49 protein-coding genes, 1 tRNA gene and 1 riboswitch (2 of these 51 cut by a window edge) are annotated in these 57,671 nt (G+C 75.1%); of the genes, 18 read left to right on the top strand and 32 right to left on the bottom strand.

What is annotated here, in order from left to right; genetic code table 11:
- A protein-coding gene (locus CELF_RS01775) for a M3 family metallopeptidase (protein WP_013769532.1) crosses the window boundary here: on the top strand, positions 1–1,312 show its 3' portion. Its footprint begins 608 nt before the window's first position; 1,312 of the gene's 1,920 nt are visible here — the last part of the coding sequence; its start codon lies off the left edge, out of view; the stop codon is at positions 1,310–1,312.
- A 145-nt stretch (positions 1,313–1,457) separates the two neighbouring features.
- Here CELF_RS01775 and CELF_RS01770 read toward each other — a convergent pair whose 3' ends face one another.
- The gene (locus CELF_RS01770) at positions 1,458–2,222 is read right to left on the bottom strand and encodes a hypothetical protein (protein ID WP_013769531.1); all 765 of its coding nucleotides are present in this window, start codon (positions 2,220–2,222) and stop codon (positions 1,458–1,460) included.
- Positions 2,223–2,341: 119 nt separating this feature from the next.
- Entirely contained in the window at positions 2,342–2,566 is a 225-nt protein-coding gene (locus CELF_RS01765) for a hypothetical protein (RefSeq protein WP_013769530.1), read from the bottom strand.
- A gap of 366 nt (positions 2,567–2,932) precedes the next feature.
- On the opposite strand from CELF_RS01765, the gene CELF_RS01760 reads away from it, so the two are divergent.
- From CELF_RS01760 to CELF_RS01740, 5 genes are all read left to right on the top strand, one after another.
- The gene (locus CELF_RS01760; RefSeq protein WP_013769529.1) at positions 2,933–3,304 is read left to right on the top strand and encodes a hypothetical protein; all 372 of its coding nucleotides are present in this window, start codon (positions 2,933–2,935) and stop codon (positions 3,302–3,304) included.
- Positions 3,305–3,431: 127 nt separating this feature from the next.
- Positions 3,432–3,884: a hypothetical protein gene (locus CELF_RS01755; RefSeq protein WP_013769528.1), complete on the top strand. Its 453-nt coding sequence runs from the start codon at positions 3,432–3,434 to the stop codon at positions 3,882–3,884.
- A complete protein-coding gene (locus CELF_RS01750; protein WP_013769527.1) occupies positions 3,877–4,101 on the top strand; it encodes a helix-turn-helix transcriptional regulator in 225 nt (74 codons plus the stop codon). Before CELF_RS01755 ends, CELF_RS01750 begins: the two co-directional genes overlap by 8 nt.
- 175 nt (positions 4,102–4,276) lie before the next feature.
- Positions 4,277–5,017, top strand: a complete 741-nt coding sequence (locus CELF_RS01745) for a DUF4386 domain-containing protein (protein ID WP_013769526.1) — start codon at positions 4,277–4,279, stop codon at positions 5,015–5,017.
- A gap of 98 nt (positions 5,018–5,115) precedes the next feature.
- The gene (locus CELF_RS01740; protein ID WP_041553702.1) at positions 5,116–6,363 is read left to right on the top strand and encodes an MFS transporter; all 1,248 of its coding nucleotides are present in this window, start codon (positions 5,116–5,118) and stop codon (positions 6,361–6,363) included.
- On the opposite strand, the gene CELF_RS19325 is transcribed toward CELF_RS01740, so the two are convergent.
- From CELF_RS19325 to CELF_RS01710, 6 genes are all read right to left on the bottom strand, one after another.
- Positions 6,299–7,612 (bottom strand): hypothetical protein, encoded by a 1,314-nt coding sequence (locus CELF_RS19325; RefSeq protein WP_013769524.1) that lies wholly within the window; start codon positions 7,610–7,612, stop codon positions 6,299–6,301. The two genes, CELF_RS01740 and CELF_RS19325, sit on opposite strands and share 65 nt — an antisense overlap.
- 4 nt (positions 7,613–7,616) lie before the next feature.
- Entirely contained in the window at positions 7,617–8,747 is a 1,131-nt protein-coding gene (locus CELF_RS01730; protein WP_013769523.1) for a HesA/MoeB/ThiF family protein, read from the bottom strand.
- Positions 8,748–9,198: 451 nt separating this feature from the next.
- Positions 9,199–9,648 (bottom strand): pyridoxamine 5'-phosphate oxidase family protein, encoded by a 450-nt coding sequence (locus tag CELF_RS01725; RefSeq protein ID WP_013769522.1) that lies wholly within the window; start codon positions 9,646–9,648, stop codon positions 9,199–9,201.
- 90 nt (positions 9,649–9,738) lie between these two features.
- Complete coding sequence (locus CELF_RS01720; protein WP_013769521.1) at positions 9,739–10,680, bottom strand: alpha/beta hydrolase; 942 nt, start codon at positions 10,678–10,680, stop codon at positions 9,739–9,741.
- Between the two features lie 53 nt (positions 10,681–10,733).
- A complete protein-coding gene (locus tag CELF_RS01715; RefSeq protein ID WP_013769520.1) occupies positions 10,734–11,408 on the bottom strand; it encodes a TetR/AcrR family transcriptional regulator in 675 nt (224 codons plus the stop codon).
- Positions 11,409–11,560: 152 nt separating this feature from the next.
- Entirely contained in the window at positions 11,561–13,774 is a 2,214-nt protein-coding gene (locus tag CELF_RS01710; RefSeq protein WP_013769519.1) for a rhamnogalacturonan lyase family protein, read from the bottom strand.
- Between the two features lie 309 nt (positions 13,775–14,083).
- Here CELF_RS01710 and CELF_RS01705 point away from each other — a divergent pair, with 309 nt between their 5' ends.
- The 3 genes from CELF_RS01705 to CELF_RS01695 all read left to right on the top strand — a co-directional run bounded on the left by CELF_RS01705 (position 14,084) and on the right by CELF_RS01695 (position 16,494).
- Positions 14,084–14,440, top strand: a complete 357-nt coding sequence (locus tag CELF_RS01705) for a YciI family protein (RefSeq protein ID WP_013769518.1) — start codon at positions 14,084–14,086, stop codon at positions 14,438–14,440.
- Between the two features lie 273 nt (positions 14,441–14,713).
- The gene (locus CELF_RS01700) at positions 14,714–15,202 is read left to right on the top strand and encodes a YciI family protein (RefSeq protein ID WP_013769517.1); all 489 of its coding nucleotides are present in this window, start codon (positions 14,714–14,716) and stop codon (positions 15,200–15,202) included.
- Positions 15,199–16,494 (top strand): RNA polymerase sigma factor, encoded by a 1,296-nt coding sequence (locus CELF_RS01695; RefSeq protein ID WP_013769516.1) that lies wholly within the window; start codon positions 15,199–15,201, stop codon positions 16,492–16,494. Before CELF_RS01700 ends, CELF_RS01695 begins: the two co-directional genes overlap by 4 nt.
- 122 nt (positions 16,495–16,616) lie before the next feature.
- Here the strand turns inward: CELF_RS01695 and CELF_RS19320 are convergent, their stop codons facing one another.
- From CELF_RS19320 to CELF_RS01680, 3 genes are all read right to left on the bottom strand, one after another.
- A complete protein-coding gene (locus CELF_RS19320) occupies positions 16,617–17,435 on the bottom strand; it encodes a hypothetical protein (protein ID WP_126297642.1) in 819 nt (272 codons plus the stop codon).
- 360 nt (positions 17,436–17,795) lie between these two features.
- Positions 17,796–19,055 (bottom strand): Nramp family divalent metal transporter, encoded by a 1,260-nt coding sequence (locus CELF_RS01685; RefSeq protein ID WP_013769514.1) that lies wholly within the window; start codon positions 19,053–19,055, stop codon positions 17,796–17,798.
- Positions 19,056–19,172: 117 nt separating this feature from the next.
- Complete coding sequence (locus CELF_RS01680) at positions 19,173–19,790, bottom strand: hypothetical protein (RefSeq protein ID WP_013769513.1); 618 nt, start codon at positions 19,788–19,790, stop codon at positions 19,173–19,175.
- 121 nt (positions 19,791–19,911) lie between these two features.
- Here CELF_RS01680 and CELF_RS01675 point away from each other — a divergent pair, with 121 nt between their 5' ends.
- Positions 19,912–21,006 (top strand): GNAT family N-acetyltransferase, encoded by a 1,095-nt coding sequence (locus tag CELF_RS01675; protein WP_013769512.1) that lies wholly within the window; start codon positions 19,912–19,914, stop codon positions 21,004–21,006.
- Between the two features lie 28 nt (positions 21,007–21,034).
- On the opposite strand, the gene CELF_RS01670 is transcribed toward CELF_RS01675, so the two are convergent.
- The 4 genes from CELF_RS01670 to CELF_RS01655 form a co-directional block, all read right to left on the bottom strand.
- Entirely contained in the window at positions 21,035–21,805 is a 771-nt protein-coding gene (locus tag CELF_RS01670) for a hypothetical protein (RefSeq protein ID WP_013769511.1), read from the bottom strand.
- Between the two features lie 122 nt (positions 21,806–21,927).
- Positions 21,928–22,998, bottom strand: a complete 1,071-nt coding sequence (locus CELF_RS01665) for an ABC transporter ATP-binding protein (RefSeq protein WP_013769510.1) — start codon at positions 22,996–22,998, stop codon at positions 21,928–21,930.
- Entirely contained in the window at positions 22,995–24,695 is a 1,701-nt protein-coding gene (locus tag CELF_RS01660) for an ABC transporter permease (protein WP_013769509.1), read from the bottom strand. The genes CELF_RS01665 and CELF_RS01660 overlap by 4 nt, the downstream gene beginning before the upstream one ends.
- Positions 24,696–24,813: 118 nt before the next feature.
- Positions 24,814–25,899 carry a thiamine ABC transporter substrate-binding protein gene (locus CELF_RS01655; RefSeq protein WP_013769508.1) on the bottom strand — a complete coding sequence of 362 codons (1,086 nt, stop codon included), beginning with the start codon at positions 25,897–25,899 and terminating at the stop codon, positions 24,814–24,816.
- Between the two features lie 86 nt (positions 25,900–25,985).
- A riboswitch (TPP riboswitch) is annotated at positions 25,986–26,115 on the bottom strand.
- Positions 26,116–26,206: 91 nt separating this feature from the next.
- Between CELF_RS01655 and CELF_RS01650 the strand changes: the two genes are divergently transcribed.
- Entirely contained in the window at positions 26,207–26,482 is a 276-nt protein-coding gene (locus CELF_RS01650; RefSeq protein WP_013769507.1) for a DUF4235 domain-containing protein, read from the top strand.
- A gap of 25 nt (positions 26,483–26,507) precedes the next feature.
- Here the strand turns inward: CELF_RS01650 and CELF_RS01645 are convergent, their stop codons facing one another.
- From CELF_RS01645 to CELF_RS01615, 7 genes are read right to left on the bottom strand one after another with little or no spacing between them, the layout of a single operon-like run.
- Positions 26,508–28,010 carry a phytoene desaturase family protein gene (locus CELF_RS01645; protein WP_013769506.1) on the bottom strand — a complete coding sequence of 501 codons (1,503 nt, stop codon included), beginning with the start codon at positions 28,008–28,010 and terminating at the stop codon, positions 26,508–26,510.
- 46 nt (positions 28,011–28,056) lie between these two features.
- The gene (gene mnhG / locus CELF_RS01640; RefSeq protein ID WP_013769505.1) at positions 28,057–28,494 is read right to left on the bottom strand and encodes a monovalent cation/H(+) antiporter subunit G; all 438 of its coding nucleotides are present in this window, start codon (positions 28,492–28,494) and stop codon (positions 28,057–28,059) included.
- Positions 28,491–28,880 (bottom strand): MrpF/PhaF family protein, encoded by a 390-nt coding sequence (locus tag CELF_RS01635; protein WP_013769504.1) that lies wholly within the window; start codon positions 28,878–28,880, stop codon positions 28,491–28,493. Before CELF_RS01635 ends, mnhG begins: the two co-directional genes overlap by 4 nt.
- On the bottom strand, positions 28,877–29,422 hold the full coding sequence (locus tag CELF_RS01630; protein ID WP_013769503.1) for a Na+/H+ antiporter subunit E: 546 nt from the start codon (positions 29,420–29,422) through the stop codon (positions 28,877–28,879). Before CELF_RS01630 ends, CELF_RS01635 begins: the two co-directional genes overlap by 4 nt.
- The gene (locus CELF_RS01625; RefSeq protein WP_013769502.1) at positions 29,419–30,993 is read right to left on the bottom strand and encodes a Na+/H+ antiporter subunit D; all 1,575 of its coding nucleotides are present in this window, start codon (positions 30,991–30,993) and stop codon (positions 29,419–29,421) included. Before CELF_RS01625 ends, CELF_RS01630 begins: the two co-directional genes overlap by 4 nt.
- Positions 30,990–31,493, bottom strand: coding sequence for a Na(+)/H(+) antiporter subunit C (locus CELF_RS01620; RefSeq protein ID WP_013769501.1), 504 nt, complete (start codon positions 31,491–31,493; stop codon positions 30,990–30,992). The genes CELF_RS01625 and CELF_RS01620 overlap by 4 nt, the downstream gene beginning before the upstream one ends.
- Positions 31,490–34,513: a Na+/H+ antiporter subunit A gene (locus CELF_RS01615; RefSeq protein WP_013769500.1), complete on the bottom strand. Its 3,024-nt coding sequence runs from the start codon at positions 34,511–34,513 to the stop codon at positions 31,490–31,492. The genes CELF_RS01620 and CELF_RS01615 overlap by 4 nt, the downstream gene beginning before the upstream one ends.
- 199 nt (positions 34,514–34,712) lie before the next feature.
- Between CELF_RS01615 and CELF_RS01610 the strand changes: the two genes are divergently transcribed.
- On the top strand, positions 34,713–36,953 hold the full coding sequence (locus CELF_RS01610) for a (Fe-S)-binding protein (protein ID WP_013769499.1): 2,241 nt from the start codon (positions 34,713–34,715) through the stop codon (positions 36,951–36,953).
- A 50-nt stretch (positions 36,954–37,003) separates the two neighbouring features.
- Here the strand turns inward: CELF_RS01610 and CELF_RS01605 are convergent, their stop codons facing one another.
- Positions 37,004–37,801 (bottom strand): SDR family NAD(P)-dependent oxidoreductase, encoded by a 798-nt coding sequence (locus CELF_RS01605; RefSeq protein WP_013769498.1) that lies wholly within the window; start codon positions 37,799–37,801, stop codon positions 37,004–37,006.
- 255 nt (positions 37,802–38,056) lie between these two features.
- Between CELF_RS01605 and CELF_RS01600 the strand changes: the two genes are divergently transcribed.
- A complete protein-coding gene (locus tag CELF_RS01600; RefSeq protein ID WP_013769497.1) occupies positions 38,057–39,454 on the top strand; it encodes a serine hydrolase domain-containing protein in 1,398 nt (465 codons plus the stop codon).
- Positions 39,455–39,530: 76 nt separating this feature from the next.
- On the opposite strand, the gene CELF_RS01595 is transcribed toward CELF_RS01600, so the two are convergent.
- On the bottom strand, positions 39,531–40,028 hold the full coding sequence (locus CELF_RS01595) for a MarR family transcriptional regulator (protein WP_013769496.1): 498 nt from the start codon (positions 40,026–40,028) through the stop codon (positions 39,531–39,533).
- Positions 40,029–40,138: 110 nt separating this feature from the next.
- Here CELF_RS01595 and CELF_RS01590 point away from each other — a divergent pair, with 110 nt between their 5' ends.
- Positions 40,139–42,079: an ABC transporter ATP-binding protein gene (locus CELF_RS01590; protein WP_013769495.1), complete on the top strand. Its 1,941-nt coding sequence runs from the start codon at positions 40,139–40,141 to the stop codon at positions 42,077–42,079.
- Positions 42,080–42,247: 168 nt separating this feature from the next.
- Here CELF_RS01590 and CELF_RS01585 read toward each other — a convergent pair whose 3' ends face one another.
- Genes CELF_RS01585 through dcd form a run of 3 tightly spaced genes read right to left on the bottom strand, consistent with a single transcriptional unit; the run spans position 42,248 to position 44,560 of the window.
- Positions 42,248–42,811, bottom strand: coding sequence for an NUDIX domain-containing protein (locus CELF_RS01585; protein ID WP_013769494.1), 564 nt, complete (start codon positions 42,809–42,811; stop codon positions 42,248–42,250).
- A gap of 28 nt (positions 42,812–42,839) precedes the next feature.
- The gene (locus CELF_RS01580) at positions 42,840–43,985 is read right to left on the bottom strand and encodes a hypothetical protein (RefSeq protein ID WP_013769493.1); all 1,146 of its coding nucleotides are present in this window, start codon (positions 43,983–43,985) and stop codon (positions 42,840–42,842) included.
- Positions 43,985–44,560, bottom strand: a complete 576-nt coding sequence (gene dcd / locus CELF_RS01575; RefSeq protein WP_041553696.1) for a dCTP deaminase — start codon at positions 44,558–44,560, stop codon at positions 43,985–43,987. The genes CELF_RS01580 and dcd overlap by 1 nt, the downstream gene beginning before the upstream one ends.
- 322 nt (positions 44,561–44,882) lie before the next feature.
- Between dcd and CELF_RS01570 the strand changes: the two genes are divergently transcribed.
- From CELF_RS01570 to CELF_RS19315, 3 genes are all read left to right on the top strand, one after another.
- Positions 44,883–47,351: a glycoside hydrolase family 94 protein gene (locus tag CELF_RS01570; protein ID WP_013769491.1), complete on the top strand. Its 2,469-nt coding sequence runs from the start codon at positions 44,883–44,885 to the stop codon at positions 47,349–47,351.
- Between the two features lie 24 nt (positions 47,352–47,375).
- Positions 47,376–48,377 carry an aldose epimerase family protein gene (locus tag CELF_RS01565; RefSeq protein ID WP_013769490.1) on the top strand — a complete coding sequence of 334 codons (1,002 nt, stop codon included), beginning with the start codon at positions 47,376–47,378 and terminating at the stop codon, positions 48,375–48,377.
- 170 nt (positions 48,378–48,547) lie between these two features.
- On the top strand, positions 48,548–52,894 hold the full coding sequence (locus tag CELF_RS19315; RefSeq protein WP_013769489.1) for a S8 family serine peptidase: 4,347 nt from the start codon (positions 48,548–48,550) through the stop codon (positions 52,892–52,894).
- A 16-nt stretch (positions 52,895–52,910) separates the two neighbouring features.
- Here the strand turns inward: CELF_RS19315 and CELF_RS01555 are convergent, their stop codons facing one another.
- Positions 52,911–53,513, bottom strand: coding sequence for a GNAT family N-acetyltransferase (locus CELF_RS01555; protein ID WP_013769488.1), 603 nt, complete (start codon positions 53,511–53,513; stop codon positions 52,911–52,913).
- A 167-nt stretch (positions 53,514–53,680) separates the two neighbouring features.
- Between CELF_RS01555 and CELF_RS01550 the strand changes: the two genes are divergently transcribed.
- Positions 53,681–53,751, top strand: a tRNA-Gly gene (locus CELF_RS01550).
- 1,032 nt (positions 53,752–54,783) lie between these two features.
- Here CELF_RS01550 and CELF_RS01545 read toward each other — a convergent pair.
- From CELF_RS01545 to CELF_RS01530, 4 genes are all read right to left on the bottom strand, one after another.
- Complete coding sequence (locus tag CELF_RS01545; RefSeq protein ID WP_013769487.1) at positions 54,784–55,557, bottom strand: hypothetical protein; 774 nt, start codon at positions 55,555–55,557, stop codon at positions 54,784–54,786.
- Positions 55,558–55,797: 240 nt separating this feature from the next.
- Entirely contained in the window at positions 55,798–56,430 is a 633-nt protein-coding gene (locus CELF_RS01540; protein WP_041553305.1) for an O-methyltransferase, read from the bottom strand.
- Positions 56,427–57,437, bottom strand: coding sequence for a PLP-dependent cysteine synthase family protein (locus CELF_RS01535; RefSeq protein ID WP_013769485.1), 1,011 nt, complete (start codon positions 57,435–57,437; stop codon positions 56,427–56,429). Before CELF_RS01535 ends, CELF_RS01540 begins: the two co-directional genes overlap by 4 nt.
- Positions 57,430–57,671, bottom strand: the final stretch of a protein-coding gene (locus tag CELF_RS01530; protein ID WP_013769484.1) for a hypothetical protein. 976 nt of this gene lie beyond the right edge of the window; 242 of the gene's 1,218 nt are visible here — the last part of the coding sequence; its start codon lies off the right edge, out of view — the gene reads right to left on this strand; the stop codon is at positions 57,430–57,432. Before CELF_RS01530 ends, CELF_RS01535 begins: the two co-directional genes overlap by 8 nt.

The raw sequence follows: 57,671 nt of genomic DNA, 5'->3' as shown, positions 1-57,671 counted from the left end.
CCTGATCCCGGTGCGGACCTACGCGCACGACGCGAGCGTCCGTGCGGCCCTGACGTCGGAGTACCTGCGGATCGGGTGGCCGGAGAACGCGCCGGTGCTCGCGGAGCTGCTGCGGCTGCGCGAGGAGCGCGCGCACCTGCTCGGGTACCCGGACTGGCCGACGTACGACGCCGAGGTCAAGATGATCGGCTCGGGAGCCGCGATCCAGGAGTTCGTGGAGCGCCTGGACGCACTGACCGTCGAGCGGTCCCGCGAGGACGTCGACGTGCTGCTCGCGCGGTACCGCGCCGACGACCCGGAGGCGGCCGCCGTCACGCCGGCCGACAGCCTGTACTACGACCAGGTCGTGCGGCGCGAGCAGTACGACGTCGACGCGCAGGAGGTCCGCCGCTACTTCCGCTACGACGCGGTGCGCGCGGGCGTCATCGGCACGGTGTCCCGGCTCCTGGGCCTCACGTTCGTCCCCGTCGAGGCACCGACGTGGCACCCGGACGTCGAGGTCCACGACGTCCTCGACACCGACGGGCAGCCCCTCGGGCGGGTCTACCTCGACATGCACCCGCGGCCGGGCAAGTTCAGCCACGCCGCGCAGTTCCCCCTGGTCCCGGGCGTCGCCGGCCGGCACCTGCCGGAGGGCGCGCTCCTGTGCAACTTCTCCACCGGCACGCTCGAGCACGACGACGTGCTGACGTTCTTCCACGAGTTCGGGCACCTGGTGCACGAGATCGTCGGCGGCGGGCAGCGGTGGACGTCGTTCTCCGGCGTCGCGACCGAGTGGGACTTCGTCGAGGCGCCGAGCCAGCTGCTCGAGGAGTGGGGCTGGGACGCCGACGTGCTGCGCTCGTTCGCGACCGACGAGTCCGGCGAGCCGATCCCGGCCGACCTGGTGGCGCGCATGCGGCGGGCCGACGCCTTCGGCCGCGGTGCGTGGACACGGCGCCAGCTGAACTTCGCGGCCCTCTCGTACGGCCTGCACGCGGCTCCGCCGCCGGACCTCGACGCGTTCACCGCCGACGTCGACGCACGGTTCGGCCCGTACGCGCCGCTGCCCGACACGCACCAGACGAGCGGCTTCGGCCACCTCGACGAGTACGGCTCCGCCTACTACACGTACCTCTGGAGCCTCGTCATCGCGAAGGACCTGCGCACCGCGTTCGGCGACGACCTGATGAACCCCGAGGTGGGTCGCCGCTACCGCGACACGATCCTCGCCCCCGGCGGCACGGCCGACGCCGCCGACCTCGTCGCCCGCTTCCTGGGCCGCCCGACGAGCTTCGACGCGTTCGAGTCCTGGCTCACCACCCGCGCCTGACCGGCACCGGTCGCCCGGCCGTCGCCTGCGACCCCGCGTCGCCGGCGACGGCCGCAGCGGTCTCGTCGGTCGGTCCGGCGAGACCGCGCCCGGGCGTGACGCGGCGGGCACGCCGAGGTCGGCACACAGCCTCGCCGACGCGCTGTCAGGGGGTGGTGCCGAAGGTGCCCCACCGCTGGGGGGTGCGGCCGCCGACGAGGGAGGGGAACCAGGGGCGCTCCCCGTGCGCGACCTGCCAGTCGGTCAGCGCCATCGCCGCGGCGGCGCGGGCGACCCCGTCGACGCCCGGCCCGCACCGGCTGAACCCGACCAGCCGGCCCTGGCCGTCGCTCTCCTGCAGCCGCGTGATGGTGACGTAGCCGCCGTCGGGCAGCTCGACCGTGCGGCTGCGACCGTAGCCCGGGCGGATGCCGACGCCCGGGAGCACCTGCGACCCGGCGCGCAGGTGCTCGAGCCGGCGGCGGTCGCGCGCGGCGACGGGCCGCAGGGCGAGCCATGCGACGAGCGCGCCGAGCCGCACGCCCACGACCGTGCCGGCGGCCCACCCGAGGACCGCGACCACGAGCGCGGTGGGCAGCGTCGCCCACGTCGCGTCGCTCACGGGCCCGTGCAGCAGGTCCTCGCCGAGCGGCGCGAGCGTCGCCGTCAGGGCGACGAGCCCGAGGGACGCGAGCGCCGCGCACGCGACGACGACCCGCATGACGCGCGGGCCGAGCGCGGTGGCGAGGCGACGACGACCCACGGCGGCGGCCGCGCGGGCACGCCGGTCGAGCAGCGCGGCGTCCGTGGGGGTGACGTCGCGGCCCGTGCCCTGCGGCAGCAGCAGCCGGCGCGCGCGGGCGGGGTCGCCGAGCGGTGTCGGGACGGGTCGGACGGCGGGCCGCGAGTCGGGCGGCGCGAGCAGGGGCACGGCGCGCAGGCTAGCGGGAGAGCGCCTCCCCTTTCGTCATCTGCTGCCCGATTCGCCCGGGTGGAGCAATGCGACGATCCGGGCGGACCCGGCAGGGGGCCGGCGCGGGGTCGTGCCGGTCAGCCCGCGAGCGCGAGGAGGCGGTCGATCCCGACGGCGACGACGACGCCCGCGAGGGTCCACGCGAGCATGCTGCCCACGAGGTAGGCGACGTAGGTGGCGCGGTGGGCGGCGTCGCCCTCGAAGCGCGGCGCGGGGGCCCAGCGGATCGTGGAGACCAGCTGCACCAGCCGGGTGGTCGCGGGGGCGGCGGGGACGGACCGGTGCATCGTGACGGCGGACATGCGGGACGCTCCTCGTGAGTGCGCGGGACGTCGGCGGACGTCCGGGATACGGGTCGCCGGGGTCACCGGCCCGACCATCGTCCCATCATGTGGACGCCCCGACCTGGGCCGTTCGATCCATGCTTCCCGCACCCCGACCCTCCACCCGCGCGCCCTCGCCGCGCCCGTCCGGGCCGCGACTGCGACAGGCCCGCGAGACCGCGCCATGCACGTGCCAGTCTCCCCGGCCCGTCCTCTCGACGCGGCAGGAGCGCGAGGGCGCGCGGGTGTGATCCGGCGGGGCAGGCCGAGGGCGGAGCTGGCAGGGGGACCATTCGGGCGGAACCCGTCGCAAGCGGGCGGTACCAGACGGTACGTTGTGCGGCCGTGGCCGTGTCCCTGAAGTACCTCGCCGAGCGCCCCGCACCCCTCGCCCCGCACGAGGAGGCGCTCGTCGCCCGCATCCTCGACGAGCAGAACGCGAGCCTGCGGCTCGAAGCCCCCCGACTGACCCTCGACGCGTCGCCGCTGCCCGACGCGGTGCTGCTCCACGGCTCGACGACGCTGCCCGCGCACCCGCTGCACGCGCTCGCGGCGCTGCTGCACTGGTGCGGCGCGCTCACGGAGCTGCGGCGCGCGCTGCCCGACGCGTGGTGGTCGGTGCGCCTCGACGACGAGTCGGTCCCGTGGGACGACGCCGCCGGGTACGCACTGCCGGGGATGGACGACCCGGAGCTGCTCGCGGCGCTCCCGCGCTGATCCGACCGCGCGCGGCCCACCCGGCCCGCGGCCCCTGGCCGGCCGATTCGATGTCAAGAAAACTAGACATGATGTCGGCTCTGCCATACATTCGTCGGTGTCAGCACCCGACCGAGCGGAGCCCTCGATGCGCACCGACGACGATCACGCCCCCCTGTCCTCCGGCGAGCGGACCGCGTGGACGACGGCCGTCGTCGTGCCGCTCAGCACCGCCGGGTACCTCGCCGTCGTCGTCCCCCGCCTGCTGAGCCAGCCGGTCGCCGACGTCGCGTGGGCGGGACCCATGCTCTGGTCGATCGCCCTGACCGTCGTCGGCAGCATCGTCGGCGCGATCCTCCTCGCGATCGTCAGCCGCGACCACGAGACCGCGCAGGACGTGCGCGACACGCAGATCCTGCGGCACGGCGACCGGATCGCCCTGGTCGGCACGGCGGTCGGCGCGGTCGCGGTCCTCGCGCTCGCGATGCTCGAGGTCGACCCGTTCTGGATCGGCACCACGCTCTTCGTCCTCGGCGCGGCCGGCACGACGGCCGGCGCGGTCGCCCAGCTCCGCGCGTACCGCGGGAGCTTCGATGGGTAGGACGACGCGCGTCACGAACCGGATCCGCGCGCTGCGCTTCGCGGCGGACGAGATGACGCAGGCGGAGCTCGCACGGCGCATCGGTGTCACGCGGCAGACCGTCATCGCCATCGAGCAGGGCCGCTACTCGCCCACGCTCGAGATGGCCTTCCAGATCGCGCGGGTGCTCGGGGTCCCGCTCGACGAGGTCTTCCAGTACCCCGACGACGACGGCTGACCCCGCACCACCGCACCACCGCACCACCGCGTACCGCCGCCGCCCGCGGCGCACCGGACCGCAGGCCGCCCGGCCGCGGCCCTCCCCTCGCACGCCCTCGCGCGCCCGCCAGCACCCCGCTCCGCACCACGAGCCGCGGTGCCGGTGCCGCGCGCCCACCCCGAGGAGCACCGTCATGACACCCCAGCGCACCGCCCGCCTCGCGGGCCTCCTCTACCTCGTCGTCGCCGTGCTCGGCGGGTGGGCGCACCTCGTCGCGCGCGGCCAGGTGCTCGTGCCCGACGACGCCGCCGCGACCGCCGCGGCCGTCGCCGCCCACGAGGGCGCGATGCGCCTCGCCGTCGCCGCGGACGCGCTCCAGGCCACCGCGTTCGCGCTGTTCGGCCTGACCCTGCAGCGGCTGCTGCACCACGTCCACGCACGCGCGGCGGCGGCGGTCGTCCTCGGCACGTGGCTCAGCGCCGCGATGGTGCTGGTGACGCTCACCTTCCACGTCGGGGCGCTGCTCGTCGTGACCGACCCCGCGGTGCACGGCGCCGTCAGCGACCCCGACGGGCTCGCGCTGCTGCTGCTCGACCTGCAGGACGCGCTCTACGGGCTCGCCGGCGTGACGTTCTTCCTGTGGATGGCCCCCATGGCGCTGCTCGTCGCGCGGTCGGGGATGTTCGTGCGGTTCGCCGGGACTGTCGTCGGTGCGGGTGCGGTGTCGTGGCTCGTGTCCGCGGTCGTCGTGGCCGTCGCCGGGATGCCCGAGAGCGTGGAGACGCTGCTCGTCGTGCCCGCGTCCGTCGCCGAGGTCGGGCTGCTCGTCCACCTGCTCGTCGGCGTGCGTACGCCCGCCGGGCCCGCGTCGCGCACCACGCCCGCCGGCCCCGGCACCACCGCGCCGGCGGCACAGGTGGCAGCACCGGCCTGACGCACGACGGTCCGACGCCCCGGGTCGCGGCCCGGGGCCGGCACGACGGATCGGGCGAGGGTTCGGCACGGCGGGTGCGGCGGGATACCGTGCTCGACGTGCCGAACCGGATCGTCGAGACCGTCGTCCCGCCGCGGCTCGGCACCGGGTTCCGGTGGCTGCTCGCGTCGTCGTGGACGACCAACCTCGGTGACGGCATCGTCCTCGCCGCGGGCCCGCTGCTGGTCGCGTCGCGCACCGACGACGCGTTCCTCGTCGCCCTCGCCGCGCTGCTGCAGTGGCTGCCGCCGCTGCTGTTCGGGCTGTGGGCGGGGGCGCTGACCGACCGGCTGGACCGGCGCCGGCTCGTCGTGACGGTCAACGCGCTGCGGGTCGTCGTCCTCGTGCTGCTCGCGTCGGCGGTGCTCCTCGACGCGGCCCCGATCGCGCTCGTGCTGGCGGCGATGTTCCTGCTCGGCACGGCCGAGACGTTCGCGGACAACGCGTCGTCGACGCTCGTCCCGATGCTCGTGCAGCGCGACGACCTCGTCGTGGCCAACTCCCGGATCCAGGCGGGCTTCGTCACCGTCAACCAGCTCGCCGGACCGCCGATCGGCGCCGCGCTGTTCGCGCTCGGGCAGTCCGTGCCGTTCTTCGCGGAGGCGCTGCTCGTCGCGGCGGGCGCCGTGATGGTGTCGCGCCTCGACCTGCCGCCCGTGCACACCGAGCGCGAGCCGACCCACATCCGGCACGACATCGCCGAGGGCGTGCGGTGGGTCCTGCACCACGCGGCCGTCCGCACGCTGGTCCTGACGATCCTCATCTTCAACGTGACGTTCGGCGCCGCCTGGTCGGTGCTCGTGCTGTACGCGCAGCAGCGGCTGGGGCTCGGCGCGGTCGGCTTCGGCCTGGTCACGACTGTGCAGGCCGCGGGAGGGCTCCTCGCGACGTTCGGCTACGGGTGGCTCACGGCGCGCGTCAGCCTCGCGAACCTCATGCGCATCGGCCTGGTCCTCGAGACGCTCACGCACCTCGCGCTCGCGCTCACGACGACGGCCTGGTTCGCGATGGTCGTGTTCTTCGTCTTCGGCGCGCACGCGTTCGTGTGGGGCACGACGTCGGTGACGATCCGGCAGCGGGCCGTGCCGACGGCGCTGCAGGGGCGGGTTGGCAGCGTCAACCTCGTCGGGGTGTTCGGCGGGCTCGTGATCGGTGCCGGGATCGGCGGGCTGCTCGCGCAGCACTACGGCGTGACGGCGCCGTTCTGGTTCGCGTTCGTCGGGTCGGCGGTGTTCGTCGTGCTCATCTGGCGGCAGCTGCGGCACGTCGCGCACGCCGACGAGCAGGACGCGCCCGAGCCGCTCTGACCCGGTGGCGCCCGGCCAGGTCCCGCAGCGCGACCACCCCGGTGACGACGCGCGGCGACAGCAGCACCGCGCCCAGCAGCAGCGCCTCCCAGAACGGCCACGTCGCCGGTCCGTGCACCGCGACCGCGTCGCGCACCCACACCAGCAGGTGCCACGTCGACGGCACGAAGAACGCGACGAAGAACCAGGCCGCGACCGCGTACCCGGCGACGTGCACCCACCGGTACCAGCGGGCCACGGCGAGGTCCCGGGCGGGTGTCGCCGCGAGCTCGTCCTGCTGGGCGGGCGACAGGCGACGCACCGTGCGGCGCAGCAGCAGCCGCGTCGTGCGGTCCAGCACCGTGCAGCCGAGCAGGGCCGTCATGACCGCGTAGACGTCCGAGCGCAGGAACACGAAGAGCTGCACGACGAGCGCGGACAGCTCGACCACGACGACCGCCGCGAGGAACGCGTCCGGGCCGACGCCCGCGACGCGCAGCAGCAGCGCCGCCAGCAGCACGAGCGCGTCGAACCCCATCCCCGCCAGCAGCGGCCCCACGCGGCGCCGCGGCGGCAGCGCCCACAGGCCGGTCAGGTTCGTCTCGAACGTGAGGAAGTACAGGCGCCGGGTGATCCGCAGCCGGGCGGGCACCCCCAGCGCGGCGGCCGCCAGGACGTGCGCGAGCTCGTGCAGCCCCGCCAGCACGTACGTCGCGAGCGTGACCACCGCGAGGCTCTGCGCCGCGCTGGGCAGGAAGAAGACGTCCAGCGCGTCCGGGCGGACCCGGTCCACCGTGAGCATGACCCCGACCGCGACCACGGCCGCGAGCGCCGCCAGCACCGCCGCCGTCCGGCCGAACAGCCAGCGCGCCCGCGCGCGCGGAGCGACGACCCAGCCGCGACCCGGGCGGTCCTGCGGGGCCTGCGCCCGCACGTCCGCCTCGTCGACGGACGCCACGAACCCCAGTCCCACGAGCGAGCGGGCGAACGCCAGCACGTCGACCGGTTCCGCCGCGTCGCGGGGCGTCACCGCCCGCTCGACCTCGGCCACGGTGCGGCCCGCGCCCAGCAGCGCGAGCGCTCGCGCGCCCACCTCCGGGAGCGCGACGAAGCGGCCCGTCGCGGGGTTGCCGACGACCACGCGGTCGCCCTGCGGCGTCGTCGTCAGCGGGTGCAGGCGCAGGACGGACGACGGGCGGACGACGTCCGCGGCGGAGACGGTCCCGCCGGCGGCGTCGGCAGCGGTCGGCGCGTCGCTCGTCGTCGTCATCGGCTCAGGCCGCCGCGGCGGACCGGCGGGCGGGAGCAGCCGCGCACACCGGGCAGCCGGGGTCGGCAGGCCAGGCGTCGGTGCTCGTCGAGCAGTCGCCCGCGAGGTCCACGAGCCGGTACCGGCCGGACGCGACCGGCTGGGGCATCCCGGGCAGGTCGCGCGTGAGGAAACGCAGCGCCTCGAGCGCGACGAGCCCGCCGAGCACCTGCGCGACCGGCCCGATCGCGCGGTTCACCCGCACCTGCTGCAGGACCCGCGGCCACTCGACGGCCTGCCGGTCCACGCCCGTCGCCAGCCGCTCCCGGTGTCGCTCCAGGCACTCGCGGCAGGCCCCGACGCCCGGGTCCACCGACCAGTACAGCCCCTGCGTGTACGCGAGGCCGCCGCGCACGAACGGCACACCCGCCGCGACGCAGGCCGCGTTGACCCAGCGGTCGACCTCGTCGGGCTCGTCGATCGCGGACACCACCAGGTCCGGCCGTGCCCTGTCCAGCAGGGCCGCGACGTCCTGCGTCGACTCCACACGCCGACGCTCCGCATCCACCCGCAGCGTCGGGTCGAACGCCCGCAGCCAGTCCGCGACGCGCTCCGCCTTCGGCTGACCGACCTCCGCCTCCGTGTACGTGAACTGCCGTGCGAAGTTCCGCAGCTCGACGAGGTCCTGGTCGACCACCGTGAGCGAGCCGACGCCCAGCCCCGCGAGGTTCATGAGCACCGCCGAGCCGAGCCCGCCCGCGCCGAGCACGAGCACGTGCGCGTCCCGGAGCCGGCGCTGCGGCTCCTCGCGCGGGGTGGCGAGCGTCGTGAACGCGTCGAACCAGAACAGGTTGCTCGCGTAGCGCTCGCGGTCGTGCGCGTCGAACGTGGCCGGGGCGTCCGCGTCCTCCAGCCAGCCGAGGCGGTCCAGCTGGGCGACGACCTCGCGGACGTCGCCGGTCGTGACGTCGTGCCCGGCGTCCCGGAGCGCGGCCGCGAGCGCGGGCTCGTCGCGCGAGCCGTCGAGCAGCAGGCGCAGCAGCGCGAGGACGCGACCGTCGGGGTCGGCGAGCCGGACGCGCACCTTCGGGTCGAGGCTGACGACGAGCTCGCCCTCGCCGGCGAGGCAGTTGACGGACTTGAGCCTGGGAACCACGGAGTCCTCCTGGGACGGGGGTGGGAATGCCGAGGCCGGCCCGGCGGTGTGCCGGGCCGGCCTCGGTGCGGGCCTCGATCAGGCGCCGCCGGCCTCCGGGTCGAGGTGGATCCGCGTCGCGGTGATCTCCTCGACCTCCATGATCTCGATCGTCATCTCCATTCACCCCCCTGCTGCGTCGTGGCGATGCGCCGCCGGTGCGGGCAGCAACACCCGACCAGGAGAGGCCGAGCACCGGAGTGATACCCGCCGGTTCGTTTCTCACCCGCTGACGGCCGCGAGGCACCCGTCGCACGGTGCCGCCGGGCACGGCCCGCGGGGCAGGTCGGGGCCTTCGGCGGCAGGGTCAGGCCTCGGGGCAGGACGGCCTCGGGGGCAGGTCACGCGTCGGGGGCGGTGAGGCCTCGGGAGCAGGTCAGGCCTCGGGAGCAGGTCAGGCCTCGGGGGCGGGTCAGGCCTCGAGGACCCAGCGGCCGTCGCGCAGCACGGTGCGCCCCTCCAGCTCGTCCGCCTCGCGCCAGGCCTGGACCGTCCGCGGACGCGCGCGGAACCAGGCGTAGCCCGTGAGGGTGCGCGGGTCGAAGCCCGTCGCGGTGGCGAACGCGTCGCCGACGTCGGTCGGCAGCGCGTCGACGACCTCCACGTCGGCGTCCACGAGCACGACGTCCCGCGTCGCGCCGACCCCGAGCCGGGCACGGCCGGTCGCGAGGAGGTTGCGCGCGGTACGGCTCGACGCGGGCGTCGACAGCAGGAGCGTCTCGCCGTCCCACAGGAACGACAGCGGCACCAGGAACGGCTCGCCGGTCGCCGGGTCGGCGGTCGCGACCCAGAGGTCGACGTCGGTCTCCAGCCGGTGCCGGGTGTCCGCGACGCGGCGGGCGGTGCTGCGGGGCTCGGTCATGGGGCTCCTCCGGTGCGGGGTGGCGCGGCCGGGGACCAGCCTGCCGGACGGACGGCCGCACCGGGGAGGGGGGCCGTCCGCCCGGCCGGGTCAGACCTGCACGGACACCTCCGCGACGCGCCCCGCGGCGCCCGCCGGCCCGTCGCCCGTCACGTGCTCGACGACCGCGGCCACCACGTCGGCGTCGCGCAGGATCCGGCGGTGCCCGAGCCCGGTCGTCGAGTGGAACCGCGCGCCGGTCCAGGCCGCGGCGAGCCGCTCGCCGTCGGCGTGGTTCGTCTCCTTGTCGAGCGTGTCGTGCACGACGAGCGCGGCCGGCAGCGGGCTGCCGTGGTGGGCGGCGGCCGCCGCCACGTCGAACTCGGCCATGGGACGGCCCGCGCGCTGCTCCATGAGGGCGAGCAGCCGCTGCCGGGTCGGCTCGCCGAAACCGAGGACGTGGGCGAAGTCGCGCGTGTGCGGCAGGGGGTCGGCCATGGGGGCGACGAGGACCACGCGGTCCGCGGCGAGGCCGTCGAGGACCGCGCGGGCTGTCGCCGTCGCGCCGAGCGAGTGCGCGACGACGGCGTGGGCGTGCCCGTGGGCGGCGACGACGGCGGCGAGGGTCGCGGACATCTCGGGGAGCGTGCTCTGCCGCCGTCCGAAGGCGCCCGGGCCGGAGTCGCCGTGGCTCGGGGCGTCGTAGGTGACGACCTGGTGGCCGGCCGCGACGAGCGGCTCGACGAACCCGGCGAGCTGCCCGTGGTGCCCGCCCCAGCCGTGCACGAGGTAGACGCGCGGCCCGCTGCCCCAGGTGTGGCCGACGACGTGCCCGCGGCCGAGCGGCAGCGTCCAGCGGGTGCCGCCGGGGAGCACGTGGTCGGCGCGGCGGGCGGCCGGCCGGCACCACAGGTGGAGCGCGAGCCGCGCGACGACCGCCGGTGCGACCCGGTCCGTCGTGGCGATGGCGGCCCGCGCGGGCCACGGGAGCCGGACGTGCGAACGAACGATCGTGCTATTCGCGGCACCCGCGGCGCCTACGGGAGTCGTCATGGCAGTTCTCCGGTGGTTCGGGACCCGGGGACCCCGGGCGGTGAGGGGATCGGTCAGCGGAGGGGGGCAGGCGCCCGACCGGGTGCTGCCGACGGGGCCGGGCCGGCGGCCGCGTCCCGCGACGGGCCCTCCGGCGTGGCGTCGGGCACGCGGATGCCCGCGAGCAGCCGCTCGAACGCGTCGCGGGTGCGGCGCTCGGCCGCGGGGTCGCGGAGCAGCCGGTGCGCGTGGAAGTGGGCGAGCATCACGCCGTACAGGTCGTGCGCGAACTGCTCGGGCGCGAGCTCCTCGCGGAACTGCCCCTCGGTCACGCCCGCCCGGTACATCTGGGAGACGGCGTCGACCAGGTCACGGTGGTCACGGACCAGCTGGTCGCGCACCGGGCCGGGGTCGTCGTCGAACTCCGTCGCGGCCGACACGAACAGGCACCCCGCCGCGCTCGCCTGCGACGCCGCGAGCCAGCGCTCGAACAGCTCGCGGACCCGCGGCACGCCGCGCGCAGCCGCCAGCGCGGGACGCACGACCTCGTCGACGAAGCTCTCGCGCGCCCGCGCGAGCACCGCGAGCTGGAGCGCCTCCTTGGACCGGAAGTGCGCGAAGAGCCCGCTCTTCGACATCTCGGTGGCGGTGGCGAGCGACCCGATCGTCAGCCCGGCCACGCCGAGCCGCCCGGCGATCTCGACCGCCCGGTCGACCACGGCCTGCCGCGTCTCGTCACCCCTGCCCACGGGTCTGTTGTAGCACGATCGTGCGCAAACGCGAAGCGCTGCGCACGATCCCGCGCACCCCGCGTGGCCGACCCCGAGCCGCGGGGACCCCGGCCGGGCCTGCCGACGAGCCGGCCGGGGAGGGGTCCGGTCGGCCCGTCGGCAGGCGCCCGTCAGCGCAGGTACACGCTCGGCTGCGCCGGCGACGTGAACGGCGAGCCGAGGAAGAACGACGGGTGCGGCGGCTGGTTGTACGCCGTGTTCTGCCACGCGATCGCGACGCGGTACTGCTGGTCGTGCAGCAGGGTCCAGACGCGCGTGTCCGTGACGATCGGCGTCGCATAGACGCGCAGCGCGGTGTCGTCGGACGTCGCCCAGACCACCTCCTCGCGCCAGTCGCCGAGGATGTCGCCGGACAGGACGGGCGTCGCCTTGGTGCCGTTGTTGCTGTGCACGTCCGAGCCCGTCAGCAGGCGTGTGTCGCCGCCCGTGCCGTACTTGTCGATGCGCGTGCCGTCGAGCAGCTCGCGCACCGTGTCGCCGTCCCACCACGACAGGAAGTTCGTCGACGAGGGCTTGCGCGCCACACCGGTCCCGGAGGTGCTGCGCAGCTGCGAGTCCGACGACGACCACGACTCCGCGCCCGGGCTCCCGGCCCAGACGTCCCCCGAGACCCCGCGGCCGTTGTCCGACCCCGACGGCGTGCTCCACAGGATCTGGCCCGTGCGGGCGTCCGCCATCCAGGAGTCCGGCTGGCTCGTCGACTCCGTGACCTTGTAGTACTCCAGCCCCGGCCGGCCCGGGACCAGGTCGCCCACGTGGCCCGCGTCGCCGTGGCCCGTCCGGTTGTTCCACAGCCCCGTGCCGTCGTCGTCGATCGCCGCGGCGCCGTACAGGATCTCCTGCCGCCCGTCGCCGTCCACGTCCGCCACGGACACGGAGTGGTTGCCCTGCCCCGCGTACGTGCCGTTGCCCGACGCGTTCGAGTCGAACGTCCACCGCCGCGTGAGCTTCCCGTCGCGGTAGTCCCACGCGACGACGACGGCCCGCGTGTAGTACCCGCGCGCCATGACGATCGACGGGCGGACCCCGTCCAGGTACGCCGTCCCGGCGAGGAACCGGTCGACCCTGTTGCCGTACGAGTCACCCCAGCTCGACACCGTCCCGCGCGGCGGCAGGTACTCCGTCGTCGCGGCGATCGCGCCCGTCTGACCGTGGAACACCGTCAGGTACTCCGGCCCGGACAGCACGTAGCCGGACGAGTTCCGGTGGTCGGCGCTCGCGTCGCCGATCACCTGGCCCGTTCCGGAGCGGGTGCCGTCGGCGGTCTTCATCACGACCTCGGCCTTGCCGTCGCCGTCGTAGTCGTAGACCTGGAACTGCGTGTAGTGCGCGCCCGCGCGGATGTTGCGGCCCAGGTCGATGCGCCACAGGCGCGTGCCGTCGAGCCGGTACGCGTCGACGACGACGTTGTCCGTGACGCCCGACTGCGAGTTGTCCTTCGCGTTCGCCGGGTCCCACTTGAGGACGATCTCGAGGTCACCGTCCCCGTCGAGGTCGCCGACGCTGCCGTCGTTGGCGGCGTACTGGCTTCCCGGCTTGGAGATCGGCACGTCGAGGTAGCCGTTGACGAACGCGAGCGACGGCGCCGACGCCGCCTGCTCGACCCCGCCGACGACCGCCCGGACCGTGTACGACGCGTTGGCCGCCGCGCCCGCGTCGAGGTAGTTGGTCGAGCCCGTGACCGGCGTCGTCGTGATGCGGGTCCCGCCGCGGTAGACGTGGAACCCGGTCGACGCCGCCTCCGTGCCGAGCAGGCGCCACTGGACGAGGTTGGCGGTGCCGCTGCGCACGCTGACCAGACCGCGGTCGAGGTCCTCCGCCTGCCACGCGCCGGCCGGTGGGGTCGTGCTGGTCGGGGTGGGTGTCGGCGTGGTGGTGGGGGTGGAGGTCGGGGTCGTCGTCGGCGACGGCGTCGTCGCGCCGGTGCAGGTGGTGCCGTTGAGCGCGAACGACGTCGGCGCCGGGTTGGACGAGCCGTTCCACGTCCCGTTGAACCCGAACGACACCGTGCCGCCGGACGCGACCTGCGCGTTGTAGCCGGCGTCCCGGACCGAGACCGCCGCGCCGGACTGCGTGGCGACGCCGTTCCAGGCCTGCGTCACCGTCTGACCCGCGCCGAACGTCCAGGTCAGGGTCCAGCCCGCGAGCGCGTCCCCGAGGTTCTCGACGCGCACGTCGCCGCCGAACCCGGTCCCCCACTGGTTGGTCACGGCGTACGTCACCCGGCAGCCGACGGCCGCCTGGGCCGAGGCGGCGGCGGCGACGCCTCCGGTCGCCGTCGTCGCGGCGGCGAGAAGTCCCGCGGCCGCTCGTCGTGCTCTCATGGCTTCCCCTTCACGGTCGGCCGCCGGGCTGCCCGCCGCGGCGATGCGGGGCTCGACGTCCGTCGCGTGCGCACGACCCCAGGGAGAGACCGTAGGGAAGCGCTCGCCGGAGGTCATCCCTCGGGAGTGCGGTGAAGCGTTTCGCACTTTGAACGATTCATCGCGCGCCGGCGGTGGCGCGCGCCGAACCGTCCACGCGACCCTGTCGAGAACCGCGCGACCCGCGCGTCATGCTGGCGCAGGGACACCTGCCGCCGCGCCGCCCGAGCAGGTCGGTGCAGCGACGACCGCGACCGCAGGAGGACACGCATGACCGACGACCGCAGCCGCTGGATGGTCCTCCTCTACGAGGACGAGCGGGCGTGGGCCGCCGCCGGCCCCCAGGAGCAGCAGGCCTACCTCGAGCAGCACGACACCTACGAGCGACGGGCCGCCGAGCACGGCGTCACGATCCTCTCCAGCGACGCCCTGCAGCCCGTGGCCAGCGCGACCACCCTGCGACCGGGCGACGGCCGGCCCGCGACCGAGGGACCGTTCGCCGAGACCGCCGAGCAGCTCGGCGGGTTCTACCTCGTCGAGGCGGCCACGCAGGGGGACGTCGTCGCCCACGCGCGGCTCCTGCCGTCGTCGTACACCGTCGAGGTCCGCCCCGTCGCCGTCCTCTGACCCGACGCGCGCCGACGAGCCGTGCCGACCCCACCCGTGAACCCGCCGACCGGCCTGCCGCCCGGCCCGCCGACCGACCCGGCGGGCACCTCGTCGAGGCACTCGTCGACGCACCTGCCGACCGGCCTGCCGACGACCCGTCGATCCCGCGTGCCCGCGGCCGTCACGCCGCCGACGCACACCGCCCGACGCGCGTGCCCCGGCACCAGGAGCCCCCATGACCGCACCCCTCGACCGTCCCGACCGCCGGTCCGCCACCCCCACGGGGCAGCCGTGAGGTTCGTCGTCCTGCGCTTCGCGACCTCGACCCCGCCCGAGCCCGCCGCCGCGCCGTTCCTCGACCTCGCACCGCCGTGGCCGGCCGCACCGGCGACGAACGGTCCGCCCGACGGGTCCCGGGCCTCGGCTCCCGGCACCGACCCTGCGCCCGGTGCCCGGGACCGGCACGCGGCCGACCTGCTCTCCGACGCGCTCGAGCGTGACCTCGCGTCGGTCCGCACGCTCCGCGACGACCTCGCGACGCTCGCCGCCGTGCTCGGCGTGACGACCGTCCTCGACGAGGCGCTCGGCTCGCCCGACGTGGCGACGACGATCCGCTCCCGCGCGGAAGGGCTGAGCCTCACCGACGGAGCCGCGACCACGGCGGACGGGCCGCTCGTCGGCCTGCACGTGCTCGACGCGCCCGACCTCGACGCGCTCGTCGACGTCCTCACGCTCCTGCCCGCGGGCACCTTCGAGGTGCACCCGGTGGTGGCCGCATGACCGCCGAGCAGGCGGCCGCCGACGCGGTCGCGGAGGCCTGGCACGCGCACTGGTCGCGCCTCATCGCGCTGCTCATCGGCCAGTACGCGCGCCCCGACCTGGCCGAGGACGCCGTGTCCGACGCGTTCGAGGCGGCCGCCCGGCACTGGCCCGTCGACGGCGTGCCGTCGAGCACGGGCGCGTGGCTCCTGACCGCGGCCCGTCGGCGCGTCCTCGACCGCCTGCGCTCCGAGGCGGTGCAGCGCCGCAAGGCGCCGCTCATGGTCGTCGACGACGAGATGCGCGAGGCCGCCTCGGCAGCCGTCGACCCGGGCGCGCACGTCGCCGACGAGCAGCTCCGGCTCGTCTTCGCGTGCTGCCACCCCGCGATCGCCCCCGACGACCGCGTCGCCCTCACGCTGCGGTTCGTGGTCGGGCTCTCGACCGCGGAGATCGCGCGCCTGCTGCTCGTGCAGGAGTCGGCGATGGCGGCCCGGCTCACGCGCGCCAAGAAGCGCCTCGCCGCGTCCGGCATCCCCTTCGCGGTGCCGGCGACCGACCGGCTGGACGAGCGCCTCGACGTCGTGGCGACGGTCGTCTACCTGGCCTTCACCTCGGGCTACCAGCCGGGGGCGGGCGACGTGCCGCTGCGCGTCGACCTCGGCGACGAGGCGATCCGGCTGCTGCGCGTGCTCGACGACCTGCTGCCCGGCCGGGCCGTCGTCCGCGCCCTGCTGGCCCTCCTCCTGCTGCAGCACTCGCGCCGCGACACCCGCCTCGACGCCGACGGCGCCCTCGTGCTGCTCCCCGACCAGGACCGCTCGCGCTGGCACCACAACGAGATCACCGACGCCCTGGCGCTGCTGTCGACCCTGACGCCCGAGGTCGTGGGTGACTCCCGTCCGGCCGGCTACCCGCCGCTGTCCCGGCAGGCGCGCGAGTACGTGCTGCAGGCACTGGTGGCCGCGGAGCACGCGACCGCGCCGTCGTCGGACGCCACACGCTGGGACGTCGTCGCCGCCCGGTACACCGAGCTGGAACGCCTGACCGGCTCCCCCGTGGTCCGCCTGGCCCGAGCGGTCGCGGTCGCCGAGGCCGAGGGACCCGACGCGGGTCTGCGCCTGCTCGAGGGCCTGGACGACGCCCTCCCCCGCCACCACCGCGTCCCCGCGGTCCGCGCCGAGCTCCTGACCCGCGCCGGCCGCCCCGCCGCCGCAGCCGCCGCCTACCGCCACGCCCTCACCCTGGTGACGAACCCCACGGAACGCGCCCACCTCCAGTCCCGCCTCACCACCCTCCCGACCCCCGACTGACCCCCACCCCCACCCGCCGCTCCCCGCCGAGTTCGTCAGCTCCGGTCGAGTTCGTCAGCTCCAACAAGCGAACTCGACGACAGGTAACGAACTCGACGGGCGGGACGACGGGGCGGTCCGGGTCAGGCGAGATCTCGGCGCGGGTGCAGGACCACGCCGGTCGGGGCGTGCCGCAGGACCCGTGCGACGAGCGCGCCCGTGGCGAGGTCCTCCTTGGTCACGCGGACCAGCCGCCACCCCTCGTCGACGATCGCGTCGTGCCGGCGCTTCTCACGCACCAGCACCTCGGGGTCGCTCAAGTACTTCGACCGTCCGTCGTACTCGACCGCGACTCGCCACTCGGGCCACCCGAGATCGGTCCAGTAGGTCGCGAGGGACGTGCGCACGCATACCTGCGTCTGCGGTACCGGGAAGCCCGCGCGGAGCAGCAGGAACCGTGTGGCCGTCTCACCCGGCGACTCCGATCCCCCGTCAGCGAGGGCGAGGACGGCTCTCGCCCGGCAGATGCCGCGCCGACCCGCGAGGTCGCCCAGCACCTCGCCGAGCAGGCGGCCGTCTGCTCCTGCGCGCAGCGCGCCGTCCGCGATGACGAGACCTGCGAGCGCCGCCGACCCAGCAGCGCAGTCGACCGCGGTCCGTTCGAGCGAGGTGACGGGCAGTCCGGACGCTTCGCCGACGTCACGCTCGGCCAGCGTCATGAAGTGCCATGTCACACCCGGATCAGCACCCGCGCCTCGTCGGTTCCGCTGCACGACGTGAGTCGACGTCAGACGTCCCCACGACGGCAGTCCCCACAGGAGCGCTGCCGACTCGTGCGAGAACCAGTGCGCCGCCGTGAGTCGGCGGTGCACGCCGACGATCCGCCCGAGGGCCAGCTCGCGCTCTCGGCGGTGCGGCTCGTCCTCGGTCGGCGGCGTCAGGAGGTAGGCACCGCGCCCCACGCGTTCCCACCCCGCCGCCCGGTGCAGCCGCCGAACCTCGGCCGGCGGACGGTCCGCCGCCATCATGACGTGCGGCAGACGAACGGGGGGCAGGGGCCGTGAGCCCGGTCGCTGGACCATGCCCCGCAGACTCCCGCCCCAGCCGCACCGCACCCGGCCCCACGACACGACGCTGTGGACGTCCCGCCGCCTTAGCGCGGCTGTGACCGGCTCACCCGCCCCGCCGAGCCCACCTCCCCGCCCGGACACCCGCGAGTTCGTCAGGCCCAGACGAGTTCGTCAGCTCGAGCTGTCGAACTCGACCAGAACTGACGAACTCGTCTACGTCCGGCGGGCGGGGGCAGCCCGGGGAGAGGGGGGTCAGGTGGTGAGGAGGAGGGTGAGGAGGGTGAGGTTGAGGGCCACGACCAGGGCGACCACCAGGACGAGGGCCGCGTGCAGCCACGGGCCGTTGCGGTCGGCGCCCATGAGGCGGCGGTCGCGGGTCAGGCGGACCAGCGGGATCACGGCGAAGGGGATCCCGAAGCTCAGGACCACCTGGCTGAGGACGAGGGTCCACGTCGGGTCGGCGCCGGCCGCGAGCAGCACGATCGCAGGGACGAGGGTCACGACGCGCCGCACGAGCAGCGGCACGCTGCGCCGGACCAGGCCCTCCATGATCGTGGCCCCGGCGTAGGCGCCGACGGAGGTGGACGCAAGCCCGGACGCGAGCAGCCCGACCGCGAACGCGATGCCGATGCCGGGGCCGAGCGCGCTGACGATCGCGGCGTGCGCACCCTCGATCGAGTCGGTGCCGCCCACGCCGCGCAGGCCCGACGCGGCGAGGAGCAGCAGGCCGATGTTGACGAGCCCGGCGACGACGAGCGCCCCGCCGACGTCCCACCGGGTCGCGCGCAGCAGGTGGACGCGGTGCTCGCCGGCGGGCGCCTGGCCGTGCCGGTCCCGGACGAGCGCGGAGTGCACGTAGATGGCGTGCGGCATGACGGTCGCACCGAGCATGGACGCGGCGAGCAGCACGGAGTCGGTGCCGTCGAACCGCGGGACGAGCCCGGACAGGACGCCGCGGCCGTCGGGCGGGCTGACGAGGAGCCCGACGAGGAACCCGACGGTGATGACCGCGAGCAGTGCGACGACGACGGCCTCGAACCGCCGCTGGCCCCACACGTTCTGGGTCGCGAGCAGCAGGAGGGACACGACGCCGACGATCAGGCCGCCGAGCGGCAGCGGGATCCCGAACAGGAGCTGCAGCGCGATCGCACCGCCGACGACCTCGGCGATGTCGGTCGCGGCGGCGACGAGCTCGGCCTGCGCCCAGTACGCGAGCCGCGGTCCGCGGCGCATGCGCTTGCCGAGCACGCCGGGGAGGGAGTCGCCGGTGACGAGCCCGAGCTTCGCGGACTGGTACTGCACGAGCACGGCCATGACGTTGGCGGCGACGAGCACCCACAGCAGCAGGTAGCCGTAGCGGGCACCGGCGGTGAGGTTGGCGGCGACGTTCCCGGGGTCGACGTAGGCGATCGCGGCGACGAACGCTGGCCCGAGCAGCAGCGGCGTGCGGCGGCGCGGGCGGGCAGCGGTGACCGGGGTGCGCGCGAGGTCCACGTCGACGTCGGTGCCCACACGTCCTCCAGAAGTTCGGGTACCCGAAACCTTATACCCGGACACCCGGATCCGACCGTCGGGGACGCGGCGACGGCACAGGCCGGGCGCGCCCGGCGGACGTGCGGCCGGGGCGACCTAGACGGGCTCGACCTCGCGCACCCAGCGCGTCGCCGTCTCCCGGAACCCGACCTTCGCGAAGTACTCGCGCATCTGCGGCGCGGGCTCGACGTGCAGCACACGCAGGCCGTGCTCCGCGAACACCCCGCTGTGCCGGTACACGAACTCGCCGGGCGTGAAGTCGCGGAAGCGCGTGGTGACCCAGTCCAGGTCCACGACACCGACCCCGTGCCCGACGTCGCGCACCACGACGACGCCGACGACCTCGTCACCCCGCGCGACGAGGAACGCCCGGGCGTCGTCGGCGAGCGCGAACCCGGGCTGGAAGCGGGCGATCTCCTCGCCGTGCACGGTCAGGAAGTGCCGCAGGTAGGCGTCGCCCGGGCCCACGTCGACCACGGTGTACGCGGTGTCGTCGTGCCGCTCGCGCAGCAGGCGCCACAGCCAGTAGACGTCGATGATCGCGATCGCCCCGTTCATGACCGCGAACGCCCAGATCCCGACGACGGCGTTGTACCCGGTGGCGAGCACCGCGCCGACGAGGTTGAGCACCCGGAACCGCAGGACCCGTGCCTGCATGAGCGAGACGACCACGAGGACCGACCCGAGCCACCCGACGACCTCCAGCCACAGCATGCACGCAGTATCGCCGCTGCGGCCGGGAGGGGCCCGGGACGCCGCGCGGGACGGGAGGCCGCCCTCCCGGCGCCCGGCAATTCGCTCGACCGGCGCTCGGGCACGGGAGGAGGGTGGCGCCATGCCCAGCTGGTCGTCCCACGAGGTCCCCGTCCCGTCGTCCGTCGACGCCGCCGACGCGGGACCGCTGCTCGCCCTCACCGCCGTGTCCAACGACGTCGTCGCGCACGAGTGGGGCTCGCGCGACTACGACCGCACGCCGCAGGAGGTCCTCGGCTCGCTGCGCGACCAGACGTACGTGCGCAAGGTCCGGCAGCTCGTCACGAGCGACGACGACGGCACGCCGATGGCCTACCTCGCGATGAACCTGCCGCTCCAGGACAACACGCACACCGGCCTCGTGGAGATCGGGGTCCTCCCGCAGTTCCGACGCCAGGGCATCGGCGCGGCGCTGCACGACGAGGCGCTGCGGATCGCGCGCGCAGCCGGCCGCCGGGCGCTCACGGCGAGCACCGACCAGCGCGAGGAGCCGGCGCAGGGGCCCGCGACGCTCGTGCCGTCCACGGGCACGGGCCGGGTGTCGGCCGACGCCCCGGCGACGCGGTTCGCGACGGCCCGCGGCTGGCAGCTCGAGCAGGTGGCCCGCCGCTCCGTGCTTCAGGTGCCGGTCGACGACGGCGCGCTGGCCGAGCACCGGGCGGCGGCGCAGGCGGCCGCGGGTGACGAGTACCGCGTCGTGCACTGGGGCTCGCACGCGCCGGACGAGTGGGTCGACGAGTACGCGCGGCTGAACACGCGCATGAGCACCGACGTGCCGCTCGGCGGCCTCGACTTCGAGGAGGACGTCTGGGACGCGACCCGGATCCGCACGACGGAGGCGCAGTTCGTCGACCGCGGCATCGAGCTCGTCGTCGCCGCCGCGGAGCACGTCCCGACGCACACGCTCGCGGCGTACACGACCCTGATGCTCCCGCCGGAGAACGAGGAGTTCGTGCACCAGGAGGACACGCTCGTGGTCAAGGAGCACCGCGGTCGACGCCTCGGCATGCTGGTCAAGGCGGCGAACCTGCAGCGGCTCGCGGAGGTCCGCCCGCAGGCGCGGCGCGTCGCGACGTGGAACGCGGAGGAGAACTCCTACATGCTGCGCATCAACATCGACCTGGGCTTCCGCCCCTCCGGCGGTGCGGGCGAGTGGCAGCTCCGTCTGGACGCCTGACGACGTAGGCGAGAGCGGACGGCCGGCGTCAGGCGGTCGCTGCGGCCCCGTGCGACCGCGACCGCGACCGCGTCCACCAGCCGGACCAGCGCTCCTCGACCTGCGCGAACGTCGGGTCGTCGAGCCCGTACACGGAGAGCACGGCGCCGACGGTCCCGTGCGGCGGGTGGCTCGCGACGGGCGTCTCGAGGATCACGAGGAACGACTCGGTGATGCCGTGCAGCTGGATCCCGAACTGGTGCTCCTCCTTGTAGACGAGCGTCCCGCCGAGCAGCGTCCCGTCGGGCCGGCGCGCCTGGACGTGCCCGCCGACGGGGATGCCGCGGACGCCGTGCAGCCCCGCCCGGTCGAGCAGCTTGTCGCGCCGGTCGCCCGCGTCGAGCCCGAAGACGGACAGCGTCCGCCGGTCCTGCCCGGGGTGGACGGTCAGCGCGAACCGGAGCTGGTGCGCGAACTGGATCCAGCCCTCGTCGACCGCGTCGTACACCCCGTCGTAGGGGGCGACGTCGTGGCTGCGCCGCGTGATCGACAGGTGCGTGCGGCCCGGGTCGTGCGACCCGGCGGTGACGACGAGGACGTCGTGGCCCGGCGTCGACAGCGTGTGCGTGATGGTGTCCCCGTCGGCGCGCTGCGCCGCGACGGCATGCCCGACGAAGAGCTGCTGGATCTCGGCGTCGAGCCCTTCGTAGTCCCAGCCGAACCACCGGCGCACGAGGTGCGGCTCGCGCAGGTGCGCCCAGACGGTGTGGAGGTCGGCGGGGAGGTCGAGCGACACGATCTCGCGGCGGTCGAGAGTCATCCGGCATCACCTCGCGTCGTCGTGCCGGCGCAGTGCGACGCCGGACACCTCCGACCGTAGTGCGCACCGACGACGGGCGCCCGGTCGGCGAGACGACCTGTCCGGCGGGCGGTGGCGGACGGTCAGGTGGGCGGTGCGGGGGGCTCGTCGAGGGGCAGGACGGCGACGGCGTCGGGGTCGACGGCGAGCGCGACGACGCTGCCCGGGTCGAGGCGCACGCCCACGGGACCGAGCGCGGTGACGACACCGATCCCGTCGACGTCGACCTGCACCTCGGACCGCCCGCGCCGCGACGTGACCGCGACGACCGCGCCCTTGGTCCCCTGGTCCTGCGCGACCGTGCCGGCCGCCCCCCGGTCGACGACGACGAACGCCCCCTCCGCCAGTGCGAGCACGCCGCCCGTGAGCGCGCGGCCGTCGATCGCGCGCAGGAGCGGTGCGGCGGCGGCGGCGTCGACGGGCACGAACGCCTCGTAGCCGAGGAACGCGGCGACGCGCCGGCTCGCGGGCCGCTGCCACAGGTCGGCGGGGGTGCCGACCTGGAGGAGCCGCCCGCGGTCCATGACGGCGACGCGGTCGGCGACGGCGAAGGCCTCGTCCTGGTCGTGCGTGACGAGGACGGCGGTGGTGCCGGTGGCGACGAGGGCGGCGCGCAGGTCGACGGCGAGGCGTTCGCGCAGCGCACGGTCGAGGGCGGACAGCGGCTCGTCGAGGAGCAGCAGCCGCGGCTGCGGGGCGAGGGCGCGCGCGAGTGCGACACGCTGCCGCTCGCCGCCGGACAGGGTCGTCACGGGGCGGGGCCCGTAGCCGGCGAGGCCGACGAGCTCGAGCAGCGCGTCGACCCGGGCGGTGCGCTCGGGCCCTCGCTCCGAGCCGGCGAGCCCGTAGGCGACGTTCCCCGCGACGTCGCGGTGCGGGAAGAGCTGGCCGTCCTGGAACATCAGGCCGAACCCACGCCGGTGGACGGGCAACCCGTCGACGGACCGGCCGTCGAACGCGACCAACCCGCCCGCGAGCGGCTCGAGCCCGGCGACGGCCCGCAGCAGCGACGACTTGCCGCACCCGGACGGTCCGAGCAGCGCGACGACCTCGCCCCGCTCGACGTGCAGCGTGACTCCGTCGACCGCGGTCGTCGAACCTCGTCGTCCGGCGGCGTACCGCACGACGACGTCGTGGACCTCGAGGCCGCTCACCAGTCACCTCCGGGGCTGCCCGCCCGCAGCCGTTCGCAGGCGGCGACGATGCCCGCGGTGAGCACCGCGAGCAGCACGGACGCGGCGAGCGCCGTGCCGTAGCTGGCCTCGCCCGGCCGGCCGATGAGCCGGAACACCACGACCGGCAGCGTGGGCCGGTCGGGGCGGACGAGGAACGACGTGGCGCCGAACTCGCCGAGCGACGCGGCGAACGCGAACCCGACGGCGAGGCCGAGGGACCGCACGGCCAGCGGCAGGTCGACGGTCGCGAGGACACGGCCGGGCGCGGCGCCCAGGGTCGCGGCGGCCTCGCGCAGGCGCGGGTCGACGGCGCGCAGCACGGGCAGGACGGTCCGCACCACGAGCGGGACGGCGACGACGGCCTGCGCGACCGGCACGAGCACGGGCGAGGTGCGCAGGTCGACGTCGAGCCCGAACGGCTGGTGCAGCGACAGCAGGAACCCGAACCCGACGGTCACGGCCGAGACGCCGAGCGGCAGCATGAACAGCGCGTCGAGCCCGGCGACGGCCCGGCGGCCGACGGCGCGACGTGGGCGGCGCGAGACGACGAGCGCGACGAGCCCGCCGACGACGAGCGCGATGAGCGTGGCGTCGACGGCCACCCGGACGGACGTGACCGCGGCCTCGAGCGGGGTGACGCCGAGGGTGTCGGCAGGCGCGGCGAGCGCGGCGTAGTGGTCGAGCCCCCAGCCGTCGGGCGTGCGCAGCGAGCGCGCGACGAGGTTGACGAGGGGCAGCGCGAGCAGCACGACGACGCCCGCGGTGAGGGCGGCCGCCCCGAGCGCGAGGGCGTGCCCGTCGCCGGGCGGGGTGCCGTGGGGGCGCCGCAGGGCGAGCGGCCGGACGGTCGCGACCGGCTCGGACAGCGTGAGGGCGCGCTCGCGGCGGGACCGGGTGCGCCCGGCGACGAGCAGCGCGGCGGCGACGACGACGAGCTGCACGACGGACAGCACGGCCGCGGCGCGCAGGTCGAGGAACTGCGTGGTCTGCACCCAGATCTCGGTCTCGACGGTGCCGAAGCGCAGGCCGCCGAGCACGAGGACGGTGCCGAACGCGGTCGCGCTGAAGAGGAACACGAGCGACGCGGCCGACGCGATCGCGGGCGTGAGGGCGGGCAGCGTGACGGTCCGGAACGCGCGCCACGGCGTGGCCCCGAGCGCGCGGGCGGCCTGCTCGGCGCGCGGGTCGAGGCGCTCCCACAGCCCGCCGACGGACCGCACGACGACGGCGTAGTTGAAGAACACGAGCGCGGCCACGATCGCGGTGAACGTCCCGTCGAGGCGCAGGAACCCGAGCGGCCCGCCGTCGACGAGCAGCGACCGGAACGCGACGCCGACGACGACGGTCGGCAGGACGAACGGCACCGTCACGAGCGCGCGCACCGCGGCCCGGCCGGGGAACGTGCGGCGGTGCAGCACGTACGCCCCGGGCACGCCGAGCACGACGGACACGAGCGTCGCGGTGCCGGCCTGCGCGAGGGTCAGGCCGACGATCCGCCAGGTCCGGGGGCGGGAGAACACGTCGGCGAACCCGGACAGGTCGAGCGCGCCGTCGACGACGAACCCGCGCGCGACCATGATGACGACGGGCCACGCGAAGAACACCCCGAGGAACGCGAGCGGCACCGCGACCGCGAGGCCCCACAGCAGCCCCCGGCCGGCGGCCGCCGCCCGCACCCCGGTACGCCCTCCCGGTCCGGGACGGTCGGGCAGCGGACCCCCGCCGGGCACGCCCGGGCCCGGCGCCCCCGTGCGGGGACCGCCGGGCCGGGCGGGCGTGGCGACGGTCACCGGGTCACCCCGCGACGATCTCCGACCACGTCGCGAGCCACTCCTCGCGGTGCGCGTCGACGTCGGCGGGTGCGACCTCGAACGGCTCCTGCGCGAGCGGCGCCCAGCGGGCCCACTCCTCCGGCAGGTCGACCGCGCTGCTCACGGGGTACATGTACATCGACGTCGGGATGTCGGCCTGCACCTCGTCGGACAGCAGGAACGTGAGCAGCTGGCGCGCACCCTCGGGATTGGCCGCGCCGGTCAGGACCCCCGCGTACTCCACCTGCCGGAAGCACGTGTCGAGCAGCGCGCCCGTCGTGGGCTCCTCGCCGCCCTCGGGCACGGTGAACGGCGGGGACGACGCGTACGACAGCACGACGGGCCGCGGACCGTCGCCGCCGCCGCCGCTGAAGTCGGTGTAGTACGCGTCCGACCAGCCCTCGGACACCTTGACGCCGTTGGCGACGAGCGCCTGCCAGTACGCCTCCCAGCCGTCCTCGCCCTTCGCGCCGACGGTCGCCAGCAGGAACGCGAGGCCGGGCGAGGACGTGACGGCGCTCGGCACGACCAGCAGGTCCTTGTACTCGGGGCGCGTCAGGTCGTCGAGCGTCGCCGGCTCCGCGACGCCGTGCTCCGTGAACCACGCGTGGTCGACGTTGAGGCACACGTCGCCGAAGTCGATCGCGGTGAGCGCGTCCGAGCCCTCGACCGCGTACTGCGCGGCGTCCTCGGCGGCGGGCACGTCGGGCGTGAACGACTCGACGACGCCCTCCTCGACCGCGCGCGACGCGAACGTGTTGTCGATGCCGAACACGAGGTCGCCCAGGGGCGCGTCCTTGGTCAGAACGAGCTGGTTCACGAGCGCGCCCGCGTCACCGGGCTGGACGATCTCGACCGTCATGCCGGTCTGCTGCTCGAACGTCTCGATCAGCCCGTCGGACAGCCCGAAGGAGTCGTGCGTGACGAGCGTGACGGTCGTCCGGGCGGGGTCGCCGGACGACGTCGGCGCAGCCTCGCCGCCACCGATCGCGGAGCAGCCGGCGAGAGCCAGGGTGAGCGCCGCGAGGGGCGCGAGGGCGGGGGCGGTACGGCGGGACAGGCTCGCCATCGGTGGTGCTCCTCCTTCGTCAGCAGGAGGGGGTCGCCGCGCGCGCCGCCCGCAGCCCCGGGCGGGGACGCCGACGACGACCGCGGAGACTGAGAAGCCCGACTCCCTACGCCGGTGTGAACCGGATCAGGTTCGAGGGTCTGCGGTGGTCCGCACTCTCAGCGTCCTGGGCGCCGGCGGGGCTGCCGACGACGTGACGCTCCCCTGTCGTTCACGGGCGATCCTACGCCCGTCCGACCAGCGGTCGCGCCGCGCGGCGGCTAGCGTGGTCGCGGCCCCGTCCCGTCCCACCTCGGAGGTTCCCCGCATGGCGGACAAGCAGTCGACCATCGCCCGGCTCGTCGGTGTCGGCGCCGCCCTGGGCGCGGCGTGGGTCGCGCAGCAGGCGATCAACCAGGCGTGGAAGGCCGCGAGCGGTCACAAGCCGCCGAAGCCGGAGGACGAGGGCGACGCGCGCCTGGCGGAGGTCGTCGCGGCGGCCGCGCTCACGGGTGCGCTCGTCGCGGTCGCGCGCGTGCTGGCGACGCGCGGCACGGCGAAGTTCACGTCGCAGACGTCGGCGGGCCGCGAGCTGGTCGACTGACGCTCCCGGTCGGCCCCCGCGGCCGTCAGATGTCCGGCCAGAGGTCGGCGCCGGCGGCGGGGGCGAGCGACGGGCGCTGCGTCGTGCAGAACACCTCGCGCAGGACGCGGCGCGCCGCGAACCACCCGGACAGGCCGTGCACGCCCGGCCCGGGCGGGGTGGACGCCGAGCACAGGTAGACGCCGTCGCGCCCGGTCGCGTAGGGGTCCCGCGTCGGCGTGGGGCGCGCGAACATCTGCCACATGGTCGTCGCACCGGCGCAGATGTCGCCGTCGACGTAGTTCTCGTTGTGCGTGCTCATGTGCGCCGCGGGGACGCAGCGGGACGCGACGACGACGTCGCGGAAGCCGGGCGCGTACCGCTCGACGTGCGCGGTGACGGCCTCCGTCACGTCGACGTCGGAGCCGGCGGGCACGTGGGCGTACGTCCACAGCGGGCGCAGGCCGCCGACGCGGCGCGAGTCGTCGACGACGGTCGGGTCGCTCAGCAGGGTCATGGGCCGCTCGGCGTGCCGGCCGGCGTGCACGTCCGCCTCGGCGGCGATCATCTCGTCGCGCGTGCCGCCGAGGTGCACGGTGCCGGCGCGGCCCACCTCGGGGACGGCCCAGGGCACGGGGCCGGACAGGACGAAGTCGACCTTGGCGGCGGCGTTGCCGTACCGGAACCGGCGCAGCGCGGCGCGGTGCCGGGCGGGCAGCCGGTCGCCGAGCACGTCGACGACCGTGCGCGGCGTGGTGTCGAACAGGTAGGCGTGCGCGGGCGGCAGATCCCCGGCGTGCGCGACGCGGTGCCCGGTCCGGATCTCGCCGCCGTGCGCCTCGAGGTCGGCGACGAGCGCGGCGACGATCGCGCCCGACCCGCCGCGGGGGACCGGCCAGCCCGCCCCGGCGTGCCCGAGGGCCGCGAGCAGGAGCGCGGTGCCCGCGCCCGCGAGGGACGGCAGCGGCGAGATCGCGTGCGCGGCGACACCGGTGAGCAGCGCGGGTGCGACGTCGCCGCGGAACCGCCGGCCCCACGTCGTGCCCTGCTCGAGCACCTGCCACCCGAACCGCGCCGCGGTCGGGACGCCGCCGGGCAGCAGGCCGGGCGGGATGCTGCGCTTGTCGCCCATCGCGAGCCGGACGACGTGGTCCGCGTGCTCGGCGAGCCGCCCGACGACCTCGCGCCACGCGGGGCCGTCGTCCTCGAGACCCACGACCGTGCGGTCGAGGTCGTGGTACGCGATCCCGGCCCGGCCGTCGGGCAGCGGCTGCGCGAACGACACCTCGGGGGTGAGCAGCTCGACACCCCGCGCGCGCAGGTCGAAGCCGCGGAAGAACGGCGACGCCCACGCCATGGGGTGCACGGCGGAGCAGACGTCGTGCACGACACCGTCCGCGAGGCCCAGGTCGAGGGTCCGCGCGCCGCCCCCGACGGTGGGCTGCGCCTCCAGGACGGTGACGCCGAGCCCGGCCCGCGCGAGCGTGACGGCGGCGGCGAGCCCGTTCGGCCCGGACCCGACCACCACGACGTCGCGCTTCGCCACCATCCCCCGATTCAACCCCTCCCCGGGCCCGCGTGGTGGGGCGAGGAGGTCACAGCGGCCCGATGTCGTCGCGTCCCGGCTCGCGTCGGCGGTCGGCGGACGGGTCGGGCGCACCGGCCGCGGCGGCGTCGGCGTCCGCCCGCTCCAGGTCGCGCGTGAGCTCGTCGACGACCAGGAGGTCGCTGCGGACCTTGCCGGTCCGGTACCCGGCCCGGCCGACCATGTGCGCGGCGACGGGCGCGGTGAGCATCTGGAAGACGGCGACGAGCACGAGCGCCCACACCGCGCCGCCCGACCGCAGCCGCAGCGCGAGCCCGACGAGGCACAGCACGAGCCCGAGGACCTGCGGCTTCGTCGCGGCGTGCATGCGCGACAGCAGGTCGGGGAACCGCAGCGCGCCGACGCCGGCCGCGAGCGCGAGCAGCGACCCGCCGAGCAGGCAGACCATCGACACGACGTCCGCGAGGGTGTCCCACCAGTGGTTCATCGGACCTCCCCCTCGGCGCCGCCGCCGTGGTGCTCCTCGTGCTCGTGGGCCTGCGCCTCGCGCTGCTCCTCGACCCGGGCGGCCTCCTCGGCGGCGAGCTCCTCGCGCGTCCTCACCCGGCCCTCCCCCTCGGGCTCGACGGCCGCGAACCGCGCGATCGTCACCGAGCCGACGAAGCCCACGAGGGACAGCACCACGAGGACCGGGACCACGTCGGCCCGCCGGTGCACGGCGGCGTACAGCGCGACGCCGACGATCATGGTCGCGACGACGACGTCCAGCGCGACGGTCCGGTCCAGCATCGACGGGCCCTTCTCGGCCCGCACGATCGCGAGCGCGGCGCCCACGACGAGCATCACGGTGCAGACGACGGCGACGACGATCATGTGGGCACCCCCGCGGCGCGCAGCTCCTCGTCGGACGCGAACGCGCGCAGCACGCGCTCCTCCTGGTCCAGGACGGCCTGCCGCGCGCCCTCGATCCCGCCGCTCGTCCTGACGTCGAGCACGTGCAGGTACAGCATGCCGGTGAGCCGGTGCGCCTCGACGACGAGCGAGCCGGGCACGAGCGAGCACAGCTCGGCGGTGAGCGTGAGGTACAGGTCGGAGTGGCTGCGCAGCTGGACGCCGATGACGGCGCCGTGCGGCTGGTAGCGGGGCCGCAGCGCGATGGCGCTGACCTCGGCGGACGCGCGCACCAGGTCGAGGACGAACCGGCCGACGAGCGCCACGACCGCGACGGGGCGGACCCGCCCGCCGAACTGGATGGGCGTCATCCGCAGGCCCGTCGTCACGAGCAGGGCGAGGCCCAGCCCGGCCAGGACGTTGCCGACCGACAGGTCGCCCCACAGCAGGACCCACACGGCGGTCAGCCAGACGACGGTCGCCCACTGGGTGCGCCAGCGCGCGCGGCGGGGGTGCAGGCTCATCCGTGGCCCTCCCCCGCGTCGTCGCCGTGCGCGGCCTCCTCCGTCACGTCGACCGACACGCCCTTGCCGCGCTTGCCGTCGGGCAGCACCGCGTCGACGTAGGGCGTGCGCTCGGCCAGGGCCGCGGCCGCCCGCTCGGTGTACGCGTACAGCGGCCCCGCGGCGAACGTGAGGACGAGCCCGGCGACGATGAGCGCAGCGGCGGGGCCGACCATGCCGAACGGCAGGTGGGTCGGCGGGCGCTGCTCCTCGGGGACCTGCCAGAACGCCTTGTTCCACGCCTTGACCAGCGCGTACAGGGTGAGCAGCGACGTCACGACGGATCCGGCGACGAGGACGTACGCGAGCGGCGTGCCGACCTGCACGCCGGCCTCGAGCAGCCCGAGCTTGCCCAGGAACCCCGACAGCGGCGGGATTCCCGCGAGGTTCATCGCGGGCACGAAGAAGAGCACGGCCAGCACGGGCGCGATCTTCGCCAGGCCCCCGAGGCGGGTCAGCGACGTCGACCCGCCGACGCGCTCCACGAGCCCGACGACGAGGAACAGCGCGGTCTGCACGGTGATGTGGTGGGCGACGTAGTAGATCGCCGCGGTCCACCCGGCGTCGGTGGACAGGGCGATGCCGAACACCATGTACCCGATGTGGCTGACCAGGGTGAACGACAGCAGACGCTTGATGTCGTCCTGCGCGACGGCGCCGAGGATCGCGACGACCATCGTGGCCAGCGCCGCCCACATGAGGACGTCGTCGAGCCGCCCCTCGGGGAACAGCAGCGTCTGGGTGCGGATGATCGCGTACACGCCGACCTTGGTGAGCAGGCCCGCGAACACGGCGGTGACGGGTGCGGGGGCGGTCGGGTAGGAGTCGGGCAGCCATGCGGACAGGGGGAAGACGGCGGCCTTGATCGCGAACGCGAGGACCAGCAGCACCTGCAGGAGGAGGCGCACGCCGGGGTCGATCTCGGGCAGCCGCAGCGCGAGCTGCGCGAGGTTGACCGTGCCCGTCGCGGCGTACGTCGCGGCGAGCGCGACGAGGAACAGCACGGACGACAGCAGCGCCATGACGACGTAGATCGTCCCCGCCCGGATCCGCTCGCGCGTGCCGCCGAGCGTGAGCAGCACGAACGACGCGGCGAGCAGGATCTCGAAGCCGACGTAGATGTTGAACAGGTCCCCGGACAGGAACGCGTTCGCGACGCCCGCGGTCAGCACGAGGTACGTCGGGTGGAAGATCGAGATCGGCGCGGACTCCTCGTCGTCCTCCTGGCCCTGCGCGAGGGAGTACAGCAGGACGCACAGGGTGACGGTCGCGGAGACGGTGAGCATGAGCGCCGCGAGCCGGTCGACGACGAGGTTGATCCCGACGGGCGCGGCCCAGTCGCCCACGTCGACGACGAGCGGCCCCTCGTCGGCCAGGACGAGCAGCGCCCCCGAGACGACGACCACGATCGTGAGCGCGACGACGCTGACGACGCGCTGCAGCGTCGGGCGGCGGTACAGCGCGAGCGCGAGGCCCGCGGCGGACAGCGGCACGACCACCGGCAGCGGGACGAGCCAGGTCCAGTCGGTCATCGGCTCGCCTCCTCTGCTGCCGTGCGCGCGGGTGCGCCCTCGTCGGTCTCGTCGCGGATCTCGGCGGCCTCCTCGTCGAGGGTGGGACCGCCGGTGCCCTCGGTGTCGTCGTCGGTCGTGGCGCGTTCGTCGATGGCGGCGAGCCGCGCGATGCGGCGGTCCTCGACGTCGTCCTGCACCTCGTCGTGACGGTGCAGCTGCCACGACCGGTACGCCATGGCCAGCAGGAACGCGGACAGGCCGAGGGTGATGACGATCGCGGTGAGGACCATCGCCTGCGGCAGCGGGTCGCTCATCCGCCCCTCGGGCGTCGCGCCGACGATCGGGGGCCGGCCGGCGGCGCCGCCCGCGACCAGGAACAGCAGGTTCGCGCCGTTGCCGAGCAGCACGACGCCGACCAGGACGCGCGACAGGCTCCGCTCGAGCAGCAGGTAGACGCCCGCCGTCACGAGCACCGCGATCGCGGCGACCAGGACGAGGTTGGGGCTCATGTCGATCATCGGCCCGGCCCTCCGCGCTCGGCGAACGCCCGGTCGGCGGTCGGCTCCTCGGACGTGTCGTCCTCGCCGGTCTCGGCACGCCGGTCGATCTCGGCGCCCAGGCTGCGCAGGATGTCGAGCACGAGGCCGACGACGACGAGGTAGACGCCCACGTCGAAGAACAGGCTCGTGACCAGGTGGAGGTCGCCGATCACGGGCAGGTGGATGTCGACGATCCAGGACTGCAGCACCGACCCGCCCGCGAGCTGCGCGACGAGACCGACGCCCGCGGACAGGAACAGCCCGAGACCCAGCAGCAGACCGGGCTGCACGGGGGCTGCCTCGCCGAGCTCGTACCGGCCGCCCGCGAGGTAGCGGACGACCAGCGCGATGCCCGTGACGAGCCCCGCGGCGAAGCCGCCGCCGGGCGCGTTGTGGCCGGAGAACAGCAGGTAGACGGAGTACACGATCATCGTGTGGAACAGCAGCCGGACGACGACCTCGAACACCACGGACCGGCGCTGGGGCGCGAGCGTGCGGACCGCGCTGAGCCACTGGCGGTCCCGTGCGGACGACGACGGCGCGTCGGAACGTGCGGGCGTTCCCGGGGGGCGCCGCAGCGCGGCCATCGGGTCCGTGCTGCCGCCCCACACGGCACGGTCGGCGGGCGCGTCGTCGGCACGGAAGATCGCCCCGCCGCGGCGCGAGAGGAACACGAGCGACGCGACACCCGTCGCGGCCACGAGCAGGACCGAGATCTCGCCCATGGTGTCCCACGCGCGGATGTCGACGAGGGTCACGTTGACGATGTTCTTGCCGCCGCCCCACGCGACGGCCTCCTCCGCGAAGTGCTCGGAGACCGGCAGGTGCACGCGGGCGCCCGGTGCGACGAGCGCGATCCCGGCGACGGTCAGGCCCGCCGCGAGCCCGATGCCGAGCCGCAGCCACCGGCTGGCCGCCAGCGGCCGGTCCGAGAAGTACGGGGGCAGGCGGCGCAGCACCAGCACGAACACGACCAGCGTCACGGTCTCGACGAGGACCTGCGTCAGCGCGAGGTCGGGTGCGCCGTGCAGCAGGAACAGGCCCGCGACCGCGTAGCCGCCGATCCCGAGCAGGATGACCGCCTTGAGCCGCCGGCGCGCGCGGGCCGCGAGGATCGCCGACACCGCGGCGACCGCGGCGAACACGAGCTGGCCCGGGTGGTCCCACGGCACGACCGCCGTCGGGACGGACGTCTGCGTGAGCAGCACGCTGCCGACCGAGACGACGAAGACGAGCAGCACGATCCCCAGGTACAGCGGGAGCGAGCCGCGCTGCGAGACGGCCGTGACGTCGGCCGCGACGTCGTCGAGCCGGCGCATGAAGCGGCGGTACACCTGGTCCGCCTCGGGCCCGCGGTAGAGGCCGGACTGCCAGCGCTCGACGCGCGCGCGAGCACCGAACAGGAGCGCACCGACGACGAGGATGCCCACGGTCAGCGCGAGCACCGGCGTGAACCCGGCCCACAGCACGAGGTGCCCGGGCTCGCCGACGGGGTAGGTCTCCGCGTACGGCAGCAGCAGGTCCTCGCCGAGGTGCGGCAGCAGCGCCACGAGCACGCCGAGCACCGCGAGCGCCATCGCGGGCCACACGAGCAGCAGCGTCGGGTGCGTGATGGGTGCGGGGGGCTCGTCCGGGCGGGCGCCCTCGTCGAGCCGCGGGCCGCTGGCCGGGTCGGGCGCCGCCGTCGCCGGGAGCACCGCGGGCTTGGTCGAGAACGCGCCCCACCACAGCCGCAGGCCGTACGCGACCGTCAGGGCCGACCCGACCGCGACCGCGGTCAGCACGACCGGGCCGAGCGCACCCTCGTCGAGGTGCGCGAGCGCCTCGAGGCCCGCCTCCTTGGCGACGTACCCCGCGAAGGGCGGCAGGCCGATCATCGACGCCGTCGCGAGGCCGCCCGCGAGCGCCGTCAGCGGCAGCTCCTTGCCGACGCCCGACAGCCGCCGCAGGTCACGCGTGCCGGTCGCCGCGTCCACGACGCCGACGACGAGGAACAGCGCCGCCTTGAACATCGCGTGCGCGCCGATCATCGCGAGGCCCGCGAGCGCGGTCGCCTGCGTGCCGAGCCCGACGAGCAGCACCAGCAGCCCGAGCTGGCTCACGGTGCCGAACGCGAGCACGAGCTTGAGGTCGTGCTGCCGCAGCGCGCGGTACCCGCCGAGCAGCAGCGTGCCGCAGCCCAGCACGACGACGGTCCACCGCCACACGGGGTCGGTCCCGAACGCGGGCGCGAACCGCGCGACGAGGTACACGCCGGCCTTGACCATCGCCGCCGCGTGCAGGTAGGCGCTCACGGGCGTCGGCGCGGCCATCGCGGCGGGCAGCCAGAAGTGGAACGGCAGCAGCGCGGACTTCGTCGCCGCACCCGCGAGCAGGCACACGACCGCGACCGTCGTTGTCGTGCCGACCGGCGGGTCCGCGACGACCTCCGAGAGCCGGTACGTGCCCGCCGCCTCGCCGAGCAGGACGAGGCCGACGAGCATCGCCAGCCCGCCCGCGGTGGTGAGCACGATCGCCTGCATCGCCGCGCGACGGCTCGCCTTGCGCTCCGCGTAGTGCCCGATGAGCAGGTACGACATCACCGTCGTCAGCTCCCAGAACACGAACAGCAGGAGCATGTCGTCGGCCGTGACCAGGCCGAGCATCGCGCCCGCGAACGCGACGAACACCCCGCCGAACCGGCCCAGCCCGTGCGCGGACGTCGCGAAGTAGCCCGCGCAGTACACGAGGACGAGGGCCCCGACGCCGCCCACGACGAGCGTCATGAACCACGACAGGGTGTCGAGCCGGAACGTCAGCTCGAGCCCGAGCGCCGGGATCCACTCGACCTGCTCGACGGGCCCCGTCCCGGCCTGCACCTGCTGCGTCCACGTGAGCGCCCACACGGCGGCCGACGCCGGCGCGAGCGCCAGCACCCAGAACGCGCGGCGGCCCAGGAGCCTGACCAGGGCGGGCGCGGCAAGGGCTGCTGCGAGGTGCACGGCGAGCAGCAGCAGCACGCGTCCGGCTCCGTCCTGTCGGGGGCGGGTGGTCGGTCGGGAGGCTCGTGGGAATTGGTCAAGAGTCTACCAACCGGTTTCCCATGCCTCTCCCACGCAGCACCACGAGCGCGCGGCCGCCAGGGACCTGGGTCCCGCCGTCTCGCAGGTCCCGCGGACGTCCCGGGGCGCCCCGGCGGCGCGCGGTTACCGTGTGCGCGTGAGCGTGCTGCAGTGGGTGTGCCTGGCGGTCGTCCTCGTCGCGACCGCGATCGGCGTCGCGCTGTTCTCCCGTGGCGTCGTCGAGATCGTCCGCACGGTGCGCATCGGGCGGTCCGCCCCCGGGCGCTCCGGTCCCGTCCGCACCCGCCTGGGCACGCTGCTCCGGGAGGTCGTCGGGCACGGGCGGTTCCAGCACCGGCCCGTCGTGCGCGTCGCGCACTGGGTCGTCATGGTGTCGTTCCCGCTGCTCGTGCTCACGCTCGTCGCCGGGTACGGGCAGGTCGTCGACCCGACGTGGGCACTGCCGCTCATCGGGCACCTGTGGCCCCTGGAGTGGCTCATCGAGGCGTTCGCCTGGGCCTCGCTCCTCGGCATCGTCGCGCTGTTCGTGCTGCGCCTGCGCATCTCCCCCCGCGGGGACGAGACGCAGCGCCGCCGGTCCCGCTTCTTCGGGTCGAACCAGGCGCAGGCCTACTTCGTCGAGGCCACCGTCTTCCTCGTCGTCGCCGCCGTGCTCGTGCTGCGCGGCCTCGAGCACGCGCTGCTCACGCAGGCCGGGCACGAAGGGCTGGCGCTGCACTTCCCGCTCACCGCGTGGTTCGGCGGGGCGTGGTCCGCCGCCGACCCCGCGGTGCTGCGCGACGCCGTGGTCGTCGTCGCGACCGTGAAGATCGTCGTGTCGATGTCGTGGTTCGTCGTCGTCGGCCTGCAGCCCACCATGGGCGTCGCCTGGCACCGGTTCCTCGCCGTCGTCAACGTCTACGCCCGGCGCGAGCCCGCGGGCGGTCCCGCGCTCGGGCCGCTCCGGCCCCTCACCCTCGCCGACGGCACCGCCGTCGACCTCGCCGCGCTCGAGGACCTGCCCGACGACGCCCGCCTCGGCGCCGGCGCCGTCGAGGACCTCACCTGGAAGCAGCTCCTCGACACCGCGACCTGCACCGAGTGCGGCCGCTGCCAGGACCAGTGCCCCGCCTGGGCCACCGGCAAGCCCCTGTCCCCCAAGCTCGTCATGCTGTCGCTGCGTGACCACGCCGCCGCGACGGCGCCCTACCTGCGCGCTGCGGCCGCTGCCGGGGCCGACGCCGACCCGCACGCGGGCATCGACCTCGTCGGGTCGGGCGTGATCGACGCCGAGGCGCTGTGGGACTGCACGACCTGCGGCGCGTGCGTGCAGCAGTGCCCCGTCGACATCGAGCACGTCGACACGATCCTCGACATCCGCCGCTACCAGGTGCTCATGGAGTCCGCGTTCCCCAAGGAGCTCGGCGGCACGTTCACGAAGCTCGAGCGGCAGGGCAACCCGTGGGGGCTGCCCGCGCGGGCGCGGCTCGACTGGGCGAAGGGCCTCGACTTCGACGTGCCCGTCGTCGGCGCCGACGTCGAGTCCGCCGCCGACGTCGACTACCTGTTCTGGGTCGGCTGCGCGGGCGCCTACGAGGACCGCGCCAAGAAGACGACACGCGCCGTCGCCGAGCTGCTGCACGTCGCCGGCGTCTCGTTCGCCGTCCTCGGCGACGGCGAGACGTGCACGGGCGACCCCGCGCGCCGCGCCGGCAACGAGCTGCTCTACCAGATGCTCGCGTCGCAGAACGTCGAGGTGCTCACGGAGGCCGGCGCGCAGCGGATCGTCGTCACGTGCGCGCACTGCTTCAACACCATCAGCCGCGAGTACCCGCAGCTCGGTGGCCGGTTCGAGGTCCTGCACCACACCGAGCTGCTCAACCGCCTCGTCGCCGAGGGGCGCCTGGTCCCCGCCGACCCCGCGTCGGCCGGTCCCGTCGACGGGCGCACGATCACCTACCACGACCCCTGCTACCTCGGCCGGCACAACCAGGTGTACACGCCCCCGCGCGAGCTGCTCGCCGCGCTGCCCGGCGTCGAGCTCGCCGAGATGCCGCGCAACCAGGAGGCGTCGTTCTGCTGCGGCGCGGGCGGTGCGCGCATGTGGATGGAGGAGTCGACGGGCACCCGCATCAACGCCGCGCGCGCCGAGGAGGCCGTCGCCACGGGGGCCGACGTCGTCGCGACCGCGTGCCCCTTCTGCACCGTCATGCTCTCCGACGGGGTCGCCGCCGTCTCCGCCGCCCGCGCGACCGAGCCGGTCGGCACGCACAGCCCCGACGCGCCCGCGACCGCGCCCGGCACCCCTGCACCTGCCGCGCGTGCCGCGGTGGGTGTGCCGGAGGTCGCCGACATCGCGGTCCTCCTGCGCGACTCCCTCCGCGCCCCCACCCCCTGACCTCCCAGGGGGCTCCGGGGGGAGGGTGCGCGCCGTGGGGAGGGCGCGGATCAACCGTCCTGGGGCTTGGTGTAGGTGGCGTGCATCGCCGCCTTCGCGCGGTCGGGGAGGACCTTGGCCGCGGCCGCCTGCGAGAGCGGCTGCGCGGAGCGGACGACGACCTTGTCCTTGCCCGCCATGAGCGCCTCGAACCCCTGGCGCGCCACGTCGGCCGGGTCGTCCTTCTTCCCGTGCGCGACGCGCGTGTCCTCCATGTCGGCGCGCTCGAAGAACTCCGTGTCGGTCGGCCCGGGCAGGAGCGCGGTGACCGTCACGCCCGTGTCCTTGAGCTCGTGCCGCAGCGCCTCGGCGAACGACAGCACGAACGACTTCGACGCCGCGTAGGTCGCGTAGTACGGCCCGGGCATGAGCGCCGCGGTCGACGCGGTGACGAGCACGCGGCCCGCGCCACGCTCGACCATGGGCGGCACGAGCGCCTTCGCGAGCCGCACCGTCGACTCGACGTTGAGCCGGACCGTCTCCAGGTCGCCGTCGAGCGGCGTCTCGACGAAGGGACCGCCCTGGCCCGTGCCGGCGTTGAGCGCGAGCGCGTCGACGGGACGCCCGAGCGCGCGCACCTCCTCGACGAGCGTGCGGACGCCGTCCGCCGTCGCGAGGTCGGCCTGGACGTGCCGGACGGCGACGTCGCCCGCGAGCCGGTCGGCGACGACCGCGACGGTCGCGTCGTCGGCCGTGAGGAGCAGGTCGAAGCCGCCGGCCGCGAAGCACGACGCGAGCTCGAGGCCGATGCCGCTGGACGCACCGGTGACGACGGCGAGCGGACGGGGCTGGTCGGGGGTGACGGACACGGCGGACTCCTCGGTCGAGCCGGCGCGCGCCCGCTTCCCCACGCGACCCGACCACGCTAGGCGCGTCCGGGGACCTCGGCACCCGGGGCCGCGGCCCGTGGGTTGACCCCACCCTCGGTCCGTCGGGCGACCGGATGGTCGCGGGCCACCCCCGACGACGACGGTGGACGTGTTCGCACCGCACGGTCCGGACCGCCCGTGAGGCCGTCCGACCACGCCCCCGACCTCGGGCGTCCGCCCGCCGAAGGAGTCCCCATGCGCAGCACCGCACCGACCACCCGCGACGACGTGCACGACGGCCCCGAGCAGCCCGCGGGGGCGTCCGGCACCCGGCGTCCGCCTCGACGCCTCCTCGCCGCGGCTGCGCTCACCGCGGCGGGTGCGCTCGCCGTCGGCGGGCTCGCCGTCCCCGCCGCGAACGCAGCCGCACCGGCGACCACGGGCGCCGGTGCGACGACCGTGGTCGCCCCGCGCGGCAGCACGCCGCTCGCGAGCGCGCCGTTCGCGGCGGCCGCGCTGGTCCGCTCCACGCTGGCCGGCGCCGACGAGCCCGACGCCGCGCGCACGGGCGCCCACAGCCACAGGACGGTGCAGCGGGCGCTCGACGCGCTCGTACGGACCGACGGCTACCCCGGGGTGCTCGCGACCGTGCGCGACGAGCGCGGCAGGTCCCGCAACCTCGTCGCGGGCGTCGGCGACCTGTCCACGGGCCGCCGTCCTCCCGTCGACGGCCGGGTCCGGCTCGCGAGCAACAGCAAGACGTTCGTGGCGGTCGTGGTGCTGCAGCTCGTCGGCGAGGGGAAGGTCGACCTCGACGCGCCCGTCGCGACGTACCTGCCGGGGCTCGTCGACAACGGGCGCACGGGTGCCGAGCGGGTCGACGGCGCCGTGATCACGGTCCGCCAGCTGCTCCAGCACACGAGCGGCATCCCCGAGTACGTCGACGTCCTCGCGGGCCCGGACCTGTCCGGCGTCGACCGCATGCGCGACACGTACCTGCAGCCCCGCGCGCTGCTCGACGTCGCGCTGGTGCGCCCCGCGTCGTTCCCGGCCGGGACCGGCTGGGCGTACAGCAACACGAACTACGTGGTCGCGGGCCTGCTCGTCGAGGCCGTCACGGGACGGCCCCTGCACGAGGAGGTCACGCGGCGCGTCATCGAGAGGGCCGGCCTGCGCGACACGTACGTGCCGGCGGTGGGCGAGCGGGAGATCCGCGGCACGCACCCGCGGGCGTACCACGCGGACGCCCCCGGGGCGCCGCTCGAGGACTTCACGACGCTCGACCCGTCGTCGGCGTGGGCCGCGGGCGACGTGGTCGGGACGCCCAGCGACCTCGTGCGCCTGTACACGGCGGTCCTCGACGGGCGCCTGCTCGGCCCGGCGGAGCTCGCGGAGATGCAGCGCACGGTCGAGACGTCGCAGGACTGGGGGCCGGTGCGGTACGGGCTGGGCCTGACGAGCACGCCGCTGAGCTGCGGCGGCGTCGCGTGGGGGCACGGCGGGGACATCTTCGGGTTCTCGACGCGCGAGGGCGTGACGGACGACGGCCGGGCCGCGGCCGTCGCGGTGACCTCGCTGCCGGCGGCGCTGCCGGACCCGGAGTCGGCGTTCGTGCACCTGGACGGCGCGCTGGACACCGCGCTCTGCTCCTGACGCGTCCCGCTCCGCCCCCGTCCCGTCGTCCGCGCGGGCCGGGGGCGGCGCCGTGCCGGCGCCGCGACGTGGCCGCTCAGGCCGTGGCGGGCGGGTCGGTCAGGCGGCGCAGCAGCGCGAGGAGCTGGGCGCGCTCGTCGGCGTCGAGCCGGTCGAGCCGGCCCGCGACGCCCTCGTGCCGGCGCGCGGAGACGTCGTCGAGGAGCGCACGCCCTGCCTCGGTGAGCTCGATGAGCGTGGCGCGCCGGTCGGTCGGGTCGGCGACGCGGCGGACGAGACCGTCGGCCTCGGCGGTGTCGACCTTGGAGGTCACCGACCGCGGGGCGACGTCGAGCGCCGTCGCGACCTGCCCGAGGCGCAGCGGCCCGTCGCAGTGCTGGAGCACGCGCAGCATCCGGACCTGGCCGGGCGCCTGGGCGCCGGGGCCGACGGCGCCGACGGCGGCGCGTCGCACGTCGCGCAGGAGGCGGTGCAGGAGGTCGAGCAGCTCGGCGGACTCGTCCGCGGGCACCGTCGGGGCGCCCGCCTGCGGCACGGGGGCGTGGGCCGGGTGGTGGTCCTCGTGCGTGCTCACGGCCGTGACGGTACCCGCCCCCGATGCGGTTGTGAACCAACGACATAGTGAGTTAACCTCACTATCGCGCGGCCACCCCTGCGCGCTCCCCCGACGAAGGGAGACGCCTCATGTCTCTCCCCCACCACGCCCCCACGCCCACCCCGGGCGTCGGCATGGGCCGCGGCGGCGGCAACCCGCAGATGCGCGGCTTCGCCCGCGACCGGTCGGTCGGCCGCCGGCGGCTGTCCCGCGCCACGCTGCGCCGGATCCTCGCGTTCGCCCGCCCGCACCGCCGCGCCCTCGGCGTCTTCCTCGTCCTCATCACGCTCGAGGCCGGCGCCGGAGCGCTGCCCCCGCTGCTGTTCAAGCACCTCATCGACGACGGCATCACGCAGGGCGACACCCGGCTCGTCGTCGTCCTCGCCGCCGCCGTCGCCGCGCTCGCGCTGCTGTCCGCCGGGCTCTCCGTCGCCGACCGCTGGGTGTCGTCCCGCATCGGCGAGGGCCTCATCCTCGACCTGCGCACCGCCGTGTTCGACCACGTGCAGCGCATGCCGCTCGCGTTCTTCTCCCGCACGCGCACGGGCGCGCTCGTCCAGCGGCTCAACGGCGACGTGCTCGGCGCGCAGCAGGCGTTCACGTCCACGCTGCAGAACGTCGTGAGCAACGCCCTCACGGTCGCGTTCGTGCTCGCCGCGATGCTGTCGATGTCCTGGCGGCTCACGCTCCTGTCGCTCGTGCTGCTGCCCGCGTTCGTCCTGCCCGCCCGCTGGTTCGGGCCGCGCATCGCCGCCGTCACGCACGAGAGCTACGAGCTCAACGCGCAGGCCGCGCAGACCATGAACGAGCGCTTCAACGTCGCCGGCGCGCACCTCGTCAAGGTCTTCGGCGACCCCGCGCGCGAGTCCGCCCAGTACGCCGAGCAGGCCGCGCGCGTGCGCGACGTCGGCGTGAGGCGCGCCCTGTACGGCACGTGGTTCCGCGTCGGGCTCACGACGCTCGCCGCCGTCGCCACCGCGATCGTCTACGGCGTCGGCGGCCTCGCCGCGATCCGCGGCGAGCTCACGGTCGGCGTCGTCGTCGCGCTCGCGTCCTACCTCGGCCGGCTCTACGGCCCCCTCACCGCGATGTCGAACGTGCAGGTCGACGTCATGACCGCGCTCGTGAGCTTCGAGCGGGTCCTCGAGGTCCTCGACCTGGAGCCGTCCGTGACCGACGCCCCGCACGCCCACGACCTGCGCGACGACGTCGCCCGCCGCGGCGCGACCGTCGAGCTCGACGCCGTCGGCTTCCGCTACCCGACCGCCGACGAGGTGTCGCTCGCGTCGCTCGAGTCCGTCGCGGTGCTGCGCCACGACCCCGGCGAGGACACGCTCACCGACGTCTCGTTCACCGTGCCCGCGGGCGCGATGGTCGCGCTCGTCGGCCCGTCGGGCGCGGGCAAGACGACCGTCTCGCAGCTCGTGACCCGCATGTACGACCCGACCCGCGGCGCCGTCCGGATCGCCGGTGCCGACCTGCGCGACGTCACGCTCGACTCGCTGCGCGCGACCGTCGGCGTCGTCAGCCAGGAGGCGCACCTCTTCCACGACACCATCGCGGGCAACCTGCGCTTCGCGCGGCCCGACGCGACCGACGCCGACCTCGAGCGCGCCCTGCGCCAGGCCCACGTGTGGGACCTCGTCGCGCGCCTGCCCGAAGGGCTCGAGACGGTCGTCGGCGACCGCGGCTACCGCCTGTCGGGCGGCGAGCGGCAGCGCCTCGCGATCGCCCGGCTGCTGCTCAAGGCACCCGACGTCGTCGTGCTCGACGAGGCGACCGCGCACCTCGACTCCGAGTCCGAGGCCGCCGTGCAGGCCGCGCTCGACGAGGCGCTCACGGGCCGTACGTCGCTCGTCATCGCGCACCGCCTGTCGACCGTCCGCCAGGCCGACCTCATCGTCGTCGTGGACGGCGGCCGCGTCGTCGAGCAGGGCACCCACGCCGAGCTCGTCGCGCGCGACGGCCTCTACGCCGAGCTCTACCGCACCCAGTTCGCCCCCACCCCCGACACGGCCGACGCCGCCTGACCCCACCCTCGACCCCTCCCCACCCCCGCCCGCCCGCGAGTTCGTCACTCCCCGTCGAGTTCGTCAGCTGGAACCATCGAACTCGCCTCGACCTGACGAACTCGCCGGCGTCGCGCGGCGCGCGCGAGGCGGGGCGGGGCGGGGGACGGGCGGGGTGGGGGCCCGGGGTCAGGTCAGGCGGCCCAGGTGGAGGGCGGCGTAGGCCAGGGCGGCGACGGTCTCGCCGTCGCGGATCGTGCCGTCCGCGACCATCCGCAGCACCTCGGCGAAGGGGACGGTGCGGACCGCGTCGATGCCCTCCTCGGCCTGTCCGTGGGTGCCGACGTCCCCCGCGACGGCCGACAGCCCGCGCGCGACGAACACGTGCTCGGGCGCGGCGGCGATGCCGTTCAGGGCGTCCATCCGCCCGACCTCGGTCCACTCGCGCGCGACGAGACCGGTCTCCTCGGCGAGCTCGCGCCGGGCGGCGACGAGCGGGTCCTCGCCGTCGGTCCCACCGGCAGGCACCTCGACCGACACCTCGCCGGTCGTGTAGCGCCGCTGGCTGACGAGCACGACCTCGTCGTCGTCCGTGAGCGCGACGACGAACACCGCCGGCTGCCGGAGCTCGACCACCCCGTACACGCCGGGCGACCCGTCGGGCCGCACGACGGCGTCCTCCCGCACGCGGATCCACGGGTTCTCGTAGACGACGCGTGACCCCGTCGTCGTCCACCCGCGGTGCACGCTCACGCGTCGACCCGGCGGGCGGCGGGGACGGTCACAGGTCGGCGGGGTCGACGAGGAAGTCCGCCTCGTCGGCCACCTCGCCGCCGAGCACGGCGTGCAGCGCCCGCGTGACGGCCTGCACCTGCGGGGCGGCGCGGCCGCGCGCGACCTTGTGCGGGAACGAGGGCTTCTCCATCTCGAGCTCCTCGACCAGCAGGGGCTCCCAGTGCACGCGGTACGTGACGACGCCGTCGGCGGTCCACGGCAGGTCGCGCAGCAGCGGCGGCAGCTCGGTCTCGGCGGCGGCGACGACCGAGACGACGCCGTCGACGTCGAGGTCGACGAGCACGCCGTAGGACTCGGCGGAGGGCGGCGAGGCGAGCATGTGCGCGTCGAACGCCTCGGCCTCGGCGGTGAGCCGCCGCCGCTCGGCCTCGTCCTCGACCCCGTACCGCTCGAGCGCGGCGCGCAGCCCTGACCCGCCGGCCTCGGTGACGCCGCCGGTCCCGCCGGTCGCGCCGCGGCCCACGCCGGCCAGGGGTCCGGACCAGGGCCGCGTGGGCTCCGAGAGCCGGGCGCGCGGGACGACGCCCTGCACGACGGCGAGCGCCTCGGACGGCTCGAGCCAGCGGTCGGTGAAGAGCGTGAGGTCGATCGCGCCGTCGACGTCGGGCGTCAGGACGACGCCGGTGCCGCCGATCCGCACGGCGCCGCCGAGCCGTCGCGCGCACGCGACGAGCCACTGCACGACGCGCTCCTCCTCGCGCACGGGCAGGCCGTCGGGGAAGGCGCGCTTGAGCCCGTCGCGGTCGCCGCCCGGGTAGGGCCGCTCGCCGCGCTCGACGGGGCAGTCCAGGTCGTAGACGACGGCGGTCGTGGCGGGCAGCCCGAGGCCGACGGCCTCCTCGGGCGTGACGGCGTAGGGACCGGTGAGCCGGGACAGCCGGGCGAGGCGCAGCGCGCGCGTCGCCACGGTCGCGGGAGTCACGGAGCGGATGCCGAGGGCGGCCGTCATGGGCCGAACGAAGCCCCGCTGCTGCGGGACCTCGACGGTGGACTCCTCCCACCGCGCCTGCACGAAGCGCGAGATCGCGAGGACCTCGACCTCGTCGGCGCCGATGCCGTCGGGGAGCCCGAGCAGGTGCCGGTCGCGCAGCGCCGGGTCGGTGACCGGGAGCCGGGGCAGCTCGTCGGCCATCAGACCTGGGTCCGGTGGAAGGACTGGAAGGACCGCGACGCGGTGGGGCCGCGCTGCCCCTGGTAGCGCGACCCGTAGGCCGCGGACCCGTAGGGCTGCTCGGCGGCGGACGTGAGGCGGAAGAAGCAGAGCTGGCCGATCTTCATGCCGGGCCACAGCAGGATGGGCAGGGTCGCGACGTTCGACAGCTCGAGCGTGACGTGCCCGGAGAAGCCCGGGTCGATGAACCCGGCCGTGGAGTGCGTGAGCAGCCCGAGCCGGCCGAGGGAGGACTTGCCCTCGAGGCGGGCGGCCACGTCGTCGGGGAGCGTCACCTGCTCGAACGTCGAGCCGAGGACGAACTCCCCGGGGTGCAGCACGAACGGCTCGTCCCCCGAGACCTCGACGAGGCGCGTGAGGTCGGGCTGGTCCGCCGACGGGTCGATCACGGGGTACTTGTGGTTGTCGAACAGCCGGAAGAACCGGTCGAGCCGGACGTCGATGCTGGACGGCTGGAGCATCGCCGGGTCGTACGGGTCGAGGCCGACGCGGCCCGACTCGAGCTCGGCCCTGATGTCACGGTCGGAGAGCAGCACGGGCCCACGGTAGTGCCCCGGACGGGTGTCCGGGGCCGTCCGCCCACGCCCGTCCACGCTCCTCCCACACCGTTCCCACACCCCTGTGCGAGCGTCGCGCAGCCCGCCCGGGGCGCCCGGCCGGAGGGTGCGCACGGACGTGCGACCTGCGCCCGTTCTCGTCGGGACCCGCGGCGGCTATGATCCCTCTCGTGAGGCGCGTGGGAGCGCTCTCGCACCGACCATGAGCCGCGTCAGAGCCTCGACGCCGACCCGCACGGACGCGGACGGCCGACCGGGGGGCCGGGCGCGACACAACCCGAGCACCCGAGGGGCACCACCGATGCGGTACGGCCATTTCGACGACGCGGCGCGCGAGTACGTCATCACGACGCCTCACACCCCCTACCCGTGGATCAACTACCTCGGGTCGGAGCAGTTCTTCTCGCTGCTCTCCCACCAGGCCGGCGGCTACTCGTTCTACCGCGACGCCAAGATGCGGCGGCTCACGCGCTACCGCTACAACAACATCCCCGCGGACGCGGGCGGCCGGTACCTGTACGTCAACGACGGCGGCGACGTGTGGACCCCGTCGTGGCTGCCGGTCAAGGCGGACCTGGACCACTTCGAGGCGCGCCACGGCCTCGGCTACTCGCGCATCACGGGCGAGCGCAACGGCCTGAAGGTCGAGACGCTCTTCTTCGTCCCGCTCGGCGAGAACGCCGAGGTGCAGAAGGTCACCGTCACCAACACGTCCGACGCCCCGAAGACGGCGACGCTGTTCTCGTTCGTCGAGTTCTGCCTGTGGAACGCGCAGGACGACCAGACGAACTACCAGCGCAACCTGTCGATCGGCGAGGTCGAGGTCGAGCAGGACGGCCCGCACGGCTCGGCGATCTACCACAAGACCGAGTACCGCGAGCGCCGCGACCACTACGCCGTGTTCGGCGTGAACACCCGCGCGGACGGCTTCGACACGGACCGCGACACGTTCGTGGGCGCGTACAACTCGCTGGGCGAGGCGTCCGTCCCGCGCGCCGGGAAGTCCGCGGACTCGGTCGCGTCGGGCTGGTACCCGATCGGCTCGCACTCCGTCGCCGTGACGCTGCAGCCCGGCGAGTCCCGCGACCTCGTCTACGTGCTGGGCTACCTGGAGAACCCCGACGAGGAGAAGTGGGCCGACGACGCCCACCAGGTCGTCAACAAGGCGCCCGCGCACGCGCTGCTGGGCCGGTTCGCGACGAGCGAGCAGGTCGACGCCGCCCTGGAGGCGCTGAACTCCTACTGGACGAACCTGCTCTCGACGTACTCGGTGTCGAGCACCGACGAGAAGCTCGACCGGATGGTCAACATCTGGAACCAGTACCAGTGCATGGTCACGTTCAACATGTCGCGCTCGGCGTCGTTCTTCGAGACGGGCATCGGCCGCGGGATGGGCTTCCGCGACTCCAACCAGGACCTCCTGGGCTTCGTGCACCTGATCCCGGAGCGCGCGCGCGAGCGGATCATCGACATCGCCTCGACGCAGTTCGCGGACGGCTCGGCGTACCACCAGTACCAGCCGCTCACGAAGCGCGGGAACAACGACATCGGCTCGGGCTTCAACGACGACCCGCTGTGGCTCATCGCGGGCGTGGCGGCGTACATCAAGGAGTCCGGCGACTGGGGCATCCTCGACGAGCCCGTGCCGTTCGACAACGAGCCCGGCTCCGAGGTCCCGCTGTTCGAGCACCTGACGCGCTCCTTCCAGTTCACGGTGCAGAACCGCGGCCCGCACGGCCTGCCGCTCATCGGCCGTGCCGACTGGAACGACTGCCTCAACCTCAACTGCTTCTCGACGACCCCGGGCGAGTCGTTCCAGACGACCGAGAACCAGGCGGGCGGCGTCGCGGAGTCCGTGTTCATCGCGGCGCAGTTCGTGCTCTACGGCGCGGAGTACGCCACGCTCGCGGAGCGTCGCGGCCTCGCGGACGTCGCCACCGAGGCGCGCAAGTACGTCGACGAGGTGCGTGCCGCGGTGCTCGAGCACGGCTGGGACGGCCAGTGGTTCCTGCGTGCCTACGACTACTACGGCAACCCGGTCGGCACGGACGCCAAGCCCGAGGGCAAGATCTGGATCGAGCCGCAGGGCTTCGCCGTCATGGCGGGCATCGGCGTCGGCGAGGGCCCGGACGACGCGGACGCGCCGGCCGTCAAGGCGCTCGACTCCGTGAACGAGATGCTCGGCACGCCGCACGGCCTGGTGCTGCAGTACCCGGCGTACACGACGTACCAGATCGAGCTCGGCGAGGTCTCCACGTACCCGCCCGGCTACAAGGAGAACGGCGGCATCTTCTGCCACAACAACCCCTGGGTGATCATCGCCGAGACGGTCGTGGGGCGCGGTGCGCAGGCGTTCGACTACTACAAGCGGATCACCCCCGCGTACCGCGAGGACATCTCCGACACGCACAAGCTCGAGCCGTACGTGTACGCGCAGATGATCGCGGGCAAGGAGGCGGTGCGCGCCGGCGAGGCGAAGAACTCGTGGCTCACCGGAACGGCGGCGTGGAACTTCGTCGCGGTGTCCCAGTACCTGCTGGGCGTGCGGCCCGACTACGACGGCCTCGTGGTCGACCCGCAGATCGGTCCGGACGTCCCCTCGTACACGGTCACCCGCGTGGCCCGCGGCGCGACGTACGAGATCACGGTGACCAACTCGGGCGCCCCGGGCGCGCGTGCGTCGCTCACGGTCGACGGCGCGCCCGTCGACGGCCGCACGGTCCCCTACGCCCCGGCCGGCTCGACCGTCCGCGTCGAGGTGACCGTCTGACCCGCGGGTCCGACGGCTGACGTCATGACGATGGTCCAGGAGATCGAGACGCCCGCGCCGGCGGCCCCTGCCGGCGCGGGGGTCGCGCCCGAGCGCGTCGTGACGCTGCGCTCCGGTGCGTGGGAGCTCGACGTGCTCCCGCGCACCGGGGCGGCCCTCGGCGGTGGCCGCATCCGCACCTCGGACGGCGTGTGGCGCGACCTGCTGCGCCCGACGCGCCCGACCGTCCTGGGCGACCCGGAGAAGTGCTCGTCGTTCCCGATGGTGCCGTGGTCCAACCGCATCCGCGACGGCGTGCTCGCCTTCGGCGGGCGCTCGTGGCAGCTGCAGCGCAACGGCGCCGACGGGACGGCGATCCACGGGGCCGTGCGGTACGCCGCGTGGGACGTCGTCGAGCGGACCGAGGGGCGCGTCGTCCTGGAGCTCGACACGTCCGACCTGGTCGGCGTGAACTTCCCGTGGCGCTTCCTCGCCCGGATCACGTACGCCGTCGAGGGCGGGCGGCTCACCGTCGGCACGAGCGTGCGCAACGTGGACCGGTCCTCGTTCCCCGCGGGCTTCGGCCACCACCCGTACCTGCAGCGCACGCTCGCACCGGTCGGCGCGACGCCGCCCGCGACGCCCGGCAACCCGCTCCTGCAGGTGCCGCTGCGCAGCGGCTACTCGCTCGTCGACGCGATGGCGACCGGCCCGGCCGGGGCGATCCCCGCGCGCGCCGACTTCCGCGACGGCCGGCCGCTCGGCTCCCGGTTCGTCGACGACGTGCTGACCGGCTGGGACCCGGGTGCCCCGATCCGCGTCCGTTACGACGAGCCGGACGTGACCGTCGACCTGCACGCCGACCCGGTCTACTCGCACGTCGTCGTCTACGCTCCGCGGCGCCGCTCGTACTTCGCGGTCGAGCCGGTGACGAACGTCAACGACGGGTTCGCGCTGCACGCCGCAGGTGTCGCGGGCACGGGCGTCTTCGTCCTGGAGCCGGGCGAGGAGCGCACGGGCGCGTTCACGCTCACCGTCGGCGGCTGACCGGGCGACGCCCAGGTTCACCCGCCACCCGTCCGGTCCTCACCCGAACGGGTGGCGTGAGCCGCTGCACGACGCCGTAGCCTGGCGCCCTCAGCACGTCCGGGGGACCTGCCGACGGCGCCGCCGCGTCGGGCCCCGGCCACGACCGGGGAACCCCCAGGGACGTAGACATGGCCTCCACCCGCTCCGTCGTCGCGCTGGCCCTCGTCGCCCTGCTCGGGGTCACCGTCGCCGCCTCGGGCGTGCCCACCGCGGGTGGCGGGCCGACCGCGGCCGACGCGATCGCGACAGCACCGCAGCCGCCCGCCGGCGTGGCCGGCGAGCCGCGGCCGCACCCGGCCGCTCAGGCCGTCCCGGCCGGGCAGGCCGCGCCCGCACCCTCCGACCCGGAGCGCGACGACGAGCTGCCGGTCTACACCGCACCGGGCGCGGACGACGGTCCGGGCGCGGCGCCCGAGACGCGTCCCGCCGACCACGTGCTCGTCCGGTTCGAGCCGGGCGTCTCCGCCTCCGGGCAGCGCGAGGCGTTGCGCGCGGCCGGGGTGTCGGGCGGAACGCCGGTGCCGGGCACGTCGTTCGTCGAGGTGCCGGTCGGGGACGAGGACGCGGCCGACGTCGTCGCGCGCCTCGCGCAGGAGCCCGGGGTCGGCGCCGTGCAGGAGGACCACGTCCGGCACGCGTTCGGCTGGACCGACGACCCGCTGCTCGAGCTGACCTGGCCGTACGTCGACCTGACGCGCCTGCCGCGCGCGTGGGAGGTGTCGCAGGGCGCGGGCGTCGTGGTCGCGGTGCTCGACTCGGGCGTGGACGCGAACCACGAGGACCTGACCGGCAAGGTGCTCCCGGGTGCGGACCTGGTCGACGGCACGCTGCCCGCGCAGGACCCGGACGGTCACGGCACGCTCGTCGCGGGCGTCGCCGCGGCGGCGGGCGACAACGGCAAGGGCGCGGTCGGTGCGGCCTACGGCGCGACGGTCCTGCCCGTGCGGGTCCTCGCCGCCGACGGCACCGGGACGGACTCCACGGTCGCCGCGGGCATCACGTGGGCGGTCGCCAACGGCGCGGACGTGATCAACCTGTCGCTGGGCGGGCCGCAGCCGTCGCCCGCGCTCCTCGAGGCGATCCGCTCCGCGGTGGCGACGGGCGTCGTCGTGGTCGTGGCAGCGGGCAACGAGGGCACCCAGGTGCCGCAGTACCCGGCCGCCTACGCCCCCGACGTGCTCGGGCTGCTGTCGGTGTCCGCGACGGACGACCTCGGGGCGCTCGCCGGCTGGTCGACCTGGGGCGACAGCGTGACGCTCGCCGCGCCCGGACTGCTGATCGCCGGACCGCGCGCGGGCACGACGTCGGGGTACGTGTACGGGTCGGGCACGTCGTTCGCCGCGCCCGTGGTGAGCGGGGTCGCAGCGCTGCTGCTGGCGGCCTCGCCGGGCCTCAGCCCCACCGAGGTGGAGCGTCGCCTCGTGGCGAGCGCCCGCGACGCCGGCCCGCGTGGCCTGGACCCGTACTACGGCGCGGGGGTGGTCGACGCCGCGTCCGCGGTGACGTCGGGCGCCGCGGTGCGCGCCGCGGTCGGCGTCCCGCTGGACCGCGCGCCGGGCGACGCCGGCGGCAGCGACGACACGCCCGCGACGGCCCGCGCCACGGCCGACGGCACCGCGACCGGGACCCTGTCGCCCGAGGGCGACGTCGACTGGCACGCGACCACCGCCGCCTCCGCCGGGCAGTACCGGGTGCGCGTCGAGCCCGTCGGCACGACTCCCCCGACCGTGGGGCCCGAGCTCGACCTGGCCGTCGAGGTGCAGGACGGGGCCGGGCTCGTCCTCGGCACGGTCGACGCGGCGAAGGTGGACGCCCCCGAGGAGCTCGTCGTCACCGTCCCGTCCGCCGGACCGCTGCGCGTCGGTGTCCGCAACGCGAACGGCTCCGCCCCCGCCGCGCAGCAGTACCGGCTGTCGGTCACCGCCGAGTCGGTCCAGCCGCTGTTCTCGGCCTCCTTCACGCCCCCGGCCGACGCGCGCCGCACGAACGTCGGTGCGCTCACCCCCGCGGACGTGACGGGCGACGGCCGCACGGACGTCGTCACCGTCGAGCCCGCGGGCGGCGTGTACGTCTACGCGGGCCGCGGCGACGGCACCCTAGCGGCCCCCGTCGACGTCCCGCTCACGGGGATCACGCTCACGGGCGACGGCCTGGCGTCGGGCGACGTCGACGGCGACGGCGACGCGGACGCGGTGGCGACGACGTCGACCGGGTTCGTCGTGCTGCGGCAGGACGCGGGCCGCCTGACGCCGTGGACGCAGGTCGCGACCACGTTCGGCGGGGCGCCGTTCGCGGGCCAGGTCGTCGAGCTCGCGAGCTGGGACACCGACGGCCGGCTCGACGTCGTGGTGTCCACCAGCCGGCCCAGCGTGCAGGTGTTCCGCAACGACGGGAGCGGCCGCTTCACGGCCGTCGCCGAGGCGGCCGCCGAGCCGCGCCTCGCTGTCGGCGACGTGACCGGCGACGGCCGGCCCGACGTCGTGACGACGCACGCGGTGCTCGCGCAGCGCACGGACGGCCTGCTCGCCGCGCCGCTCGCCCTGCCGTTCGCGGGCGGCCCCCTCGTGACGTCCGTCGCCGTGGGCGACGTGACGGGCGACGGTCGCGCGGACGTCGTGCGCGTCAACGGCAACCGGGCCCGCGTCGACGGCGTCCTGCCGACCGGGGCGCTCGCGCCGACGGCCCTGTACCCGGTGGGCGGTGAGGACGGCGGGACGGTCACGCTCGGCGACATGGACGTCGACGGCCGCACCGACGTGCTCGTGGCCGACGCCTTCAACCAGACGCTCAGCCTGCTGCGCCAGCTGCCCGGCGGCACGCTCTCCGCTCCCGTCCTGACCCCGATCGACCCCGTCGTGTACGACCGGCCCGGGCAGCTGCGGGTCACGCGCCTCGACGCGGACGCGAGCCCGGACGTCGTGCTCGCCCAGAACGGGGTCCTCGCGCTGCGCCAGACGCGGCTCGCGGCGCCGACGGCCCGCCCGGGCTGGCTGCTGGCGAGCACCCCGGCACCGCACGACGCCGGCGTCGCGGTCCGGCCGACGGTGCGGCTGTCGTTCGCGCGCGACCTGCGCAGCACCGACGTCACGACGCCGTGCACCGCGCTGAAGAAGGCGACCCCGTGCGTGCTGCTCGTGGACGCGTCGACCGGCTCACCCGTCGCCGCGACGGCACGCTGGGAGGCCGGCACCCGCACGGTCGCGCTCACCCCGAACGCCGACCTCGTGCCCGGCCGCCACTACACGGCGATCGTCGCGGACGTGCGCGACACGGCCCTGGCGGCGCTGCCCGCGCCCGTCCGTGTCCCGTTCACCGTCGCCGCGGGCGGCGACCGGTACACGCCGATCGACCCCGTGCGCGTCGCGGACACACGCGACCCGTCGCAGCCCGCGACGTACGGCGCGCGCCGCTCGGGCGAGCGGCTCGTCCTCACCCTGGACGAGGTCCTCCCGCCCGACGCGACCGCGGTCGTGCTGTCCCTCGCGTCGACCGGGCACGGCAGCGTCGGCAACGTGCGCGTCTTCCCGACCGCGGCGGACGGCTCCGGACCCGCGCCGCGCGTCGCCAACCTCAACGTCGTCCCGGGCGTGGACCAGCCGAACCTCGCGACGGTACAGCTCGGCGCGGGCCGCACGATCGCGCTCATGCCCGAGGGCCCGACGACGAACCTCGTCGTCGACGTGTTCGGGTACTACAGCCCCGGTGGTGCGAGCGGGTACGTCCCGGTGACCCCGACGCGCATGCTCGACACGCGGTCGGGCACGGGCGGCGTCCCGGCCGGGGCGGTCACGGGCGGCCACTGGGTGGACCTGCGCGTCGCCGGCGTGCAGGGCGTCCCCGCCGACGCGACCGCCGTGGTCCTCAACGTCGCGGGCACCGGCGTGCAGGGCGGGACGTTCGTGAGCGTCGTCCCGACACCCGACCTCGGCGAGGCGTGGAACGGGCCGACGACGTCGAACCTCAACCTGTACCCGGGGCGTGACCAGTCGAACCTCGTGACGGTGAAGGTCGGCGAGAACGGCCGGGTCCGGTTCTGGGTGAACCGCTCGACGACGCACCTGGTCGCGGACCTCGCCGGCTACTACACCGCGACCGGCACCAACGGGCTCGTGCCCGTGCAGCCCGTGCGCGTCGCGGACACCCGCGCGGCCCTCGGCTTCCCGGGCCGCCTGCGCGCGCTCACGCCCACCGACGTGAAGATCGGCGGGACGGCCGCCGTGCCCGCGCAGGCGACCGCCGCGGTCGTGAACATCGCGGGCGTCGGCCCGACGTGGCCCACCCACGTGCGCGCCTTCCCCACGACGGTCCCGGCGACGCTTCCCGACATCGCGACGATCAACCTCGCCGCGGGGCGCGACGAGTCGAACATGTCGGTCCTGACCCTGGGCGTCGACGGCAAGGTCACGTTCTACGCCCGGTCCTCGGACGTCGACATGGTCGTGGACGTGTTCGGCTGGTTCCGCACCTACCGCTGACGGGCGCGCCGGTCGCTCACAGGTCGAGGACGAGCGTCGCGCCCCAGTCGTGCGTGCGCGCACGCCGGAACCCGACGCGCTCGTAGAACGCGATCGCGCTCGTGTTGCGCGCGTCGACCCCCAGGTGCAGCCCGCCGACGCCGCGCTCGCGCAGCGCACCGCCCAACGCCCCGACGAGCCTGCGCCCCCAGCCCTGCCCCTGCGCGCGCGGCAGCAGGTCGATGTGCATGTGGGCCGGGTAGCGGTCGAGCAGCTCGTCCGGTGTGTGCGTCCACGCGTGGATGCGCTCGACGAGCACGTGGTCCTCGGTCCCGTCGCCCGGGTCCACCTGCAGCGGGTGCTGGGCGCGCAGCGTCGGCCACCAGTGCGCGTCGAGCCACGCGTCGAACGCCGCGGTGTCCGCCGTCCCGACGACGTACCCGACGACGCCCGTCTCGTCCGCGACGACGAACGTCAGCCCGGGGTCCGCGACCGGGTACGGCCCGGCGTACACGTGCGCCAGCAGGTCGGGGTTGCGGTACAGCGCGGTGGCGTCGCCGCCCGCCGCGCCCGTGAGCAGGCAGATGCGGTAGATCGCCGCGAGGTCGCTCGGGTGGTACGGACGCAGCACGGCAGCCATGCGCCCGACCTTCTCACGCGCCGGTGACGCTCCGGGCGGGTTCGGCGGGACGCGACTTCGCGGCGCACGCCGGGACCGGTATGCTGTCCGGGCCGACGACGGCGACGGACGCTCGACCGGGCCCACCAGGGCGCTGACGAGCACGGACGTCGTCCCAGGTCGGTCACGCGGGTGTAGTTCAATGGTAGAACTTCAGCTTCCCAAGCTGACAGCGCGGGTTCGATTCCCGTCACCCGCTCCCAGCCTCGCCCGCGCGAGGGCCTCCACGGCCTCGTCGACGGAGCTCTCCTCGACCTCGGCCGCCGCCACGAGCAGGAGGCCCCCGACCGGCGTCTCGACGACGACACCGCCGTGTCCCTCCTCGACGACGCGGAAGCCCGGCGCCGGGACGTCGTCGAGCGGCAGGCCGCACCACGTCCCCCCGCGGTGCAGGAACTCCTCGAACCCCTCCCCCGGGTGCAGCGTCGGCGGAGCAGGCACGACCCGCCGGCGCTCACGCTCCGCCTCCGCGGCGTCGTGGAGCCGCCCGAGGCCGGTCGGCGACGGCAGCCCCGGCCGGAAGTCCTCGACGAGGCCCGTGAGCGCGACCAGCTCCGGTGCCAGGCGCAGCCGGATCGCACCGTCGGTGAGCTCGGCCCTCAGGTCGCTCGTGAGCGTCCCGAGCACCAGGGCGTGGTCGAGCACGTCGGCGGCGCAGAACGGCCGCTGGAACCGCTCCTCGAGGACGGCGAGCAGCGACAGCACGACCGGGTGGGCGTCCGGCACCGGCCGCAGGGGCACCCCGTCGCCACCGACGAAGGGTGTCGTGACGAGCTCGACGCCGTCGTCGCTCACGAGCCACGGGTCCTCGGCGCTGGGCCACGCGAGCGACACGGTGACCGCCGCGTCCGGCCCCGTGATCGCGACCTTGGGCGGGCGCGCTCCCGACCTGCGCGCGACGACGCCGGCCGCGTGCCAGAGGCGGTCCGGGTCGGGCGCAGCCAGGTCGAGGTCTCCGGTGTGCCGCGTCAGTCCCGGCGGGTACGCCGCGGCCAGCGTCGAGCCCTTCACCTCGATGGTCCCGTCGAGCGCGGCGGCCACGGCCCGGTACCGGTCGGCCCGTTCGCGGTTGCGTCGGACCTCGGCGAGGGCACCGTCGGAGAGCTCGGTGCCGTGCGCCGCGAGGACCGACATCACGGTCACCGGGAAGTTCCACTTGACCCGCCGCGCGGCCCGCACCAGCGCGAACACGCCGTCGTCCGGATCCACCGAGAGGAGCCGGAACAGGTCGTCAGGCGTCACGGACCCAGTAGACATGGTCGGCCACCCATCCCTTCCGCTCGAGCGACGCGCAGATCCTCTCGGCAGCCTGCGGGGTCGGTGCGCCGACGGAGGCGAGCACCGGGCGCTCGCACTCGGCGACGGCCCGGGCCACGAGGTCCTCGAGGACGCTGCCCGGGGCGCCGTCCACCACGAACGAGTCCAGGACGTGGTCGTACTCCACGCCTCCCACGGGGTCGTCGTCGGTGAAGACCGTGACCTGCCCGACGACCTCGCCGTCACGCACCGCCACCCAGGACCGTCGGTCGGGGCCCGCGAGGACCTCGTCGACCGCGCGGTCGACCGCGTCGAGGTCGGCGCCCTCGCCGTACCCCCGCACCACGGCGCGGCGCACGAGCTCGGCCACGGCGGCCTGGTCGTGCGGGCCCGCCTCCCGCAGCTCGACGCCGTCGGTGGGCCGGCGCTCGGCGTAGCGGGCCAGCGCGGCCGGCCCGGCCGTGACGTACGTCGTCCACGGCGCCCACGGCGCGGGCAACGTCGTCCCGGCACGGGCACGGAGCTCGAGGACCGCGTCCGGCGCCCCCACCGACCGCCACGCCGCCTCGAGGTCGCGCAGCTCGTCGTCGGTGATCCCCTCGAGCCGCTCGCAGTACTCGACGAACGTCACGTCGCGCCGACGGATCGCGTCGTGCTGCGCGGCGGCGACCCACCTGCGCGAACCCGTCTCGCGCACCAGCCCTGCCTCGGTCGCCTCGTCGAGGTACCGACTCTCGGCGCTTGTCATCATCCACCTCCGGAGGGGAGCCGGGGCGGTGCTCCGCGCACCGCCCCGGCCCGGACTCACTTGCGCTTGGTGTCGCGCTTCACGACCTTCGGACGGAACTGGATCTGCATGGTGACCTCCTCCCGGGTGCTCGGGGACATGGCGTGGCGGAGACGGCGTGCGGCGGGGCCGCTGCGCGTCCACCTCTCGAGCCGCCGGCGCCGGCCCTCGGGTGCGCGAGGTCCGGGCCGCGACGAAGTCCTAGGGGAGGGTGTCGGCCGTCTTCACGACGAGCGTCAGCCCGTCGCCGAGCGGCAGGACCGTCCCGTGGCCGACGGAGCCGGACGTCGCGAGGACGTTGAGGGCGGCGATCGCCCGGGTGCTGTCCTTCACCGGCGCGACGACGCGGCCCTTGTGCAGCGTGTTGTCGGCGACGAGCGACCCGCCGGTGCGCAGCCGGTCCCAGGCGGCACGGAACAGGTCGAGGTAGAGGATCTTCTCCGCGTCGAGGAACACCAGGTCGAACTCGTCGTCGCTCGTCGCGAGCCAGTCGCGCGCGTCGCACGTGACGACCGTGACGGCCGCCCCCCACGGGCTCGCGGCGAGGTGCGTCCTCGCGGTCTGCGCCCGACGCGGGTCGACCTCCAGCGAGACGAGACGTCCCCCGGCCGGAGCGAGCGCCTCGGCGATCCACAGCGCCGAGTACCCGACGTGCGTGCCGATCTCGAGCACGCGTCGCGCGCCCGTCGCGGCGACGAGCGCACGCAGCGCCGCACCCTGGGCCGGCGAGATGTGGATGGGCTCCTCGTTCTCCTCGATCCACGCGCCGACCGCGGCGAGGTGCGGTGGCTCGTGCACCAGGCCGTCCAGGTACTCCGCGATCTGAGGGGTCACGGCGCTGCTGCCTTGCACAGGCGGCCTCCTGTCGTGTCGGTGGTGCGTCGGTCGATGACGTGCTCGGCGGTCCAGGCGTCGTCGAGCCAGGTGGAGACGTAGCGGTCCCCGCTGTCGCACAGCAGCGTCACGACGACCCGCTCGTCGTCGGGCGGCTGACGGCTCAGGTGGTCCGCCGCCGCAGCGACGTTCACTCCCGAGGAGCTGCCGACGAACAGGCCCGCGCGCACGAGCCGCCGTTGCCAGCGCAGGGCGTCCGCGTCGGTGACGACGACCGACTCGTCGACGAGCGACGGGTCGAACAGCGGCGGCACGAAGTCGCCCCCGATGCCCTCCGCGAGGTACGGCTCGCCGACCGCCGACCGCCCGACGACGGCCGGCGCGAGCACGCTGCCGTGCGGGTCGGCCAGGACGACGCGCGTGCCGGGCGAGGACCGGCGCAGCCACCGTGCGACGCCGGTGAGGGTCCCGCTGGTGCCGGCCGCGCACACGAAGGAGTCGATCCGACCGCCGACGTCGGCGACGATCTCGGGTCCGGTCTCGTCGTGGTGCGCACGCCAGTTGGACGCGTTCTCGAACTGGTTCAGGTACAGGCACCCCGGTGCCCGACCCCGACGCCGGGCACGCTCGATGAAGTGCTCGGCGCTGCCCGGCTCGGCCTCGACCGGGCAGATCTCCACCTCGGCGCCCGCGGCGCGCAGCATCCGCACCTTCTCCGGGCCCATCTTCGAGCTCATCGTCAGCACGACCCGGTACCCGAGCGCGCGGCCCATCAGCGCGAGCGACAGGCCGGTGTTGCCGCCGGTCGCCTCGACCAGCGTGTGCGTCGCCCCGGCGGGCCCCAGGTCCCGCAGCATGCGACGCACGGGGCGGTCCTTGATCGACCCGGTGGGGTTGAGGTGCTCGCACTTGGCGAGCAGACGGCCGCGCCGGGCGTCCGGCAGCAGCCCGGTCAGGTCGACCACCGGGGTCGACCCGACGAGCGGGAAGACCGGCGGCTCACTCACCGAGCAGCTCGAAGATCTGCTCGCTGGAGAGGTTGACGAAGTACTCCTCGCCCATCACGCCGAGCTCCTCGAGCAGGGCCCCGGCCCGGCGCTTGGTGAAGCGCTCGATCTCGTCGAGGTCGCCGAGGGGGTGCTGCTCCTTCAGCCAGCGCCTGATCCGGCGCAGGTGCAGCGACTCGTCGCTGCAGATGTAGTCGAACGCGCGCGCCGTCACCTCGTCGCCCTGCGCGCGTG

The sequence above is a fragment of the Cellulomonas fimi ATCC 484 genome, assembly GCF_000212695.1.
Taxonomy (GTDB): Bacteria; Actinomycetota; Actinomycetes; order Actinomycetales; family Cellulomonadaceae; genus Cellulomonas; species Cellulomonas fimi.
Note: the sequence above shows the minus strand (reverse complement) of the source record. Positions and strands in the feature narration are given on the sequence as shown.

Coding starts and splice junctions, on each gene's coding strand:
- CELF_RS01765 (WP_013769530.1), bottom strand. CDS start 2,566: ATGTCCGCCGTCACGATGCACCGGTCCGTCCCCGCCGCCCCCGCGACC.
- CELF_RS01755 (WP_013769528.1), top strand. CDS start 3,432: ATGCGCACCGACGACGATCACGCCCCCCTGTCCTCCGGCGAGCGGACC.
- CELF_RS01750 (WP_013769527.1), top strand. CDS start 3,877: ATGGGTAGGACGACGCGCGTCACGAACCGGATCCGCGCGCTGCGCTTC.
- CELF_RS01745 (WP_013769526.1), top strand. CDS start 4,277: ATGACACCCCAGCGCACCGCCCGCCTCGCGGGCCTCCTCTACCTCGTC.
- CELF_RS19325 (WP_013769524.1), bottom strand. CDS start 7,612: ATGACGACGACGAGCGACGCGCCGACCGCTGCCGACGCCGCCGGCGGG.
- CELF_RS01725 (WP_013769522.1), bottom strand. CDS start 9,648: ATGACCGAGCCCCGCAGCACCGCCCGCCGCGTCGCGGACACCCGGCAC.
- CELF_RS01720 (WP_013769521.1), bottom strand. CDS start 10,680: ATGACGACTCCCGTAGGCGCCGCGGGTGCCGCGAATAGCACGATCGTT.
- CELF_RS01710 (WP_013769519.1), bottom strand. CDS start 13,774: ATGAGAGCACGACGAGCGGCCGCGGGACTTCTCGCCGCCGCGACGACG.
- CELF_RS01705 (WP_013769518.1), top strand. CDS start 14,084: ATGACCGACGACCGCAGCCGCTGGATGGTCCTCCTCTACGAGGACGAG.
- CELF_RS01695 (WP_013769516.1), top strand. CDS start 15,199: ATGACCGCCGAGCAGGCGGCCGCCGACGCGGTCGCGGAGGCCTGGCAC.
- CELF_RS01680 (WP_013769513.1), bottom strand. CDS start 19,790: ATGCTGTGGCTGGAGGTCGTCGGGTGGCTCGGGTCGGTCCTCGTGGTC.
- CELF_RS01675 (WP_013769512.1), top strand. CDS start 19,912: ATGCCCAGCTGGTCGTCCCACGAGGTCCCCGTCCCGTCGTCCGTCGAC.
- CELF_RS01670 (WP_013769511.1), bottom strand. CDS start 21,805: ATGACTCTCGACCGCCGCGAGATCGTGTCGCTCGACCTCCCCGCCGAC.
- CELF_RS01655 (WP_013769508.1), bottom strand. CDS start 25,899: ATGGCGAGCCTGTCCCGCCGTACCGCCCCCGCCCTCGCGCCCCTCGCG.
- CELF_RS01650 (WP_013769507.1), top strand. CDS start 26,207: ATGGCGGACAAGCAGTCGACCATCGCCCGGCTCGTCGGTGTCGGCGCC.
- CELF_RS01645 (WP_013769506.1), bottom strand. CDS start 28,010: ATGGTGGCGAAGCGCGACGTCGTGGTGGTCGGGTCCGGGCCGAACGGG.
- mnhG (WP_013769505.1), bottom strand. CDS start 28,494: ATGAACCACTGGTGGGACACCCTCGCGGACGTCGTGTCGATGGTCTGC.
- CELF_RS01635 (WP_013769504.1), bottom strand. CDS start 28,880: ATGATCGTCGTCGCCGTCGTCTGCACCGTGATGCTCGTCGTGGGCGCC.
- CELF_RS01630 (WP_013769503.1), bottom strand. CDS start 29,422: ATGAGCCTGCACCCCCGCCGCGCGCGCTGGCGCACCCAGTGGGCGACC.
- CELF_RS01625 (WP_013769502.1), bottom strand. CDS start 30,993: ATGACCGACTGGACCTGGCTCGTCCCGCTGCCGGTGGTCGTGCCGCTG.
- CELF_RS01620 (WP_013769501.1), bottom strand. CDS start 31,493: ATGATCGACATGAGCCCCAACCTCGTCCTGGTCGCCGCGATCGCGGTG.
- CELF_RS01600 (WP_013769497.1), top strand. CDS start 38,057: ATGCGCAGCACCGCACCGACCACCCGCGACGACGTGCACGACGGCCCC.
- CELF_RS01590 (WP_013769495.1), top strand. CDS start 40,139: ATGTCTCTCCCCCACCACGCCCCCACGCCCACCCCGGGCGTCGGCATG.
- CELF_RS01580 (WP_013769493.1), bottom strand. CDS start 43,985: ATGGCCGACGAGCTGCCCCGGCTCCCGGTCACCGACCCGGCGCTGCGC.
- CELF_RS01570 (WP_013769491.1), top strand. CDS start 44,883: ATGCGGTACGGCCATTTCGACGACGCGGCGCGCGAGTACGTCATCACG.
- CELF_RS01565 (WP_013769490.1), top strand. CDS start 47,376: ATGACGATGGTCCAGGAGATCGAGACGCCCGCGCCGGCGGCCCCTGCC.
- CELF_RS19315 (WP_013769489.1), top strand. CDS start 48,548: ATGGCCTCCACCCGCTCCGTCGTCGCGCTGGCCCTCGTCGCCCTGCTC.
- CELF_RS01555 (WP_013769488.1), bottom strand. CDS start 53,513: ATGGCTGCCGTGCTGCGTCCGTACCACCCGAGCGACCTCGCGGCGATC.
- CELF_RS01545 (WP_013769487.1), bottom strand. CDS start 55,557: ATGACAAGCGCCGAGAGTCGGTACCTCGACGAGGCGACCGAGGCAGGG.